The organism is Salmonella sp. NW645 (genome assembly GCF_051703725.1).
Taxonomy (GTDB): Bacteria; Pseudomonadota; Gammaproteobacteria; order Enterobacterales; family Enterobacteriaceae; genus Salmonella; species Salmonella enterica.
The window spans coordinates 56,405-114,075 of record NZ_JAMMKR010000001.1 but is presented as its reverse complement, the minus strand read 5'-3'; the positions used below and the strand labels follow the sequence as shown (position 1 = coordinate 114,075).

Annotated in this window: 44 protein-coding genes and 2 pseudogenes (1 of these 46 cut by a window edge); 20 read left to right on the top strand and 26 right to left on the bottom strand. The window is 51.0% G+C overall.

Annotated features, from left to right (window positions below; all coding sequences use genetic code 11):
* The 3 genes in view from srfC to srfA are tightly spaced (at most 4 nt apart) and all read right to left on the bottom strand, a layout consistent with a single transcriptional unit that may run on beyond the window.
* Positions 1–382 carry the beginning of a virulence-associated effector SrfC gene (gene srfC / locus NA389_RS00535; protein WP_079917062.1) on the bottom strand. It extends 1,763 nt beyond the left edge of the window, so the window shows 382 of its 2,145 coding nt (coding positions 1–382); its start codon is at positions 380–382; the stop codon falls past the left edge of the window.
* Entirely contained in the window at positions 379–3,360 is a 2,982-nt protein-coding gene (locus NA389_RS00530; RefSeq protein WP_000960831.1) for a virulence factor SrfB, read from the bottom strand. Before NA389_RS00530 ends, srfC begins: the two co-directional genes overlap by 4 nt.
* 4 nt (positions 3,361–3,364) lie before the next feature.
* Positions 3,365–4,690, bottom strand: a complete 1,326-nt coding sequence (gene srfA, locus NA389_RS00525) for a virulence-associated effector SrfA (protein WP_001129947.1) — start codon at positions 4,688–4,690, stop codon at positions 3,365–3,367.
* 223 nt (positions 4,691–4,913) lie between these two features.
* Between srfA and NA389_RS00520 the strand changes: the two genes are divergently transcribed.
* Positions 4,914–5,147: a YdcY family protein gene (locus NA389_RS00520; RefSeq protein WP_000018720.1), complete on the top strand. Its 234-nt coding sequence runs from the start codon at positions 4,914–4,916 to the stop codon at positions 5,145–5,147.
* Positions 5,148–5,151: 4 nt separating this feature from the next.
* On the opposite strand, the gene NA389_RS00515 is transcribed toward NA389_RS00520, so the two are convergent.
* A complete protein-coding gene (locus NA389_RS00515) occupies positions 5,152–5,601 on the bottom strand; it encodes a DMT family transporter (protein ID WP_001076563.1) in 450 nt (149 codons plus the stop codon).
* Complete coding sequence (gene mddA / locus NA389_RS00510) at positions 5,601–6,116, bottom strand: L-methionine sulfoximine/L-methionine sulfone acetyltransferase (protein WP_000155373.1); 516 nt, start codon at positions 6,114–6,116, stop codon at positions 5,601–5,603. Before mddA ends, NA389_RS00515 begins: the two co-directional genes overlap by 1 nt.
* A gap of 210 nt (positions 6,117–6,326) precedes the next feature.
* On the opposite strand from mddA, the gene NA389_RS00505 reads away from it, so the two are divergent.
* On the top strand, positions 6,327–7,364 hold the full coding sequence (locus NA389_RS00505) for an NADP-dependent oxidoreductase (protein WP_001543095.1): 1,038 nt from the start codon (positions 6,327–6,329) through the stop codon (positions 7,362–7,364).
* A gap of 333 nt (positions 7,365–7,697) precedes the next feature.
* On the top strand, positions 7,698–8,363 hold the full coding sequence (gene mcbR, locus NA389_RS00500; RefSeq protein WP_001119592.1) for a colanic acid/biofilm transcriptional regulator McbR: 666 nt from the start codon (positions 7,698–7,700) through the stop codon (positions 8,361–8,363).
* A 55-nt stretch (positions 8,364–8,418) separates the two neighbouring features.
* Here the strand turns inward: mcbR and pqqU are convergent, their stop codons facing one another.
* Positions 8,419–10,539 (bottom strand): TonB-dependent receptor PqqU, encoded by a 2,121-nt coding sequence (pqqU, locus tag NA389_RS00495; protein WP_071645401.1) that lies wholly within the window; start codon positions 10,537–10,539, stop codon positions 8,419–8,421.
* Between the two features lie 263 nt (positions 10,540–10,802).
* Between pqqU and NA389_RS00490 the strand changes: the two genes are divergently transcribed.
* Positions 10,803–11,864 carry a YncE family protein gene (locus NA389_RS00490; protein ID WP_000550641.1) on the top strand — a complete coding sequence of 354 codons (1,062 nt, stop codon included), beginning with the start codon at positions 10,803–10,805 and terminating at the stop codon, positions 11,862–11,864.
* 144 nt (positions 11,865–12,008) lie between these two features.
* Positions 12,009–12,230 carry a YgdI/YgdR family lipoprotein gene (locus tag NA389_RS00485; protein ID WP_000732362.1) on the top strand — a complete coding sequence of 74 codons (222 nt, stop codon included), beginning with the start codon at positions 12,009–12,011 and terminating at the stop codon, positions 12,228–12,230.
* A gap of 66 nt (positions 12,231–12,296) precedes the next feature.
* On the opposite strand, the gene ansP is transcribed toward NA389_RS00485, so the two are convergent.
* Positions 12,297–13,790 (bottom strand): L-asparagine permease, encoded by a 1,494-nt coding sequence (gene ansP, locus NA389_RS00480; protein ID WP_000857110.1) that lies wholly within the window; start codon positions 13,788–13,790, stop codon positions 12,297–12,299.
* A 512-nt stretch (positions 13,791–14,302) separates the two neighbouring features.
* Here ansP and steA point away from each other — a divergent pair.
* Both steA and nhoA read left to right on the top strand, forming a co-directional pair.
* Entirely contained in the window at positions 14,303–14,935 is a 633-nt protein-coding gene (gene steA / locus NA389_RS00475) for a type III secretion system effector SteA (protein ID WP_001629417.1), read from the top strand.
* Positions 14,936–15,217: 282 nt separating this feature from the next.
* Complete coding sequence (nhoA, locus tag NA389_RS00470; protein ID WP_000200327.1) at positions 15,218–16,063, top strand: N-hydroxyarylamine O-acetyltransferase; 846 nt, start codon at positions 15,218–15,220, stop codon at positions 16,061–16,063.
* Positions 16,064–16,098: 35 nt separating this feature from the next.
* On the opposite strand, the gene NA389_RS00465 is transcribed toward nhoA, so the two are convergent.
* From NA389_RS00465 to NA389_RS00435, 7 genes are all read right to left on the bottom strand, one after another.
* Complete coding sequence (locus NA389_RS00465; RefSeq protein WP_000804302.1) at positions 16,099–16,992, bottom strand: PhzF family isomerase; 894 nt, start codon at positions 16,990–16,992, stop codon at positions 16,099–16,101.
* Positions 16,993–17,097: 105 nt separating this feature from the next.
* Positions 17,098–17,778, bottom strand: a complete 681-nt coding sequence (gene narI / locus NA389_RS00460; protein WP_000617106.1) for a respiratory nitrate reductase subunit gamma — start codon at positions 17,776–17,778, stop codon at positions 17,098–17,100.
* A complete protein-coding gene (gene narW, locus NA389_RS00455; protein ID WP_001166288.1) occupies positions 17,775–18,470 on the bottom strand; it encodes a nitrate reductase molybdenum cofactor assembly chaperone in 696 nt (231 codons plus the stop codon). The genes narI and narW overlap by 4 nt, the downstream gene beginning before the upstream one ends.
* Complete coding sequence (gene narH, locus NA389_RS00450) at positions 18,470–20,014, bottom strand: nitrate reductase subunit beta (protein ID WP_000702591.1); 1,545 nt, start codon at positions 20,012–20,014, stop codon at positions 18,470–18,472. The genes narW and narH overlap by 1 nt, the downstream gene beginning before the upstream one ends.
* Complete coding sequence (locus NA389_RS00445) at positions 20,011–23,751, bottom strand: nitrate reductase subunit alpha (RefSeq protein ID WP_023251726.1); 3,741 nt, start codon at positions 23,749–23,751, stop codon at positions 20,011–20,013. The genes narH and NA389_RS00445 overlap by 4 nt, the downstream gene beginning before the upstream one ends.
* A 91-nt stretch (positions 23,752–23,842) precedes the next feature.
* Positions 23,843–25,231, bottom strand: coding sequence for a NarK family nitrate/nitrite MFS transporter (locus tag NA389_RS00440; RefSeq protein WP_023207800.1), 1,389 nt, complete (start codon positions 25,229–25,231; stop codon positions 23,843–23,845).
* Between the two features lie 213 nt (positions 25,232–25,444).
* A complete protein-coding gene (locus NA389_RS00435; protein ID WP_000121044.1) occupies positions 25,445–26,023 on the bottom strand; it encodes a TetR family transcriptional regulator in 579 nt (192 codons plus the stop codon).
* A 117-nt stretch (positions 26,024–26,140) separates the two neighbouring features.
* Between NA389_RS00435 and smvA the strand changes: the two genes are divergently transcribed.
* The gene (smvA, locus tag NA389_RS00430) at positions 26,141–27,628 is read left to right on the top strand and encodes a methyl viologen efflux MFS transporter SmvA (protein ID WP_000489731.1); all 1,488 of its coding nucleotides are present in this window, start codon (positions 26,141–26,143) and stop codon (positions 27,626–27,628) included.
* Positions 27,629–27,652: 24 nt separating this feature from the next.
* Here smvA and NA389_RS00425 read toward each other — a convergent pair whose 3' ends face one another.
* The 3 genes from NA389_RS00425 to yddG all read right to left on the bottom strand — a co-directional run bounded on the left by NA389_RS00425 (position 27,653) and on the right by yddG (position 30,667).
* The gene (locus tag NA389_RS00425; protein WP_077905442.1) at positions 27,653–28,033 is read right to left on the bottom strand and encodes a GFA family protein; all 381 of its coding nucleotides are present in this window, start codon (positions 28,031–28,033) and stop codon (positions 27,653–27,655) included.
* Positions 28,034–28,176: 143 nt separating this feature from the next.
* Positions 28,177–29,265, bottom strand: a complete 1,089-nt coding sequence (gene ompD, locus NA389_RS00420; protein ID WP_000769035.1) for a porin OmpD — start codon at positions 29,263–29,265, stop codon at positions 28,177–28,179.
* Positions 29,266–29,785: 520 nt separating this feature from the next.
* The gene (yddG, locus tag NA389_RS00415) at positions 29,786–30,667 is read right to left on the bottom strand and encodes an aromatic amino acid efflux DMT transporter YddG (RefSeq protein WP_000203791.1); all 882 of its coding nucleotides are present in this window, start codon (positions 30,665–30,667) and stop codon (positions 29,786–29,788) included.
* A 277-nt stretch (positions 30,668–30,944) separates the two neighbouring features.
* On the opposite strand from yddG, the gene fdnG reads away from it, so the two are divergent.
* From fdnG to fdnI, 3 genes are read left to right on the top strand one after another with little or no spacing between them, the layout of a single operon-like run.
* Positions 30,945–33,992, top strand: coding sequence for a formate dehydrogenase-N subunit alpha (gene fdnG, locus NA389_RS00410; protein WP_001574320.1), 3,048 nt, complete (start codon positions 30,945–30,947; stop codon positions 33,990–33,992).
* A 13-nt stretch (positions 33,993–34,005) separates the two neighbouring features.
* Positions 34,006–34,890: a formate dehydrogenase subunit beta gene (gene fdxH / locus NA389_RS00405; protein WP_438795979.1), complete on the top strand. Its 885-nt coding sequence runs from the start codon at positions 34,006–34,008 to the stop codon at positions 34,888–34,890.
* Positions 34,883–35,539, top strand: a complete 657-nt coding sequence (gene fdnI / locus NA389_RS00400; RefSeq protein WP_000045657.1) for a formate dehydrogenase-N subunit gamma — start codon at positions 34,883–34,885, stop codon at positions 35,537–35,539. The genes fdxH and fdnI overlap by 8 nt, the downstream gene beginning before the upstream one ends.
* Positions 35,540–35,637: 98 nt before the next feature.
* Here the strand turns inward: fdnI and adhP are convergent, their stop codons facing one another.
* The 4 genes from adhP to bdm all read right to left on the bottom strand — a co-directional run bounded on the left by adhP (position 35,638) and on the right by bdm (position 39,256).
* Positions 35,638–36,648, bottom strand: coding sequence for an alcohol dehydrogenase AdhP (gene adhP, locus NA389_RS00395; RefSeq protein ID WP_000642446.1), 1,011 nt, complete (start codon positions 36,646–36,648; stop codon positions 35,638–35,640).
* 280 nt (positions 36,649–36,928) lie between these two features.
* The gene (locus NA389_RS00390; protein WP_000450509.1) at positions 36,929–38,626 is read right to left on the bottom strand and encodes an NAD-dependent malic enzyme; all 1,698 of its coding nucleotides are present in this window, start codon (positions 38,624–38,626) and stop codon (positions 36,929–36,931) included.
* 176 nt (positions 38,627–38,802) lie between these two features.
* Positions 38,803–38,946 (bottom strand): stationary-phase-induced ribosome-associated protein, encoded by a 144-nt coding sequence (gene sra, locus NA389_RS00385; RefSeq protein ID WP_000841559.1) that lies wholly within the window; start codon positions 38,944–38,946, stop codon positions 38,803–38,805.
* A 94-nt stretch (positions 38,947–39,040) separates the two neighbouring features.
* Positions 39,041–39,256, bottom strand: a complete 216-nt coding sequence (bdm, locus tag NA389_RS00380) for a biofilm-dependent modulation protein (RefSeq protein WP_000495700.1) — start codon at positions 39,254–39,256, stop codon at positions 39,041–39,043.
* A gap of 511 nt (positions 39,257–39,767) precedes the next feature.
* Between bdm and NA389_RS00375 the strand changes: the two genes are divergently transcribed.
* Complete coding sequence (locus NA389_RS00375; protein WP_000152297.1) at positions 39,768–40,199, top strand: OsmC family protein; 432 nt, start codon at positions 39,768–39,770, stop codon at positions 40,197–40,199.
* A 120-nt stretch (positions 40,200–40,319) separates the two neighbouring features.
* On the opposite strand, the gene hlyE is transcribed toward NA389_RS00375, so the two are convergent.
* On the bottom strand, positions 40,320–41,231 hold the full coding sequence (gene hlyE / locus NA389_RS00370; protein ID WP_001545517.1) for a hemolysin HlyE: 912 nt from the start codon (positions 41,229–41,231) through the stop codon (positions 40,320–40,322).
* Between the two features lie 134 nt (positions 41,232–41,365).
* Entirely contained in the window at positions 41,366–42,001 is a 636-nt protein-coding gene (locus tag NA389_RS00365; RefSeq protein ID WP_000778346.1) for a hypothetical protein, read from the bottom strand.
* A gap of 300 nt (positions 42,002–42,301) precedes the next feature.
* Here NA389_RS00365 and NA389_RS00360 point away from each other — a divergent pair.
* The 6 genes and pseudogenes from NA389_RS00360 to glgX form a co-directional block, all read left to right on the top strand.
* Positions 42,302–42,534, top strand: a pseudogene (locus tag NA389_RS00360) (efflux RND transporter permease subunit); the annotation flags it as partial.
* Between the two features lie 234 nt (positions 42,535–42,768).
* Complete coding sequence (gene hdeB / locus NA389_RS00355; RefSeq protein WP_001032161.1) at positions 42,769–43,098, top strand: acid-activated periplasmic chaperone HdeB; 330 nt, start codon at positions 42,769–42,771, stop codon at positions 43,096–43,098.
* A 142-nt stretch (positions 43,099–43,240) separates the two neighbouring features.
* Positions 43,241–44,026 (top strand): OBAP family protein, encoded by a 786-nt coding sequence (locus NA389_RS00350; protein ID WP_000698611.1) that lies wholly within the window; start codon positions 43,241–43,243, stop codon positions 44,024–44,026.
* Positions 44,027–44,154: 128 nt separating this feature from the next.
* Entirely contained in the window at positions 44,155–45,939 is a 1,785-nt protein-coding gene (gene treZ / locus NA389_RS00345) for a malto-oligosyltrehalose trehalohydrolase (RefSeq protein WP_000095559.1), read from the top strand.
* The gene (gene treY, locus NA389_RS00340) at positions 45,936–48,464 is read left to right on the top strand and encodes a malto-oligosyltrehalose synthase (protein WP_000613165.1); all 2,529 of its coding nucleotides are present in this window, start codon (positions 45,936–45,938) and stop codon (positions 48,462–48,464) included. The genes treZ and treY overlap by 4 nt, the downstream gene beginning before the upstream one ends.
* 56 nt (positions 48,465–48,520) lie before the next feature.
* Positions 48,521–50,596 (top strand): glycogen debranching protein GlgX, encoded by a 2,076-nt coding sequence (gene glgX, locus NA389_RS00335; RefSeq protein WP_000210582.1) that lies wholly within the window; start codon positions 48,521–48,523, stop codon positions 50,594–50,596.
* Positions 50,597–50,708: 112 nt separating this feature from the next.
* On the opposite strand, the gene NA389_RS00330 is transcribed toward glgX, so the two are convergent.
* The 3 genes from NA389_RS00330 to NA389_RS00320 form a co-directional block, all read right to left on the bottom strand.
* Positions 50,709–51,911, bottom strand: a complete 1,203-nt coding sequence (locus tag NA389_RS00330) for a MalY/PatB family protein (protein ID WP_000347156.1) — start codon at positions 51,909–51,911, stop codon at positions 50,709–50,711.
* Positions 51,912–51,923: 12 nt separating this feature from the next.
* Entirely contained in the window at positions 51,924–53,375 is a 1,452-nt protein-coding gene (gene nhaC, locus NA389_RS00325) for a Na+/H+ antiporter NhaC (protein WP_001276632.1), read from the bottom strand.
* A 143-nt stretch (positions 53,376–53,518) separates the two neighbouring features.
* Positions 53,519–54,526, bottom strand: a complete 1,008-nt coding sequence (locus NA389_RS00320; RefSeq protein ID WP_000201082.1) for a LacI family DNA-binding transcriptional regulator — start codon at positions 54,524–54,526, stop codon at positions 53,519–53,521.
* 257 nt (positions 54,527–54,783) lie between these two features.
* Here NA389_RS00320 and NA389_RS00315 point away from each other — a divergent pair, with 257 nt between their 5' ends.
* Together NA389_RS00315 and tnpA are read left to right on the top strand one after the other, a co-directional pair.
* On the top strand, positions 54,784–56,250 hold the full coding sequence (locus tag NA389_RS00315; protein ID WP_000987829.1) for a hypothetical protein: 1,467 nt from the start codon (positions 54,784–54,786) through the stop codon (positions 56,248–56,250).
* Positions 56,251–57,204: 954 nt separating this feature from the next.
* Positions 57,205–57,650, top strand: a pseudogene (gene tnpA, locus NA389_RS00310) (IS200/IS605 family transposase).
* Positions 57,651–57,671: the final 21 nt, after the last annotated feature.

Below are 57,671 nucleotides of genomic sequence, written 5' to 3'. Positions count from 1 at the left end.
TGATCAAGCGCAGGCGCAACGGCCAGCTGTTCTCGTTTGAAAAAATGTCGCGCGTAAAGCGAATAGCCATATTCGCTGGCGCATGACCCGGATTGATGTGGCTGAAATAATCATAGTCACGGTCCGGCGTGATAATTTCCAGCTTGCCATTCTCGTTACCGCATAGCGTCGTTAACAGATGCGCTTTTGCGGATTGCGCATACCCGTACAGACCAACGCAGCCATGTGATGCGCAGGCGGCGTTGAGCGCTGACTCATCCGCCGCGGCAAGCGTAAGTTGCGCCAGCAGAGCGTCGGCTTCGTCATCCAGTCGCGTTGCGTAACGGCGCGTGTTGTTAACCCACTCGATAACAGCCTGGGTGGTGTTTAACGGTTTTGTCATTTCAGGTATACACTCCCACTATCTATCCAGTAGTGGCTGCCGCTGTGGCGACGGTCAGCCAGCGTATTCAATTTTAATGTCAGCGCATCGGCGGCGACCGGCGTCCCGTCCTGGAGCCAGGCATCACTTAATATGAACGATTCCGGGGCGCTATCTTTGCTACTGCCGCGTAATTTCAGTCGCACATTCAGTACGCCGTCGCCAGCGATGGTTTTCGCCAGTTCAGCGGAATTAATGCTCAGGCAATAGAGTGGGGTTGCCGGCCAGCGACTGTTCGCCAGTTGACGAAAGCCCAACGTCACGTTGCCGCGTAGCGGAAAATGCAGGCGTGCGTCCAGCGTTACGCCGGGTTTATCCAAATCGATCTCGTGATACCAGATGTTTTCATCGCGAAGCGTATTAACGGTATTATCCAGTACGCCAAGATAACGCACAGTCGAATACGCGCCGATATCAGCCGCTTTAAAATTGAAACGCGGCAGACGTAAGTCCAGCGCCAGGCTGCATAACATCGCGCCTACCGCGGCAGTGGATTTTGGATTGCCGATACGCCCTTGCTGACTGAAGGGATACCATTCATGTACCTGATACTTATCCATCCACACAATGCGATTAACCGGCACCGGTTGTAAGTGCCGGATGAGCGCCTGTACGCCGGGTAAACAGGTCGGTCTCCCCGTCACCAGCAAGATATCGCAGTGATAGTGGGAGATCGCTTCGCAGACCGCATGAAGCGGCGTTGTCAGCGTAAACTGACCGGCCAGCAGAGCCTCCTGAAGCTGGCTAAACTGGATTTGCAACGGCACATTGAATATATCAAATGTCGGCGAACCAGACGGTAAGGCATGATCGATCGCCTGCTGGATATAGTTCATCACGTTGCTCGTTGGGCGGCGGATTAGCAGATCGCCAAATGTCGCATGTAAACCGGCAAACGGATCGTTAATGTCGCTTTGCTCCCAGGCGGAAAGTACCGCGTGGCCCAGCGGCATAAATAATTGCAGCGCCGTTTGCTGGCGCAAAATGGCCTGAGTATCAATTCGTCCCGAATCGCCAAATAAGGTCGCCAGCAGGGCGGCGGCATCCGTAACGCCTGCTCGTTGCAACGCCGTTTGCAGGGAAGGGAGTACGCAACGCTGAATGATATCCAATAGCAGATCGTCCCCGGCGACTTTAAAACCTTCGCGAAACAGGAGATGAGGCGTAATTTTTACATTGGCCCCCACGCCGTCATCTAACTGATAGTGAACAATCGCCATATCCGTCGTGCCACCGCCGATATCAATCGATGCCACGCGCAACGCGCGTCCGGGGACGACGCCGGGTTCAGGCTGGCGATCCGGTCTGGCGAGTGCATTAAAAAAGGATTCGGTACGCCCGGCGTAATGCGAAATGGCTTCGTTATAAAGCCATACCAGTTGGCCACAACTTGCTTCGTCCCATTCCATCTGTATTTCTGGTACCGGCACCACGCTTTTTTCACGCTGCTTAGGCGTGGTGAAATCCTCATCCTGCGGATGCCAGCCCATAGCTTTCCAGACCAGCGCCAGCGCTTCAAACATTCGCTGGCGGAAAATTTCTCGCTCCTGTTTCGGCATGGCGGAAGGCAGCGTTAAAATCAGGGTGCGTAGCTGGCGCGGCGAGGCGGGAAAGCCGAGCCGCAGCCGGGTGGCGACGCTGTTAATTTGCCCCAGCGCCTGAGCCAGAATTTCGCACAACATATGCGTCATCAAGGTGCTACGGCTGTATTGCGGCGAAAAAACCGGTAGCCTTTCTTCATGCGGCAGGCGGAATAACGGCTGTCCGTCGTCGTTCATCAGATTCATCAGCGGAAACGCGGTGGCAAGCGGTTCGCGCTGCGTTTTACCGTGGATCTGACTAAAACGCCAGTCCTGCAAGGCGGGGGTTTCATCCCACAGGTAGCGGCGCGGGCTGGAGATGCCGCTGCTGCCTTCGGTGCCCACACGCTGCATAGCAAGGGCGCGAGCCTCGTCGCCCACACGCACAATGGAAGGCCAGACAAAGGCGTCGTCTCGTCCGCTTTCGACAGAAAAGTGTTGCTTGCCAAAGCGCGCTTCTGAGAATTCCACCCGGCTGGTAAATAAAGGATCGTTCAGATACTGCGGCTCGCTTAAAGAACGCACCTGAAGCTCTGCCGTCTGGCGTAACCCGTCATTCGCATCGCCATGATCCTCGATCAAGACGCCGCAGGTATGCGTATTGCCGACATCCAGAATCAGATCGACCGGGATTGCGGGCGTGCTTAACGTATGTGTCACAAACTTTACTTCCGGCACCGTAAGCTGTTCGCCTAACAGCGTCAGTAAATTCAACCAGTGCGCCTGATACTCAAAGCTACGCAGCGCTTGTTGTATGGCCTGTTCCGAACGGTTTTCCACCTGTGAGGCATACTGAAGAAACGACTCGCGCAGCCAGCCGTCAATCCATGTCTGGTCAAGAAAATCGGCAACTTCTTCATCGCGCCAGGCGAGCGCAAAACGTGTGCCATTGAGCAGATCGTTTTCGCAAGGCGCCAACGCCGCAGGCATATTTTTTGCCAGCTGACTGTCGAAGGCGAGGGTGATGCGGTGTGTGTTTCCGGCGCTATCTGGCTCGCTGAGTTTACGTACCTGAATGCGCGCCCAGTTATCCGGCCCGTCAATAAAGGTACGCGGCGGATTAAAACGCAGGAACGGCAGGGGGAGCCAGATTCCGTCGAGTACATCCAGAGAATAGTGCAGCGTCTGAGTGCTTTCCGGTTTCACGACTTCGGGTTGGCCGCCAGCACGTCCTGGCAACGTGTAGCGCCCGCTGGTCAGATCAAAATCGAGGCGCAGTAGCGGACCGTTTGCCGTTTTGCGCACAAAACGTCCGTAGTGGGCCGACTCTTGCGGCGTTAAGCCAAAATCAAGAAACTGGACGCCGCTGTTTGCAATGAGCGTGACGCTCTGTTTGTAATCACACAGATTGACCAACATAAAATCAGGCACCTATCTTTTTAAACGTCAACGGAATTGCCGCGTGGTCGCCATAACGGGCGGTACAGGTTGCGACGTCATTGACGCCTGCTTTACAGGTAATTTCCGGCATCGGATAACGTGAACCGTCGGTGCAGCGCGCATTGCCGCGACTTTTAATCATCAGCTCGCCCGTTTGATGCAGACCAGAGAAAATTTCCGCCCGACAAACCACGTTATCGCCATGTACTACGCGCGCGATACCTTTGTTATTTTGGATCTGATAACGCAGAGAGGGCGGCTTGCCGGTAATCGGATCTTTGACATCCACGCTGACCCGCCAGCTACCGTTTAAAAAGCGCGTGGTTCCAAGCTTCATCTGCGTACTGTCCATCACCAGTGCGTCTTTGGGGATAGCGGCAATAATAACAGGCGCTTCCGGCAACGGCGCCGCTTTGGGGGCGGGCGTCACCTCAGCGCGATGCAGCGGCAAATGCGCGGTGAGTTCAGGCAATGGGGTAACGTCAGTTTTCGCGGTAGCGACAGGCGCGGCGCGAACAGGAGAGGCCCCGTCAACGGATGAAGATGGCCAGAAAAAAGGCGTGGCGACGGCGGCGATAACCACGGCAGCGACAGGTAAGCTCCACAGCGGTAGACGGCGAGCTCTTTTCGCCTCAGCAACCGGGATGGGTGTGGCCGGCTTCGGCTCGCTAACGATAACGGGCGGCGCAACAGGTTCCTCCGGCATTTTCGGCGGCTCAATGACAGACGTTAACAAGGGTTCATCCGCCTGACTAAACGCCGCCTCTACCAGCGGCTTTTCTTCGGGCTCCGGCTCCGGCTCGACCAGAGGGATGTCGGGGATTGCCTCGGTTATCCGCAGGCAGTCCAGCACATCATCGCGTGTATTTTCGTTGAGATTAACGAATCCCCAGAAGGTGATAACCGGTTTGCCGTTAACCAGGAAAACATGATTTTCGCCGGGAAATTGCGTCGCTTTCTCAAGTAGCGATCCAAATAGCTGAAGCGCTGTTTTACCGGATTGCAGACTTTTGCGACTGAGTGCAGCCGCGCTTTCAAAAGTGCTGGCTAAATAACGTAAAGCCCGAGAACGTGTCTCTTCGTCAGCCGCTTTCCACGCTATCGCCTGACCTTCAATCGGCGAATACCAGTCAACCCGATCGCCATTATCGTTAAGTTGCGGAATCGCCAGACAGTCAACCATCGCCTGCTGTTTACGCAGACGAAGCGTTTCGCGAATTTGCAATGCTGATTCAAATACGGCCTGACCGCCGCCGCCCACGGCCTGATAATCATCCAGATTGCCGCTGCGCAAGAGAGATTTTGCCACGTTGTTATCCCTTAGACTTCTTCACGCGTCTACTTTACGGGGTCTATACGCAAGCAAACGGCGGAAGAAAGGCAAAAAGGCGCGAATTCTCGGTCTATTAAGCCCCGTGTTTTCACTTGACGTAAGTTAAATCAGGAGGGCGGCGGCGAATTACCGCATCGGGCGACAATAACGCGTATAATAGGCGAATCATGCTGTTACAGAATAAAGAGTAGGAGAGCTTATGTCGCACCTGGAGGAAGTGAGCGCCCGCGTGGATGCCGCCATTGCGGAGAGCGTAATTGCCCATATGAATGAATTGCTGATTGCCTTGAGCGATGACGCTGAATTACGTCGCGAAGATCGTTATGTGCAGCAGCAGCGTTTACGCACGGCTATCGCGCATCACGGCAGGCAATATCAAGAAGATCGGGACGCGCGCCGCGAGCAGCTCACCAAAGGCGGCACGATCCTGTAACCCATTAAAACTGGCGCTTCGCAATCAGCCATGCGCCAATGACCAGCAACAGCGCGCCAAACGCCGGCCCGACCATTGCGCGTAACGTGACGCCGTGGCTACGCGCGATATCCAGCGCCAGTCCGCCGATTAACTGGCTGGCGACCAGTACCGCGATAGTCGTCGCGGCGCCAACGTTCTGATACCCGCTAATGCTGGCAAATACAAAAAATGACCCCAGCAGACCGGGGATCAATGTCCACCAGCGAACGCTGGCGACCAGCTCGCCGAAACCCGCAGCGCCTTGCTTAAACCACAATATCGTCACAAATAAAACGATCCCTACCAGCGAGTTCAACAGCAAAGCGATCAGAATCGTCGATGATGTCTGCGTAATACGCACCATAATACTGTTTTGTACCACCAGCCCGACGCCGGCGGCGATCAAAAAGATAAGCGTCAGCGACTGGTTCATCAGCAGGCGTCCGGCGCGGCGTGTTCATCAAGCTGGAGCTGCATAAACGTAAGATCTAACCAACGGCCAAATTTTACGCCGACCTGCGGCATTTGCGCGGTAACGGTAAATCCCAGCGAATGATGCAGGCGTATTGAGGCGGCATTCTGTGACTCAATACCGGCCACCATCACATGCTTGCCGCAGCGTCGGGCTTCGTCGATCAGTCTGCTGAGCAGTTTTCGCCCCAGTCCTTTCCCCTGGTGCGCCGGATGAACATAAACCGAGTGCTCGACGGTATAGCGAAAACCGTCGAAACTGCGCCAGTCGCCAAATGATGCATAGCCAGTCACCACGCCATTTTCTTCGCTTACCAGCACCGGATAGCCCAGCAATTGACGGGCCTCATACCAGGCAAGGCGGTTATCCGTATCGACCGTCCGATCGTTCCAGATGGCCGCAGTATGTAATACCGCATGGTTATAGATTTCGGTAATCGCGGCGCAGTCTGCTTTATCGGCAAAGCGAATCGTCATAGGGAACCCCAGGGAATGTTTACGATAGTGTTAGAAATACTATTGAAGGCGGCATAAATCAACGAATTAGCGCAAGAATTCATGTTTAGCGAGGAGGGGGGAAAGTCGTTCATAAAAGCGCACAGCCTGATATCTGAGAGTGTTTAACTCCCTCAGAAAGCTAATGTTCGACTATTATTGATGGATTATGCCAGGCATGAGGAGAATAGAATGAAGCAACAGACCAACCGAAATCGTCGTTGGGTTTTGGCCTCGCGTCCCCACGGCGCGCCGCAGATGGATAACTTCCGCCTCGAAGAAGATGACGTCGCGACGCCCGGTGAAGGGCAGGTGCTATTGCGTACCGTTTTTTTATCACTCGACCCTTATATGCGTGGCCGCATGAGCGATGAACCCTCTTATGCGCCGCCTGTTGAACCTGGCTGCGTTATGGTTGGCGGTACGGTTAGTCGCGTTGTCGCGTCAAACCATCCTGATTACCGACCAGACGAATGGGTGTTGAGTTACAATGGTTGGCAGGATTATGACATTTCAGATGGCGAAGGGTTGGTAAAGCTGGGTGATAATCCGCAACATCCTTCCTGGTCGCTGGGTATTTTAGGAATGCCGGGGTTTACCGCCTATATGGGGTTATTGGATATCGGCCAGCCGAAAGAGGGCGAAACGCTGGTTGTCGCCGCCGCCACCGGCCCCGTAGGCGCAACGGTTGGGCAAATTGGCAAGCTGAAGGGCTGCCGGGTCGTGGGTATTGCTGGCGGCGCGGAAAAGTGCCGTCATGCGACAGACGTTTTGGGATTTGATCTGTGCCTTGATCATCACGCTGATAATTTCCCACAACAGCTTGCGCGGGCCTGCCCGCAGGGTATCGATATCTATTATGAGAATGTCGGTGGTAAAGTCTTTGACGCCGTCTTACCGCTACTGAATACGTCGGCGCGGATTCCGCTCTGCGGTCTGGTCAGCGGCTACAATGCGACAGCGTTGCCGGACGGTCCAGACAGACTGCCTCTGCTGATGGCGACATTACTTAAAAAGCGTATTCGTCTGCAAGGTTTTATCATCAACCAGGACTATGGTCACCGGATACATGAGTTTCAGCAAGAAATGGGGCGTTGGATCAAAGAAGGGAAAATACATTACCGGGAGCAGATTACTGATGGGCTGGAAAATGCGCCAGAAGCGTTTATGGGGCTGCTGGCGGGGAAGAACTTTGGCAAAGTCGTGATACGTTTAGCGGACGATGCGTAAAGAAAAAATGGCGGCATTATGTCGCCATAAAAATGTGCAAATTTTAAAATTCCGGCTTTACTTATATTCATCATTCAGATCGCGGTGGGGCAGCTTATCTCCCTCAGCGGCCTGAACCGGTCAAAAATCTCGATACATGAAGGAATGACGGAGATAAAACGGTTGCCATAAAGAAACCTGTATTGTTGTAAAAGATGAGAATATCACGCAAGTAAATTATCACTTTTATTTATTTGGCCGTTCAGGCCTGGATTATCTTTTTTACAATTAAGTTCCGAAACTTCTTCGGGACTCGATTGCGATGTTGTTCTGCCAAGAGGTGAAGGAAGGAAAATGCCGGGTACGGAAAAAACACAACATATAAGCCTGACCACACAGGTTGAAAATCGGTTAAAGCATCAATTGTCTATTGGCGCATTAAAACCAGGCGCAAGGCTTATCACTAAAAATATCGCTCAAGAGTTAGGCGTCAGTATTACGCCGGTGCGTGAGGCTCTGTTAAGGCTGGTCTCTTCCAGTGCTTTGGCGGTGGCGCCAGCACAGGCGTTTATGGTGCCGGAGATCTCGCTGGAAAGTTTGCTGGAAATTAATACGATTCGTACTGCCCTGGAGGAGATGGCGGTGGTCGCCGCTGCGGGTAAGATTACTCCGGATCGCGAGCAGACGCTGAATGCGCTATTAGATGAATTTCAACAGGCGCTGGAAAGTGGCGTTATGGAGAAAATTCTTTTGGCCAACCGCGCATTCCGCTTTGAGATCTACCACTACGCGGATATGCCAACGCTGTATGCCATGATCGAGCAATTATGGGTACGCCTGGGGCCAAGCCTGCATTTTTTATATGATAATTTTAAACTTGATGATTATCAAAACGGCGTTAATCTGTACAGAAAATTGCTTAATGCGTTAGTGACTGGTGATAAAGAAGCCAGTCGCCACTGCTTACAGAACGTTTTGCAACAAAACGTAGCGACGATTAAAAATCAGTACTTCATGTAACCTTCATGCAACTATGACTTATCAATAGCGGGGGTTCCCCGCTATTGCCGGATATTTATTCAAATTGCCATGCCAGATTAATCCCCACGCCATAGTTACGCCCTGGCGCTGGCTCATAATATCGGCCATTAGATTCATTAACGATCACCGAACCGATATATTCTTTATCAAATAGATTATCTACCCGCCCAAAAATATCGACGGTAAGCTGACTGTAATTAAATTTATACCCTGTATTTAGTCCAACAACGGTATACGAAGGCGCTTTGGCGGTATTTTCATCATTGGCCATAATATCGCCCATATAGCGAACGTCTGTTCCGGCGTACCACCCCTCATCCGGGATAAAACCTAATGAGGCGAATCCCATATTACGGGCGATGCCGGGCATCCGGTTTCCATCACAGTTTTGCCCCTGACAAACGTTACTGCGATAGGTCGCATCCAGCCAGGTCCATGATGCTTTCACCCGCCAGTCGCCGGCGAAGCGCTGGTCCAACGAGAGTTCTGCGCCCTGGCGGCGTGTTTTACCCGCGTTTTTGTAGGTAGTGCGTCCTCCCATACTACTGGCGACAACAATTTCATCATCGGTATCGGTTTGAAATAACGCGGCGGTCAACAAGCCGTTGCCAATCCGCGTTTTACTGCCGACTTCCACCGTATCATTGGTCGACGGTTTGAGGTCAAAGTTGAACCCGCTTTGGCCGTCAGCGCGATAAGAAAGCTCATTGATAGTGGGAGTTTCAAATCCGCGACCGGCAGCAAGATAGAGATTCCAGGCGTCAGTTAACGCATATTTTAGCGATCCGGCGGGTAGCCAGTGGTGATAGCTGGCGTCGCCGCTGTCATCGCCATTGCCGGGGGCGATATAGTGATCGTTAGAATCGAACCACACGGAACTGTAGCGCACGCCAGCATCCAGCGAGAGTTTTTGCGTAAGCTGCCACTGGGTTTGCAGATAAGGATCGACATTCCACATCAGGTTACGTTCATCCCGGCGTAAATCGCCTTTATGCCCGAACTCAGGGGTGCCGTTGTTGAGACGGAAGTTATTGTAACCCTTGCGGTTTTCGCTCATATTTTCATAATTTAATCCGCCAGTGAAGGTGACCGGCACACCTAATTCTCCCCGGTGAGTCCAGCGGGAATCAATGCCCTGATAGTGACGTTGCAGTGTAATTACGCCGCCAGCCTGGGCCGGTTTTAGCTGTGCCACCAGGGGAATAGACTGGTATTGCGTGGTTTCCCGCTCTCCGGCGTAGGCCATCACGCTGATATCATCCTGCGCGCTGAGCTGACGTTCATAACGCAATCCTGCCTGAGTTTGTTTGATGGTTTTACGCGTATTGTACTGTTCAGCGCGCGGCGCCTGTTGCGGATCGGCTTTCCATTCAGATTCGGTGAGTCCGCCGGGATCGTCCGCCTTAATGTCCACACTATTAAAAATCAGCGAGAGTTTACTGACATCGTCAAGGCGCACGCCCAGTTTGGCATTAGCCAGATTTTTTCGCGCGCCGCTGTGATCGCGGTAGCCGTGGGTGGTGAAACGGGTAGTCGATACCGTGTAATCCACGTCGCCAGGCTGTGTGCCGTCACCCATCGCGCCCGTGGCTTTTAGCCCATAGCGCCAGCTTCCATAACTGCCGTAGTAGCTGCTGGCCTCAAGGGTTGGCGGCTGTCTCCCGGTTTCGGTGGTGACATTTATTACGCCGCCGGAAGCATTGCCGTATAGCGCTGAGAAGGGGCCGCGTAACACTTCAACGTCTTGTATGCTGTTAATATCAATATTCGAAATCTGGCCTTGTCCATCCGGCATGGTGGCGGGAATGCCATCAACATACAGACGAATGCCGCGCACGCCAAAGGCGGAACGCGAGCCAAATCCACGGATAGAGATTTGCAGATCCTGCGCGTAGTTCTGCCGGTTCTGCACCTGCAATCCCGGGACGCTGGTTAAAGACTCAGATAAATTGACGCGCGGCGTCGCCAGACGCATGTCTTCTCCCTCAATGACGCTAACGGCGGCAGGTGTATCCAGTTCGGATACGGTTTGCGGCGTTGCGGTGACTATCATGGTTTGTTCATTGGGCACGCTGGCGGCCTGAAGGACCGGGGAGAAGGTCAGAGGCAATAAGAGGGCGGGATAAAGTCGCTGTCTAACGGAAATAATTTTCATGAAAATGCCGGATAAATGTAAGCGTATCAACGGAAAACGTGACATTAAGGGTAGTCAATATGTAAAGTTTTGAAATTTTAATCGCACATTAAGTTAAGAAAATGTGCGGTATTTAAGAGCCATGACATTCGCAGGCGAGGAAAAGCTCCACTTTCTGATAAATAATGATTATTATTCTCAACTTATAATAAGTGCGGAACGAAGATCCCGCGCAGCGAAGTAGTGTGAAGCAGCTATACACGTTTTTATCAAAGGGAGTCGTCATGCACTTACGTCATCTTTTTTCGCCGCGCCTGCGTGGTTCTTTATTGTTAGGTTCGCTCCTCGTCGCATCCTCATTTAGCACGCTGGCGGCGGAAGACATGCTGCGTAAAGCGGTAGGCAAAGGCGCTTATGAGATGGCCTGGAGTCAGCAAGAAAACGCGCTCTGGCTGGCTACATCGCAAAGCCGTAAACTGGATAAAGGCGGCGTAGTTTATCGTCTCGACCCGGTGACGCTGGAAATCACGCAAGCGATTCATAACGATCTCAAGCCGTTCGGCGCCACCATCAATGCCGCGACCCAAACGCTGTGGTTTGGCAATACCATTAACAGCGCTGTTACCGCGATTGATGCCAAAACGGGTGATGTAAAAGGTCGTCTGGTACTTGATGCGCGCAAACGTACTGAAGAGGTTCGTCCGTTACAGCCCCGTGAGCTGGTTGCCGATGCGTCTACCAACACGATCTACATTAGCGGTGTTGGTAAAGAGAGTGCTATTTGGGTAGTGGATGGCGAAACCATCAAACTGAAAACGACGATCGAAAATACCGGCAAAATGAGTACGGGTCTGGCGCTCGACAGTAAAGCGCAACGCCTGTACACCACCAATGCGGATGGCGAATTTATCACCATCGATACCGCCAGCAATAAAATTCTCAGTCGTAAGAAGTTGCTGGATGACGGTAAAGAACACTTCTTTATTAACCTGAGTCTCGATACCGCAGGTCATCGCGCGTTTATCACCGACTCGAAGGCGACAGAGGTTCTGGTTGTCGATACCCGTAATGGCAATATTCTTGCCAAAATCGCGGCGCCTGCCTCTTTGGCCGTCCTGTTTAACCCGACACGTAACGAGGCGTATGTGACACATCGTCAGGCAGGGCAGGTCAGCGTGATCGATGCGAAGACCTATAACGTTGTTAAAACGTTCGATACGCCGACGTACCCGAATAGCCTGGCGCTATCGGCAGACGGTAAAACGCTCTACGTCAGCGTGAAGCAGAAATCGACACGTGAACAGGAAGCGACGCAGCCGGATGATGTTATTCGCATTGCTCTGTAAATAGGGTATGGAGGGGGAAACCCCTCCAGTCATCTCTTTAAACGCACCGATACGCCTCGTTACACCCCGCCGATAGCCTGATGATTCTGTGAGAATTACACTGCCTTTTTGCTGTAGTTAACTCATTATATTCACGAGGAAAATATGAAAAAGTTATTTATATGCTCAGGTTTGGGCATGATGTTTTTTATGCTTGCGGGTTGCACAACCAACTATGTAATGACGACGAAGAATGGGCAAACGATCGTAACTCAGGGTAAGCCGCAGTTAGATAAAGAGACGGGGATGACCAGTTATACCGATCAGGAAGGCAACCAGCGGGAAATTAACAGCAATGATGTGGCGCAGTTGATTAAGGCTGACTAAGCATTGGGCGCGATGGGCAACGCGCATTAAACCCGGCAGGCTTGGGGCTGCCGGGGAAGGGGAATGTTATGTCGCTGCTTCTTCTTTCAATACGACATTCTCTGTCGAATCCGCCGTTACTGGCGCAGTTCGATGGATCTCCGCCACGCGACGTCGCACGCCAAACCAGCCGGCAACCAGCAGAATGGCGATCAGCGGCAACGAGGCGATAGTGTAAGTTCCATTCGGGTAGTCAAACGCCATGAGTACCAGCACGCTTAGTAAAAACAGCAGCGTTAGCCAGGAGGTAAAAGGCGCGCCGGGCAGTTTAAAACTGACGTCTGCGGCTTTGCCTTCTTTTATCGCCTGGCGTAAACGCATCTGGCACACCATGATAAACGCCCACGACGCGATAATGCCGAGCGAGGCAAAATTAAGAACGATCTCAAACACGCGGGAGGGGACCAGGTAATTCAGGAACACGCCGACCACGTAAACCACCAGAGTCGCCAGAATACCCGCATAGGGCACATGCTGACGGCTCATTTTCGCCATGAATTTCGGCGCGGAACCCCCCATCGACATTGAACGTAAAATTCTCCCCGTACAGTAAAGCCCGGAGTTCAGGCTGGAAAGCGCGGCGGTTAACACCACGATATTCATAATACTGCCGATATAAGGCACGCCAAGTTTAGAAAAGAAGGTGACAAACGGACTTTGCCCCGCCTGGTAGGCGTTCCACGGCAGCAGCAAAACCAGCAATACGACCGATCCTACATAGAAAAGACCAATACGCCAGATCACGCTATTGATGGCTTTTGGCACCATCGTCTGTGGATCTTTGCACTCCCCAGCGGCGGTACCGACCAGTTCAATCGAAGCAAAAGCGAACACCACGCCCTGAATCAGTACCAGCGCGGGCAACAGGCCGTGCGGGAAAAAGCCGCCATTATCTGTAATCAGGTGAAAACCGGTGGCATTACCCTCAAGCGGTTGACCGGTACCGAGAAAAATCGTGCCTACCACCAGGAAGATAACAATGGCGAGTACTTTTATCAGCGCGAACCAGAACTCCATTTCGGCAAACCATTTTACGCCGATCATGTTCATGGTACCGACAATGGTTAACGCACCGAGCGCGAACACCCATTGCGGAACGTCGCCAAATGCGCCCCAGTAGTGCATATATAACGCCACTGCGGTGATATCGACGATCCCTGTCATCGCCCAGTTAATAAAGTACATCCAGCCTGCGACGTAGGCCGCTTTTTCACCCAAAAATTCACGGGCGTAGGAGACGAAACTCCCGCTGGAAGGGCGATGCAATACCAGTTCGCCCAGCGCGCGTAAAATGAAAAAAGAAAAAATGCCGCATATCAGATAGACCAGCGCCAGTGCCGGTCCGGCCATTTGCAATCGGGCGCCTGCACCTAAAAATAAACCGGTGCCAATCGCGCCGCCGATAGCAATCATCTGAACCTGACGATTCCCCATCGCTTTGTGATACCCCTCTTCATGGGCGTTCAGCCAGCGTCGTTTCGCCGCATGTTGTTCTGCGGCGTGCGTAGTCTGTGTTTTCATTACGTTACCTGTTATAGCCTGTCCTGACAGAAAAATTCCTTATGCCGCGACGGGCGCTCACCAATCGATTGCCTGCAATGGCGAATGCCGCTTTTCCCTGATTCTGTGACAGGGATAAAACCGCCGGCGGAGCATCCTACCTGCAATTGTTAAATGACGCAAAACATACGGAAAGAACAAAATGAGAATGTCGAGTTTATTTGTGTGGTCAGATGTGGTGCGGTGTGGTCACGATTCAGCCAGATAAGACGCCAGCACAAATCCGCAGTGCTTGCGTTGCGCAATAATTAACCAGCACTAATCACTGGTGGGATTTATGGTCATAGATATAACCTCGAACGGTAAACTACCTGACGATATTGCAGCAGCATAAGATAAGGCCGTTGCGCCTGTTATTCTCATTTTCTCCTGAAAATATATGCCTTTGAGCAATTTTGTTGATTGACATATCGTCATAATGAGAGAGGAGTAGGACATATAAAGCTATTGAGCAAAATTTGAAGGAGCAGGATATGCCACATACATCAGTTTCTACCTATGCCAGAGCTTTATCAGGAAATAAGCTACCTCATGTTGCTGCAGGAGATTACGAAAATAAATTATCAACAAAAATCATGAAAGGCATCTTGTATGTGCTTACAGCAGGATTAGCCTACGGATTTACAAGAGTAATTGAACATTATTGCAATGTTACGCCTAAAGTTGAGGAGTTCTGTGCCAATGCAGGGACTATCCATAATCACCTTGCAGATGCTGTACGTGATGAACAATTTATTATAGATGTCGAGCTTTCTGATGGTCGGATGTTAACATTCGAACAACTCTCGCTGATGGCTGGACGTGAGCCAATCGTCAGGATATCGGATGGCGAACATACCGTAGAGGTTAAGGGGTCCTTTGAAGATATTTGTATGAGACTGGAAGAGGGCTTTTTTGAAGCGCCAGCGTACTATCATTATGATATTGATGAAAAATATAAAACCGTCAGAGAGCGAATAGCAGAATATAATGCCTTACCTCAGGCATTAGGCGCCATTCCGAGTTTAGAACATTATATCGCTCGGGCCAGCGACATGCAGGAGGCGAAAGTGCAATGGGCGGCCGACATAAAAGATCGTTACCATAACTATTTGGACAAGTATTAAAAAGCGTTTATGTTTAGCCAGTTTTGTTAGAAATCAGACTCGCTGAGCTGGCGTTAAAAATTTTAACACGCCGCTATTTTGGCGGCGTGTCGCAAAGAGATTCTCAGAACCGATTTCCGTTTGTAGGCCAAAATCCCACGTACCTCCGGCGCTGTAGCCGGCCTGTCTTATTTTTTTCAAAAGTATCCAACGCTATTCCACGGATAGGGTATCCTGTTGCGCAGCGATATCCGCCTCAGCCTGTGTGCCGAACGCAAGCATTAATGTTAATGGAAGCCTCAGATGACCTCTTTTTTACATGCTTATTTTACGCGATTACATTGTCAGCCGTTGGGGGTTCCTACGGTTGAAGCGCTCAGAACGCTTCACTTAGCGCACAACTGCGCGATTCCTTTTGAAAATCTGGATGTGCTACTGCCTCGTGAAATACAGCTCGATGAGACGGCATTAGAGGAGAAACTGCTTTATGCCCGACGCGGTGGATACTGTTTTGAACTGAATGGCCTGTTTGAACGTGCGTTACGCGACATCGGTTTTAACGTCCGAAGCTTATTGGGGCGGGTCATTCTGTCTCATCCCGCCAGTTTACCGCCGCGCACGCACCGTTTGCTGCTGGTTGATGTTGAGGACGAGCAGTGGATCGCGGACGTGGGGTTTGGCGGCCAAACGCTAACCGCGCCGCTTCGTCTGCAGGCTGAAATTGCTCAGCAAACGCCGCATGGCGAATACCGCCTGATGCAGGAGGGGAGCACATGGATTTTACAATTCCGCCACCATGAGCACTGGCAGTCGATGTACTGTTTTGATCTGGGGGTGCAGCAGCAGAGCGATCATGTGATGGGCAATTTCTGGTCGGCTCACTGGCCGCAATCCCATTTTCGTCATCATTTGTTGATGTGCCGCCATTTGCCTGATGGCGGCAAGCTGACATTAACGAATTTCCACTTCACGCGTTACCACCAGGGACATGCCGTTGAACAGGTCAATATACCGGATGTACCGTCGTTGTATCAGTTACTTCAGCAGCAGTTTGGTCTCGGCGTAAATGATGTAAAGCACGGTTTTACCGAGGCGGAGCTGGCCGCGGTAATGGCTGCATTTGATACCCATCCGGAGGCGGGAAAATAGTTTTTTGCCGCGAGGATTTGCGGGCCTGACAAAGATTAAAAAGTAATGGCCCATTCGGCATGAAACAGAATGACCGCCTGGCCGGAGATGGTGACGTTGTCCGGCTGGTTATCGCGAATGGTGACGGTAACATCAACAGTACCCTCTTTGCCTAAAGCGCGCCCCTGATGGCCTTGAATCTGCAGCGTTTTACCGTCATGCGCCATCAGGCCATGATGGACGAGCCATGCTCCCATCGGGCCATTGGCGTTTCCCGTTACCGGATCTTCCACAATCCCTATCGCCGGGGAAAACATTCGCCCATCGGTTTCGTTTTTTCCCGGACGAATCTGGAAAGGAAAAAAGCCGTTACAGCCAATTTGCTGGCTGATTGCCGTCAGGGCTTCCAGATTCGGAGAAAGGGCATCAATATCAACGTCTGGTTTGAGCAGGATCATCACTTTTGCATGTCCTGTTGAAGCCACCTGAATTGGCGCTCCCGGCACGATATCATCTTCAGTCAGGTTCAACGCGGTGATGATGGCAGCCCGAATCTCTCCGACTAGCGGTGGTTCAAAAGAGGGCTGACCTTGTTCCAGCGTGATGCGATAGTCATTGTGTTCGGCATGAATTTCAACGCGATGACGGCCCGCTAACGAGGTTTGCCAGACGGTGGTGTTTCCCAATCCCAGTACCGTTGCCCGAACATAATGCGCGGCCACGGTGGCATGACCACAGATGGGGACTTCTACTGTCGGTGTAAAATAGCGTATGCGCACATCACTCTCTTCGCTTTTTAGCAAAAAGGCGGTTTCCGAGTGACGAAGTTCACGGGCAATCAGCTGCATCTGCGCGTCGCTTAGCGTATCCGCATGTAAGACAACGCCAGCAGAGTTGCCGCGAAAGGGTTCGCTGGTGAAGGCGTCAACATGGTAAATCTGCGGTTTCATTGATGTTCTCCTTTGACTGAAGAATCATCATAGCCTGTGCGTTGCCGAATGACGACGCCCATGTGTTTTTCTTTGCCCGGTAAGCGTACCCCCGGGCAAAGAGAATTAGCGGCGGGTACGAACAATCTGGTAGCGACGGGTGAAATACTCAAACGGCGCGCTCCAGACATGAACCAGGCGGGTAAACGGGAAGAGCAGGAAAATAGTCATTCCCAGCACCAGATGAACGCGGAAAACAAACGCCACACCGCTCAGCATTTCCGAAGACCCGCCGCGGAAGGTGACAATACTTTGCGCCCAGCCCACCAACTTCATCATTTCGCTGCCATCCGGATATTGCGCCGAAAACGGAATGGTGCTCAGGCCAAGCAGGCACTGAATCAGCAAAATGCTCATGATGATAATATCAGGTGTAGTGGATGTCGCCCGAACACGCTGATTGGTCAGACGACGCCACAGTAATCCCGCGCCGCCGATCAACGTTAATACGCCGCACACGCCGCCGAGGATCATCGCCATCTGCTGTTTTACCGCAATCGGCAGGAACCAGGCATACATCCAGTGTGGCGTCAGCATCCCGAACAGATGGCCAAAAAAGATCCCCAGAATGCCAATATGGAACAGATTCGACCATATCACCATCCCGCGCTTATCCAGCATCTGGCTGGACGACGCGCGCCAGGTATATTGTCCGTAGTCATAGCGCAGCCAACTGCCAAGGAAGAATACCGTGGCGCAAATATAGGGGTAGATGTCGTAAAAAAAGACGTTCAGGTACTGTATCATTTCGGGCCTCCCGCGCTGACGTCGACGTACTGCGGCGCCGCGTCCTGGCTAAAGCGTCGTTGATAATGGTGTAACGGTGAACTGTCACAGGTCGTGGCGTTATCTTCGATAAACTTCACCTGTTCTTCTTCCCAGACGGCATCCAGTGCCTGACGGGTATCATCCCGCGATTCCTGAATAACTTTTTTTGTGACACTGTCACTTGTAAGCGTACTGCCCGCCAGCGTCAGCAGGGCGTCAAACAGTTGATACCACGGCGCTCTTCGCTGTTTCAGACGACCGCCCAGCAGCGCCAGAATAGGGGCAATATTCTGTAATCCCTCGCGAGCTTCCGCTTCCGGCAACACGCTTAAGTACTCCAGATAGAGCGGCAGGTGATCCGGCAGTTCGCGGCAGTTGAGCTGGAGGCCCACGGTTTCATACTGGCTTAACAAATCGACCATCGCCTGGCCGCGATCGCGGGACTCCGCATGAACATGCTCGAATAACAGCAATGAAGTGGCGCGCCCTCGGTCAAACACTTCACACCATTCTGCTTGTTTATCCAGTAACGGCGCATAAAGCAGCTCGCGAGTGAAGTCGGCCAGCATTGGCGCATCGTGCTGGATAAGGGCAAGCGCTTCATCCCGACATTCCCACAACTCGTCGTCCGGATACTCCATCAACAGGCCAATCGCTTTGAGGATTTGCATTATTCCCCCTCCGCTTTATCACGTACTTCGGTGATATTGATGGCATCAATACGGCTACTGTTGAACAGGTTGAATTTGGTATCCGAGCCGTGACAACCGTCGCCAAAAGTAAAGCCGCAGCCGTTGCGCTCCGGAAAGGCGTCGCGCGCCATTTCCCGGTGGCTGGTGGGAATGACAAAACGATCTTCATAATTGGCAATTGCCAGGTAGCGATACATCTCTTCAACCTGTTGTACGCTCAGACCGACTTCATCAATGGCGCGGGTATCCGTGACGCCTTCAACCGTCTGCGAGCGCATGTAGTGGCGCATCGCCATCATCCGCTTTAGCGCCCGAATGACCGGACCGGTATCGCCCGCGCTGAGCATATTGGCCAGGTACTGAACCGGAATACGCAGCGTCTCCACCGCCGGCAGAATATTGCCATTGTGCGGCAACCCGCCCGCGTCAGCGTATGACTGGATGGGCGATAGCGGCGGTACGTACCAGACCATCGGTAGGGTACGGTATTCCGGGTGCAGCGGAAGCGCCAGCTTCCAGTCCATCGCCATTTTGTACACCGGCGACCGTTGGGCGGCGTCGATGACGTTTTGCGGGATGCCCTGTTTAAGCGCCTCTTCGATGACCGCCGGATCGTGCGGATCGAGAAACACATCGCACTGACGTTCATACAAATCTGTCTCGTGTTCGGTACTGGCCGCTTCTTCAATCCTGTCGGCGTCGTAGAGCAGAACGCCAAGATAACGGATGCGCCCGACGCAGGTTTCCGAGCAAACGGTCGGCTGACCGGATTCAATACGCGGATAGCAAAATATGCACTTCTCAGACTTGCCGCTCTTCCAGTTAAAGTAGATTTTTTTGTATGGGCAGCCGCTGATACACAAACGCCAGCCCCGGCATTTATCCTGGTCGATTAGCACGATGCCGTCTTCTTCACGCTTATAAATAGCGCCACTTGGGCAGGTGGCGACACAACTGGGGTTCAGGCAGTGTTCGCACAGGCGCGGCAGGTACATCATGAAGGTGTTTTCGAACTGACCGTACATCTCCTTTTGTATGTTGTCGAAGTTACGGTCGCGGGCGCGTTTTTCAAATTCGCCGCCGAGCAGCTCTTCCCAGTTTGGCCCCCAGATCACCTTGTCCATCCGTTTTCCGTCAATCAGTGAACGAGGACGGGCAGTGGGCTGATGCTTACTCTCCGGCGCATTATGTAAATGCTGATAATCGAAGGTAAAGGGTTCATAGTAATCATCGATTTGCGGAATCACCGGGTTGGCGAAAATTTTGCTAATTACCCCCATTTTGCCGCCCAGACGGGGCCTTATCTTGCCATTAACATCACGAACCCAACCGCCTTGCCACTCCTGCTGGTCTTCCCAGTTTTTGGGATAGCCGATACCCGGTTTAGTTTCGACGTTATTGAACCATGCGTATTCCATCCCTTCACGTCCGGTCCAGACGTTTTTACAGGTGACGGAGCAGGTGTGACAGCCAATACATTTATCGAGATTCAGTACCATCCCAACCTGTGAGCGTATTTTCATTTTTTCGCCTCCTGTACCTGATCCCGGCCCTCATCATCCAGCCAGTTAATGTTTTTCATTTTCCTGATCATGATGAATTCATCGCGATTCGAACCCACGGTTCCGTAATAGTTGAAGCCGTAAGCCAGTTGTGCATAGCCGCCGATCATATGCGTCGGTTTTGGACAGACCCGGGTCACGGAGTTATGGATCCCGCCGCGCATCCCGGTCACTTCCGAGCCCGGAATATTCATAATTCGCTCCTGGGCGTGGTACATCATGGTCATACCCGGCGGAACGCGCTGGCTGACCACCGCACGAGCGGTAAGAGCGCCATTAGCGTTGAAGGCTTCAATCCAGTCGTTATCTTCAATACCCAATTCACGGGCATCGGCTTCGCTGATCCAGACAATCGGCCCGCCGCGCGACAAGGTCAGCATCAGCAGGTTTTCGCTGTAGGTGGAGTGAATTCCCCATTTCTGGTGCGGTGTCAGGAAGTTAAGCGCTTTTTCCGGGAAACCGTTGGGCGGAATTTCTCGCATTTCGCTGACGCTGCGGGTATCAATCGGCGGACGATATGCCACCAGGCTTTCGCCAAAAGCGCGCATCCACGCATGATCCTGATAGAGTTGTTGCCGCCCCGACAACGTGCGCCACGGGATCAGTTCATGTACGTTGGTATATCCGGCGTTATAAGAGACATGCTCGCTTTCCAGCCCTGACCAGGTCGGGCTGGAGATAATTTTGCGCGGTTGCGCCTGGATATCACGAAAGCGAATTTTCTCATCTTCTTTATTGATGGCCAGATGGGTGTGCTCGCGCCCGGTCATCTCGCCCAACGCCTGCCAGGCTTTCACCGCCACCTGGCCGTTAGTTTCCGGCGCTAAGGCAAGAATCACTTCCGAGGCATCCAGCGCGGTGTCGATGCGCGGACGTCCTTTCGCCGGGCCATCGTGTTTGGTGTAATTGAGCTTACCGAGGAAATCGACTTCATCTTGCGTATTCCAGGCAATCCCCTTACCGCCGTTGCCTAATTTATCCAGCAGGGGACCCAGCGAGGTAAAACGTTCATAGGTGGCCGGATAATCGCGTTCAACCACGACGATATTGGGGGCGGTTTTTCCCGGAATAAGTTCGCACTCGCCTTTACGCCAGTCGAGAATATCAAATGGCTGCGCCAGTTCCGCCGGGGAATCATGCTGGAGCGGGTGTAACACCACATCGGTTTCCTGTCCGAGGTGTCCGACACACACCTCAGAAAAGACGCTGGCGATACCTTTGTAGATTTCCCAGTCGCTTTTGGATTCCCAGGCAGGATCGACCGCGGCGGAAAGGGGGTGGATAAACGGATGCATATCCGAGGTATTCATATCGTCTTTTTCATACCAGGTGGCGGTCGGCAAAACGATATCGGAAAACAGACAGGTACTGGACATACGGAAATCAAGCGTGACCAACAGATCGAGCTTGCCCTCAATCGCGGCGGACTGCCATTCCACCTCTTCAGGCTTAATTCCTTCGCTGGAACCCAGCGCTTCGCCCTGGATACCGCTGTCGGTGCCCAGCAGATATTTGAGCATGTACTCATGACCTTTCCCGGAGGAGCCGAGCAGGTTAGAGCGCCAGACAAATAAATTTCGCGGGTGATTATGACCACTGTCAGGCTGTTCGCAGGCAAAACGGATAGCGCCTGATTTCAACGCCTGCACGGTATAATCCGCCGCAGACAGCCCGGCTTTATCGGCGCTCGCTTTCACGCTGAGCGGGTTAAGATTAAGCTGCGGTGCCGAGGGTAGCCAGCCCATACGTTCCGCGCGCACGTTGAAATCGATCAGGTGTCCGGAAAATTTAGCCGGATCGGCCAACGGCGACAGCAACTCTTGCGCAGTCAGTTTTTCATAGCGCCACTGGCTGGCATGGTTGTAGAAAAACGAGGTACTGTTCATCTGACGCGGCGGGCGATTCCAGTCCAGCGCGAAGGCCAGCGGCAGCCAGCCGGTTTGCGGCCGCAGCTTCTCCTGGCCGACATAGTGCGCCCAGCCGCCGCCAGTTTGTCCAACACAGCCGCAGAACACCAGCATGTTAATCATCCCACGGTAATTCATATCCATGTGATACCAGTGATTCACTCCCGCGCCGAGGATGATCATCGAACGACCGTGAGTTTTATGAGCGGTCTCGGCAAATTCACGCGCAATAGTTTCGATATGTCGACGCGGCACGCCGGTAATCTGTTCGCCCCAGGCCGGCGTGTAGGCTTTTACGTCGTTATAATTATTGGCGCTATGGCAGTCATCCAGACCACGATCCAGCCCATAATTGGCCAGCACCAGATCGTAAACGCTGACGACCATCCGCTCGCTACCGTCCGCCAGAGCCAGGCGTTTCACCGGTAACTTACGTACCAGCACCGGTTCCTGCCGCACGCTGCGAAAATGTGGGTTTTCGTTACCGCCAAAATAGGGGAAGGCGACACCCGCCACATCATCATGCTGACCGAGTAAAGAGAGCGACAGTTCAGTTTCGACGCCCGCCGCCACCGCTTCCAGGTTCCATTTTCCCTTTTCGCCCCAGCGAAAACCGATAGAACCATTGGGCGCGACCAGTTCGCCCGTACTGTTGAGCGCGACGGTTTTCCATTCCGGATTATTGGCTTCTCCCAGTCCATCCACCAGATCCGACGCGCGCATCATACGCCCCGGTACATAACTGCCGTCTGCGCGCTCATCCAACAGGACCAGCATTGGCATGTCGGTATAACGGCGGCAATAGTTAAGAAAATAGTCGCTGGGATTATCGAGATGAAACTCTTTCAAAATGACGTGACCCATGGCCATCGCCAGCGCACTGTCTGTACCTTGCTTTGGCGCCAGCCACTGATCGCACAGTTTAGCGACTTCGGAATAGTCCGGGGTGATGGCGATTGTCTTGGTGCCTTTGTAGCGCACTTCGGTAAAGAAGTGGGCGTCCGGGGTACGCGTCTGCGGCACGTTAGAGCCCCAGGCAATAATGTAGGCTGAGTTATACCAGTCGGCGGACTCCGGCACGTCAGTCTGCTCGCCCCAGGTCATTGGAGACGCGGGCGGAAGATCGCAATACCAGTCATAGAAGCTCAGACAAGTACCGCCAAGCAATGACAGATAACGTGTTCCGGCGGCGTAAGAAACCATCGACATTGCTGGAATAGGTGAAAACCCCGCCACACGATCCGGGCCATAGGTTTTGATTGTCCAGACGTTAGCGGCGGCAATGAGCTGATTCAGCTCTTTCCAGTTCGAACGAATAAAGCCGCCATGTCCGCGCACCTGTTTGTAACTTTGGCATTTTTGCGGGTCGTTCATTATCGATTCCCATGCCAGCACCGGATCGCTGTGCCGGGAAAGGGCCTCGCGCCACAGTTCTATCAGCCGCTTACGCACCAGAGGGTATTTCAAACGATTGGCGCTATAGAGATACCAGGAGTAGCTGGCGCCGCGCGGGCAGCCGCGCGGTTCATGGTTTGGTAAATCGGGACGTGTGCGCGGGTAGTCGGTTTGCTGGGTTTCCCACGTCACCAGACCGTTTTTGACATAAATTTTCCAGCTACAGGAGCCCGTGCAGTTGACGCCGTGGGTTGAGCGCACGATCTTATCAAACTGCCAGCGCTGGCGATAACTGTCTTCCCAGTCGCGGTTGGTATGCATCACCTGACCATGGCCGTCGGCAAAGGTATCGCCTTTTTGTTTAAAGTAACGAAAGCGATCCAACAGTTTACTCATGACATTTCTCCTGCTTCGATAAATTTTCCGCCATCCTGTCGATTTGGCGTTAAACCATTGCCGGATGGCCGTCCTACAGGTGCGTATGTTGTTATTGTTGTTTAGGCTTACGACGCCCGTAGACCAGCCAGGTCAGCAGGACGCAAGCGATGTAAAACAGCAAAAAGATTTTCATGGCGCCCACCGGCGAGCCGGTCAATGCCAAAGAGGTGCCAAACGCTTTTGGAATAAAGAAGCCGCCCACAGCGCCAATAGCGGAGATAAACCCGAGCGCGGCGGCGGTATCCGTCACCGCTTCGCGCTGCGCCTGCTCATCGCTCCCGCCGCGCAGTTTGACGTTGTAGAGCGTGATCTGACGAAAGATCACCGCAATCATCTGGAAGGTAGAACCGCTGCCGAGACCCGCTGTCAAAAACAGGCCCATAAAAACAAGATAGAACGCGCTAAAGCTGCCTGCGCCGGATCCTGGCAGCGTGAGGAATAGCAGGGCGGTAAACAGCGCCATAAAGATAAAATTAATGAGCGTTACGCGAACGCCGCCGAATTTATCGGAGATCACGCCGCCTGCCGATCGCGCCAGCGCGCCGATAAAGGGGCCAAAGAACGCCAGTTGCAGAATGTTTACGTCGGGAAATTGCGTTTTGGCGAGCATGGCGAAACCTGCGGAAAAGCCGATGAATGACCCGAATGTCGCCAGGTACAGCAGGCTAAGCAGCCACAGGTGCAGGCGTTTTAGCACCGGCAATTGCGAGGCGACAGACGCTTTTGAACTGCCGATATCGTTCATACCAAACCAGGCGGCAAGTGTCGCGACAGCCAGTAACGGCACCCAGATCCAGGCGGCGTTAGTGAGGGCGAGCAGGGAGCCATCAGGTTGCGGTACGCCCCGGACGCCTAAAAAAGTAAATATCGGCAGAAAAATAACCAGCGGCGCAAGCAACTGCATCACACTGACGCCAAGATTTCCCAAGCCGCCGTTAATACCCAACGCGCTACCTTGTCTGGCTTTTGGAAAGAAAAAACTGATGTTGCCCATACTGGACGCGAAGTTTGCCCCCGCAAAACCGCACAACAGAGCGATGAGCATAAATACCCCGAAAGGGGTGGCGGGATTTTGCACGGCGAACCCCAGCCAGGCGCAGGGAATAATCAATATTACGGTACTTAATACGGTCCATTTACGGCCACCAAACAGTGGTACCATAAAGGAGTAGGGAACGCGTAATATTGCACCGGAAAGAGAAGGTAATGCGGTTAATAAAAAGAGTTGGTCGGTGGTAAAATTAAATCCAATTTTATTGAGGTTGACGGCAACAGCGCTAAACAACATCCAGACGCAAAATGCCAGAAGCAAACAACTTACTGAAATCCATAAGTTTCTTCTGGCGATGCCTTTCCCTTTATTCTCCCAGAAGGCTGGATTTTCGGGTCGCCAGTCACTCAAGAGATAACGGTTATAATTCTCGTTTTGTCGTGTCATTTTACCCCTCACATGCGCATATCATTTGAAAAAAACACAAAAAAGAGACAGAGCGTCACGCGCTCTTTTGAGAATTTATTGAAGTTTTTTTAGAATATTGAGTGAAAGAATAGATAAAAAACCAGGCCAGCGCGGCGCGAAGAAGAGATATGATGTTTCTTAATTGTTACTATTTGTAAATTAAAAGTGATTTTTATTAAATTATTTGTAACTTTACGCAAAGAGCTCAAGCGTAATCATCCGATCCAGATGGTATTTAAACGCGGGATCGGCCATTTCCGGAATACCCAGCACATACATACCGTCCAGCCCGCACACCAGTGCGATAAGCCGCCAGGCAATATCCGTGGCGTTAGCAGTAAACGTAAATTCTCCGGCCTGTTTGCCCTGCTCGATAATTGTGACCGTTTCCTCATGCCACATCTGCATCGTGAGGAGATAAGCATCTCTGATGTGCGGATCCCGGTCAGCCAGAATTTGCGCCTCTCGCCACAATTTTATGTAAGGCTCGAAGCCGCCGTCTTCGCTACCCAACATAGCGTGAAGCCGTGCACGCCAGGTGGCGGGCGGCGGAACTTGCCCGGCATCAAGCAGGGTACGGATCAAATGGACAAAGGCCAGCGCTTTGAGCTCGCCCGCTGAGCTAAAGTGGTGATGCACCTGTCCGGCGGCGACATCGGCTTCTGATGCGATACGTCGCACCGTCATGGCGGCAAACCCCTCTGCCAGCGCCACGCGCATCGCCGCTTGCAGGATCACTTCGCGGCGTTCATCCCGGTTAAGGTAACTCATATTTTCCCCACATTAGCCAATGCGCGCAGTGTAACAAAAAGCTGGACATTCATTCAACTTACCGTAGGATCCTGAAACTGGACAAGTGTCCAAATTTGAGTTTTTGAAGGGAGATTTATGTTTCGTCAGTGGTTAACGTTAGTCATTATTGTGCTGGTCTATATTCCTGTCGCCATTGATGCCACGGTCTTGCATGTCGCCGCCCCAACACTGAGTATGACACTGGGGGCCAGCGGCAACGAGCTGCTGTGGATCATTGATATTTATTCTTTGGTTATGGCTGGCATGGTGTTGCCGATGGGCGCGCTTGGCGATCGTATCGGTTTTAAACGCCTGCTGATGCTGGGCGGGACGCTCTTTGGCCTGGCGTCACTGGCGGCAGCGTTTTCGCATACCGCCAGTTGGCTTATTGCCACCAGGGTATTACTGGCTATTGGCGCGGCGATGATTGTACCGGCGACGCTGGCCGGGATACGCGCCACCTTTTGTGAAGAGAAGCATCGCAACATGGCGCTGGGCGTCTGGGCAGCGGTAGGTTCGGGCGGAGCGGCGTTTGGGCCGCTCATCGGCGGCATCTTATTAGAGCATTTTTACTGGGGATCGGTTTTCCTGATCAACGTGCCGATTGTGCTGGTCGTCATGGGCTTAACCGCCCGCTATGTTCCTCGCCAGGCGGGCCGTCGCGATCAACCGCTCAATCTTGGCCATGCGGTGATGCTGATTATTGCCATTTTGCTGTTGGTCTATAGCGCTAAAACCGCGCTGAAAGGGCATCTGTCGCTGTGGGTCATCTCGTTTACCCTGCTTACCGGCGCGCTGCTCCTGGGACTCTTTATCCGCACACAGCTTGCGACATCGCGTCCGATGATTGATATGCGACTATTTACCCATCGCATTATCCTGAGCGGCGTCGTGATGGCGATGACCGCGATGATCACTCTGGTGGGTTTTGAGCTGCTGATGGCGCAAGAGCTGCAGTTTGTTCACGGGCTATCGCCTTATGAGGCCGGGGTATTTATGCTGCCGGTGATGGTCGCCAGTGGATTCAGCGGGCCGATTGCGGGCGTGCTGGTCTCGCGTCTGGGACTACGGCTGGTCGCGACGGGCGGCATGGCGTTAAGCGCGCTGAGTTTTTATGGCCTGGCGATGACGGATTTCAGCACCCAACAATGGCAGGCCTGGGGGCTGATGGCGCTGCTGGGATTTAGCGCCGCCAGCGCATTGCTGGCTTCCACGTCGGCAATTATGGCCGCTGCGCCGGCAGAAAAAGCGGCGGCGGCCGGCGCGATAGAAACGATGGCTTATGAACTGGGCGCGGGACTGGGCATTGCCATTTTCGGTCTATTGTTAAGCCGTAGCTTCTCCGCGTCTATCCGTCTGCCTGCCGGGCTTGAGGCGCAAGAGATTGCCAGAGCGTCATCTTCAATGGGAGAAGCCGTGCAGTTGGCGAATAGCCTACCGCCCACGCAGGGGCAGGCAATACTGGACGCCGCCAGACATGCCTTTATCTGGTCGCATAGCGTGGCGTTAAGCAGCGCCGGGAGTATGCTTCTTTTGCTGGCGGTAGGGATGTGGTTCAGCCTGGCAAAAGCCCAACGCCGATAACATAACGCCTGGTGAGATAAGCGCTTAATGCGCTAGCTGGCAGGGGGAGTCCATTTCCTCAACCTCTTTACCGCTGAGGCGTGCGTATTGCCCCGTCAGTCGCCAGAAAGCAGGCTGGGTTTCGGTATAAATTTCCGCAGCCAGAATCAGCCGACGGCGATCAACTTCGTTCAGTTCCAGTAAGGTCCAGGGAATAAAATAGCGATCGGTATCGGTAAGCCGAAACCACAGCGGACACCCGCAGCCGGAACAGAAGTAGCGTTCGCCGCGTGAAGAGGATGAAAAGTATGGCGGTTCCGGGGAAAGGGGGTCTAGCTGTGGTTGCCCGCAGGCTTCCAGATACATGGCTATTCCACCCGACCATTTTTGACACAGCGTACAATGGCAGGCATAGACATCCAGCATTTCGACGTCAACGGTAAAATGGCTCTGTCCGCAAAGACAACGACCAGTGAACGTCTGCACGGCATACTCCTTATGACCGAGTCTACATCAAGAGAAAAAGCCAGCCCTGAAAGGACTGGCTTTGTATTCAGACTACAACAAAATTAGAACTGGTAGTTCAGACCAACAGCAACGATGTTGTCAGTAGACACTTTAGCCGCTTTGGTGAAATCGCTGTCGTCCAGCAGGTTGATTTTGTAATCAACGAAGGTGGACATGTTTTTGTTGAAGTAGTAGGTAGCACCGACATCGATGTACTCAACCAGATCCTGGTCGCCGTAAGTACCCAGGTTTTTACCTTTGGATTTCAGGTAAGCGATGGACGGACGCAGACCGAAGTCGAACTGATACTGAGCAACCGCTTCGAAGTTCTGGGTTTTATTCGCGATAAACGCATCACCCGCTGCATCTTCACCGAAGGTGGTCATGTTCAGCGTTTCGGAGTAGGTGGTCGCCAGGTAGATGTTGTTCGCATCATATTTCAGACCAGCAGCCCAGACTTCAGCGTTTTTACCCGCAGCATTCAGGTTGCTCGCTGCTTTCACCTGGTTGTTAGTACGGTCAGACTTCGCATAGGCCGCACCTACGCCAAAACCTTCGTACTCATACGTTGCGGACAGACCGAAACCGTCGCCGTTAGACTCGTATGCGCCGTCACGGTCGTTTTTGCCCTGGTACTGCGCGGCAAAGTTCAGACCTTCAACCAGGCCAAAGAAGTCAGTGTTACGGTAGGTGGCAACACCAGTAGTACGGCCAGTCATGAAGACGTCAGTCTGAGTCCAGGTATCGCCACCAAACTCTGGCAGAACGTCGGTCCATGCGCCGATGTCGTAAGCAACGCCGTAGTTACGACCGTAGTCGAAAGAACCGTAGTCAGCGAATTTCAGACCAGCAAACGCCAGACGGGTTTTGTCTTTGTCAGCGCCCTGGCTTTCAGTACGGTTGCCTTTGAATTCATATTCCCACTGGCCAAAACCGGTTAACTGATCGTTGATCTGCGTTTCGCCTTTAAAGCCCAGACGCGCGTAAGTTTTGTCACCATCACTTCCGTTATCATCAGAGAAATAATGCTGAGCGTGAACTTTACCGTACAGATCCAGTTTATTGCCGTCTTTGTTATATACCTCGGCTGCATTTACAACGCCTGCTGCCAACAGGGAAGTCACTGCCACTGCCACTAACTTAAGTTTCATTTTAATAATCCTTATAATTTTCTTAGCGTGTTTCCTCAACCATTGTTAAACGAGGCGTTTGTCAATGGCAGACTATTTTTAAATGACGGAGTGGCATAAGTTCAATAATAAGTTTCATAAGATTACAAATTATTTTAATTTGTGTGATCGAGATCTCCTTAATACATTTGAGAGTATTAATTCAAATAGGGACTGTCTAATAAGATATATTTTCGGATGGGACTATTGGGCTGTTTATGGTTTTATTTTTGGTAGTACCGACTGATTATTATATGCACTAATACAGTTGCTAGCTAGCGTTAATTATATATTCGTTAATAAAATTATATCATCAAATTAACATATTTAACGATTTTATAAAATTCATTTTTACCAGCGCATCCTGGTATGGCGCAGGAGGAGCACGTGAAAATGGAAAATCGTCAAATACACACAGGCGATAGATAAAAGCGTAGTTGTGTTGTGAAGGGTGTCAAGGTGCAGCGGGCGGATTTTATATCAACATCGGCCCGCCCGTCGCTTAGCGCCGCCGCGTTGCCAGCCAACAAAGTAGCGAACCTACGCAAACCATGACTGCGCCTTGCCAGAAGGAGAATGACAGTGGCGAGCTGAGTAACAGCGCTGCCAGAGCAGAGGACATGACGGGTGTAAAATAAGACCCTACGGCCATGATAGTCACATTGCCATGAAGTATGCCCACATTCCATGCTGCGTAGGCAAACCCCAACGTTAATGCCGCGGTAAAAAGTTTAGCAATCACCGGTAGGCTAAATATCATGGCAGGTTGCGGCGTAAGAAAATAGTGGAACCACAGCGCCACGGCGGTGAGTAACACAAAGACGGTGATACCGTTAAAACCACGCGCATATTTATTTGTGACAGTGCAGTACGTCGCCCATATAAACGCCCCAAGAAATGCCAGGAAATAACTTAGCGGACTGGTGGCGACATTGCTGATAATTTCTCCGGGATTAAGACCGTTCTCGCCCCCCAGAACCCAGCAAACGCCAGTAAGTGCAATAAGCAATCCAGGAACAATAAGCCAGTTAGTTTTTTGCCCATTAAAAAGAATGGCAAACAGAATAGTCAGGCTGGGCCATAAATAGTTAACCATGCCGACTTCGATAGCCTGATGGCGAGTGGCGGCATAACCGAGAGAAAGCGCCAGGCATATTTCATAACTGACAAACAGTACGCTGCCTGCGATGAGGTATCGCCCCGGGAAACGACGGATATCAGGTAATCCGACGGTAAAAATCAGCAGCAGGCCGCTTAATGAATAGATCATGGCTGCGCCGCCTACCGGTCCGAGACCTTCGCTGACGCCGCGAATTAACCCAACCATCGTGCTCCACAGAACGATGGCAACAAGCCCTATTAGCGTTGCTTTTTGTGATGTCATGCTTTGTGACTGTCCTGAATACCGCGCAAAATAAACTGCCACTTATAGCACTTTTTCCGAGGGCGATGCCATGCAGTGTCATTTTTTAGTACCTCCCTGGAGTTATTGCAGTTTAAAAATAGGGCTATTTAATAGCGGAACCGTTTCAATATTGATTTGACGCAAAAAAGTTATCGATTTTGCTGTTAGTTTCCTCGCGAAGTTATACACGCATCCTGGACTGAGGTTTTGCTGCAGTTCGAAGGAGGCGTGCATCCGTGGAAAAAAGAGGAAAGCAATGGACGTCAGCCGCAGACAATTTTTTAAAATCTGCGCGGGCGGTATGGCGGGAACAACGGTGGCCGCACTGGGTTTTACCCCTAAAATGGCCCTGGCTCAGGCGCGAAACTATAAGCTGTTGCGCGCAAAAGAGATCCGTAACTCCTGCACATACTGTTCCGTAGGTTGCGGGCTATTAATGTATAGCCTGGGAGATGGGGCAAAAAACGCGAAAGAAGCGATTTACCATATTGAAGGCGACCCGGATCATCCGGTAAGCCGTGGCGCGCTGTGCCCGAAAGGGGCCGGTTTGCTGGACTATGTTCACAGTGAAGATCGCCTACGCTATCCGGAATACCGCGCGCCGGGTTCCGACAAGTGGCAGCGCATTAGCTGGGATGACGCTTTCACTCGTATTGCTAAATTAATGAAAGCCGACCGCGACGCCAACTTTATTGAAAAGAACGAGCAGGGCGTCACGGTTAACCGCTGGCTCTCTACCGGAATGCTGTGCGCCTCGGCGGCCAGCAATGAAACGGGTATGCTGACGCAGAAGTTTGCGCGTTCTCTCGGTATGCTGGCGGTAGATAACCAGGCGCGCGTCTGACACGGACCAACGGTAGCAAGTCTTGCTCCAACATTTGGTCGCGGTGCGATGACCAACCACTGGGTGGATATTAAAAACGCCAACGTCGTGATGGTGATGGGCGGCAATGCCGCAGAAGCGCATCCGGTGGGTTTCCGCTGGGCGATGGAAGCGAAAAACAATAACGATGCGACGCTGATTGTCGTTGATCCACGCTTTACGCGTACGGCGTCGGTGGCGGATATCTATGCGCCAATACGTTCCGGTACAGACATTACCTTTCTGTCCGGCGTTTTGCTGTACCTGATCGAAAATAACAAAATCAACGCTGAATACGTTAAGCATTACACCAACGCCAGCCTGCTGGTGCGGGATGATTTTGCCTTTGATGACGGTCTTTTCAGCGGCTATGACGCCCAAAAGCGCCAGTACGATAAATCCTCCTGGAACTACCAGTTCGATGAAAACGGCTATGCCAAACGTGATGAAACGTTGACGCACCCACGCTGTGTGTGGAATCTGCTGAAGCAGCACGTTTCGCGCTATACGCCGGACGTTGTGGAAAACATTTGCGGTACGCCGAAAGCGGACTTCCTGAAGGTGTGTGAGGTGTTGGCCTCTACCAGCGCTCCGGATCGCACTACCACCTTCCTGTATGCGCTGGGCTGGACGCAACATACCGTCGGGGCGCAGAACATCCGTACCATGGCGATGATCCAGTTGCTGCTCGGCAATATGGGGATGGCTGGCGGCGGTGTGAACGCCTTGCGCGGCCACTCTAATATTCAGGGCTTAACGGATTTAGGACTGCTCTCCACCAGCCTGCCGGGTTACCTGACGCTACCGTCAGAAAAACAGGCCGATCTGCAAACTTATCTGGCCGCGAATACCCCCAAAGCGACGCTGGCCGATCAGGTCAACTACTGGGGTAATTATCCTAAGTTCTTCGTCAGCCTGATGAAATCTTTCTATGGCGATGCGGCGCAGAAAGAGAATGACTGGGGTTTTGCCTGGCTGCCTAAGTGGGATCAGTCCTATGACGTGATCAAATATTTCAACATGATGGATAGCGGGAAAGTCACCGGCTATTTCTGTCAGGGCTTTAACCCGGTGGCGTCCTTCCCGGACAAAAACAAAGTGGTGCAAAGCTTAAGCAAATTGAAGTATCTGGTCGTTATCGATCCGCTGGTGACTGAAACGTCAACATTCTGGCAGAACCACGGCGAATCTAACGATGTCGATCCGACAACGATTCAGACCGAAGTCTTCCGTCTGCCGTCTACCTGTTTTGCAGAAGAGGATGGCTCTATCGCTAACTCCGGTCGCTGGCTACAGTGGCACTGGAAGGGTCAGGACGCGCCGGGCGAAGCGCGTAACGACGGCGAGATTCTGGCCGGTATTTACCATCGTCTGCGTGAAATGTATCGCGCAGAAGGCGGTAAAGGCGCCGAGCCACTATTGAAGATGAGCTGGAACTACAAGCAGCCGGATGAACCGCATTCGGAAGAAGTGGCGAAAGAGAACAACGGCTATGCGCTGGAAGATCTCTATGACGCCAACGGTACACTGCTTGCCAGGAAAGGCCAGTTGTTGAGCAGTTTTGCATTACTGCGCGATGACGGTACGACATCCTCCTCCTGCTGGATTTATACCGGTAGCTGGACGGAGCAGGGCAACCAGATGTCCAGACGTGATAACGCCGACCCGTCAGGGCTTGGCAATACACTGGGTTGGGCGTGGGCGTGGCCGCTAAACCGTCGCGTATTGTATAACCGCGCTTCGGCGGATCCGCAGGGTAAACCGTGGGATCCAAAACGGATGCTGATCCAGTGGAACGGCGCGAAGTGGACAGGGAACGATATTCCGGACTTTAACAACGCGGCGCCGGGGAGCGGGACCAATCCGTTTATCATGCAGCCGGAAGGGCTGGGACGTCTGTTTGCTATTGATAAGATGGCGGAAGGACCGTTCCCTGAGCACTACGAGCCGATGGAAACGCCGCTGGGCACTAACCCGCTGCACCCGAATGTGGTCTCGAACCCGGCGGCGCGTCTGTATGAAGAAGATGCGCTGCGCATGGGTAAGAAGGAGCAGTTTCCGTACGTGGGCACGACTTACCGCCTCACAGAGCATTTCCATACCTGGACCAAACATGCGCTACTTAACGCTATCGCTCAGCCGGAACAGTTTGTGGAGATCAGTGAGACGCTGGCGGCAGCGAAAGGTATTGCTAACGGCGACTATGTGAAGGTGAGCAGTAAACGCGGGTTTATTCGCGCGGTCGCGGTGGTAACTCGTCGTCTTCGCACCCTGCATGTCAACGGTCAGCAGGTTGAAACGGTGGGGATCCCGATTCACTGGGGCTTTGAGGGTGTCGCGCGCAAAGGCTATATCGCCAATACTCTGACGCCAAATGTCGGTGATGCCAACTCGCAAACGCCGGAATACAAAGCGTTTTTAGTTAACATCGAGAAGGCGTAAGGGAGGCGAACATATGTCTATGGAAACGCAGGACATTATTAAACGGTCCGCAACAAACGCCATCACGCCGCCTCCGCAGGCGCGTGATTACAAAGCCGAAGTCGCGAAACTGATCGACGTCTCCTCCTGTGTCGGCTGTAAAGCCTGCCAGGTAGCCTGTTCTGAATGGAACGATATTCGCGATAACGTTGGTCATTGTGTCGGGGTGTACGATAACCCTGCCGATCTCAGCGCCAAGTCCTGGACGGTGATGCGCTTTACCGAAACCGAGCAGAACGGCAAGCTGGAGTGGCTGATTCGTAAAGATGGTTGTATGCACTGTGAAGATCCAGGCTGTCTTAAAGCCTGTCCATCTGCCGGGGCTATCATCCAGTACGCGAACGGGATTGTTGATTTTCAATCTGAACACTGTATCGGCTGTGGTTACTGTATCGCCGGGTGTCCGTTTAATATTCCGCGCCTCAACAAAGAGGACAACCGCGTTTATAAATGTACGCTCTGCGTCGATCGCGTCAGCGTGGGCCAGGAACCGGCCTGCGTCAAAACTTGTCCGACCGGGGCTATTCACTTCGGCACCAAAAAAGAGATGCTGGAACTGGGTGAGCAACGCGTGGAGAAGTTAAAAGCGCGTGGCTTTGAACATGCCGGTATCTACAACCCGCAGGGCATCGGCGGTACGCACGTCATGTATGTGCTGCACCATGCCAACCAGCCGGAGTTGTACCACGGCTTGCCGAAAGATCCGCAGATCGATACCTCAATCAATCTGTGGAAAGGGGCGCTAAAACCGCTGGCCGCAGCGGGCTTTATCGCCACTTTCGCCGGTCTGATTTACCACTACATCGGTATTGGCCCGAATAAAGAAACGGACGACGATGAGGAGGATTATCATGAGTAAGTCGAAAATGATTGTGCGCACGAAATTTGTCGACCGCGCCTGTCACTGGACGGTGGTGATCTGCTTCTTCCTGGTAGCGCTGTCGGGGATTTCGTTTTTCTTCCCGACGCTACAATGGCTGACGCAAACCTTTGGCACGCCGCAGATGGGACGTATTTTGCACCCGTTCTTCGGTATTGCCATTTTCATCGCTCTGATGTTTATGTTCGTGCGTTTCGTCCACCACAACATCCCGGATAAAAAAGATATTCCGTGGCTGAAAAATATTGTCGAAGTATTGAAAGGCAATGAGCATAAGGTGGCGGATGTCGGCAAATACAATGCCGGACAGAAGATGATGTTCTGGTCCATTATGAGCATGATTTTTGTGCTGCTGGTGACTGGCGTGATTATCTGGCGTCCGTATTTCGCGCAGTATTTCCCCATGCAGGTGGTGCGTTATAGCCTGTTAATTCATGCGGCGGCGGGCATTATTTTAATGCACGCGATCCTCATCCATATGTATATGGCGTTTTGGGTGAAAGGCTCGATTAAAGGCATGATCGAAGGGAAGGTCAGCCGTCGCTGGGCGAAGAAACATCATCCACGCTGGTATCGTGAAATCGAGAAGGCGGAAGCAAAAAAAGAGAGCGAAGAAGGTATTCAGTAATTCTTTCGCGATCTGATAAACAAGGCGCTATCCTGGTAGCGCCTTGTTTTCATCTGCGGCCTGTTATCAAACCTACTCAGACGACCGCAGCAAATCGTTTAACGACGGAAATCGATGACCATACGGCCACGAATTTGTCCCTGTTCCATCTCTTTAAAAATAGCGTTGATATCTTCAAGCGGGCGTAAAGCGACTTTTGGCACGACTTTTCCTTCCGCCGCGAACTGGAAGGCTTCGGTCAGATCCTGGCGTGTCCCCACCAACGAACCGACAACCTGAATGCCATCCAGCACCAGGCGAGGGATATCAAGGTTCATGGCTTCTGGCGGCAGTCCGACTGCCACCACGCGGCCTCCGGCGCGAACGGCATCTACTGCGGAATTAAACGCCGCCTTAGCGACCGCGGTAACCACCGCTGCGTGCGCGCCACCGGTTTTTTCCTGCACAATTTTAGCCGCATCTTCCGTACGTGAATTAATGGTCAGATCTGCGCCCATTTCCTCGGCCAGTTTCAGCTGTCCATCATTGACATCAATGGCGATCACTTTCGCATTGAAAACGTTTTTCGCGTACTGCAAGGCCAGATTACCCAGACCGCCCAGACCGTAGATGGCAATCCACTGGCCAGGTTTAATATGAGAAATCTTCACCGCTTTATACGTGGTAACGCCCGCGCAGGTAATACTACTTGCCGCCGCAGAGTCCAGACCTTCCGGTACTTTCACCGCATAATCCGCGACGACAATACACTCTTCGGCCATGCCGCCATCTACCGTGTAACCGGCATTTTTCACGTTGCGGCATAAGGTTTCATTGCCCGTATTGCAATACTCACAGTGTCCGCATCCTTCATAAAACCACGCGACACTCGCGCGATCGCCGGGTTTCAGCGAGGTGACACCAGGACCGACTTCCGCCACGACGCCAATGCCTTCGTGTCCCAGAATGACGCCGGTTTTGTCACCGAAATCTCCGTTTTTCACGTGTAGATCGGTATGGCATACGCCGCAGCACTCCATTTTTAGCAAAGCTTCACCGTGGCGAAGGGGACGCAGCGTTTTCTCAGTAACATCAACCTGATGATCTTGTGTGACAACAGCAGCTTTCATAACCTTCTCCTTTTATTAATAGTGAACTGCATAGCAGGTAATAGCAGGTAAGGTGCTATTACCTCTTTAGGATTAATATTTCTGATGAGTTATGCAAGGCGGCAGAAATACAATGTAATAGTTTAGCCAGGATTATCCTGATAAATCCCCGTTCAATACATAAAGGTGGCTAATATTAGTAGCTTGACAAATAAGCAGGGAAAGGAATTCAGGTGTGTCGACAGACTCGCCAAAACTAAAGAAGAAGTGATATCCGGCGGCATTCACCGCCGGGTACGTATTAAATGGAAGTCCGACGGTAGTCGCGGTATTCCGGTTTCCAGAAGTTATCGTCAATCGCCTGTTGCAGCGCTTCCGCAGAGGTTTTCACCGCTACACCTTGTTGCTGCGCCATTTTGCCTACGGCAAAAGCGATAGCGCGCGACACGACCTGGATATCTTTAAGCGCTGGCAACACTAATCCTTCGCCGTTATTGACCAGCGGAGAATGTTTCGCCAGCGTCTCACTGGCTGACATCAGCATTTCATCAGTAATGCGCGATGCGCCGGAAGCGATAACCCCCAGACCGATGCCGGGGAAAATATAGGCGTTATTACATTGTGCGATCGGATAAATCTTATCTTTCCAGATGACCGGCGAGAATGGGCTGCCGGTTGCCACCAGCGCGTTGCCTTCCGTCCAGGCGATAATGTCCTGTGGCGTGGCCTCCACGCGAGAGGTGGGATTAGAGAGCGGCATGACGATTGGGCGAGGGCAATGCTTATGCATCTCGCGGATGATCTCTTCAGTAAAGAGCCCGGTCTGGCCGGAAACCCCGATCAGAATATCCGGCTTCACGTTACGCACCACATCCAGCAGCGACAGCACGTCATTTTCGGTATCCCAGTGCTGGAGATTGTCGCATTTCTGCACCAGTTTTGCCTGGAACGGCAATAAATTAGGCATCCGGTCCGTCAACAGGCCGAAGCGATCGACCATAAAAACGTTCTGTCGAGCGGCATCTTCGCTTAAACCTTCACGCTGAGTCTGCGCGATGATCTGTTCAGCAATTCCACATCCGGCGGAACCCGCGCCGAGGAAAACGATTTTCTGCTCGCTAAGCTGACTGCCGGCAGCGCGGCTGGCGGCGATCAACGTACCGACGGTCACGGCTGCGGTGCCCTGAATATCATCGTTAAAGGAGCAAATCTCATCACGATAGCGCGTCAACAGCGGCATTGCGTTTTTCTGCGCGAAATCTTCGAACTGTAGCAGGATATCTGGCCAGCGCTGCTTAACGGCCTGAATAAACTCGTCGACAAACGCATAATACTCATCGTCGGTAATGCGCGGATGACGCCAGCCCATGTAAAGCGGATCGTTGAGTAACTGTTGATTGTTGGTGCCGACATCCAGCACAACGGGAAGGGTATAGGCCGGACTAATGCCGCCGCAGGCGGTGTATAATGACAGCTTACCGATAGGGATCCCCATCCCGCCGATGCCCTGATCGCCAAGCCCCAGAATCCGCTCGCCATCCGTCACCACAATAACTTTAATGTTGTGGTTAGGCACATTCTGCAAAATGTCGTCCATATTGTGACGGTTCGGATAAGAGATAAATACGCCGCGCGCCCGGCGATAAATCTCAGAGAAGCGCTCACAGGCCGCGCCCACGGTCGGGGTATAGATAACCGGCATCATCTCTTCAAGATGGTTTTGCACCAGTCGATAAAAGAGCGTTTCGTTGGTATCCTGGATGTTACGCAGGTAAATATGCTTATCGATTTCTGTTTTAAACCCCTGATACTGGAGCCAGGCGCGTTCGGCCTGTTCTTCAATCGACTCGACGACCTCCGGCAGCAGCCCTGACAAATTGAAGTTGCGGCGCTCTTCTACGCTAAAAGCGCTGCCTTTGTTTAACAGGGGGAATTCCAGCAATACAGGGCCAGCGTAAGGGATATAAAGGGAACGTGCTTTCTTGGTTGTAGTTTCCATGTTACTCACTCTTTTTCGAATAACTGTCCCTGGCACCGTCGTTTATCATCATATATTGCCTTCCACCAGGGAACCGACCCTGAGTATAAAGCATTGTGAGACGTTAAGGTCATTCCTATAAACAAAAACACCATTGCAGATGCAATGGTGTTTAACGTCATTTCAGGACTGTACGATTACTTTTGGCTATCGGCGCGGCGCTTTCTGCCGGTTGGGTTATTCACCACGCTGCTGGTGTCGCCTTCAGTAACAACCTTACGCTGGTTGGAAATTCTGTAATCCAGTCCAAGTATATGACGAGCTTGACGGTTCGATTTCATGTTAACTCCTCAATCCTGTTGCTAGTTTTAAGGACAAATTCGCTTACGCGAAAGAAACGTAACCCCTAAGGTTGCCGATACAGCATAGCAGGTTTTACAGAGTAGGGTGCTGCCCGCTTACCACATAGTTGATGGTCTGCTGGTAGATGTCACTGAGGATGTCATTGTCGGAAGCCTCAACCCATTTGGTCAGCTCCATTAAAATATCATCTTCAGTGACAACGCCTAACTCCGCGCGTAATCCTTGTTCAATCGCGTTGACCAGGGCCGGTTGTGCTGCTGAGGTATTTGCTGAGTGATAAGTAAACATATAATGCCTCCGTGAACATGTATTTATTTAGTACGGCTCGCAGAAAATTAATTCGTATTCAGCATGGCAAATATTTTTGCGGCTGTGGTTAAGATTAGTCCTGGAGTTATTTTAACGCAAGGCGGAACTCTAATTGTTTACCCCAGAAGAAAATATATTACGTTTGCCAATTACATATCCTCATACAAATAGTGGTCAATTAATATACATTTAAAAGGCTAGTTATTGCGATTTTTATCTTTTATTACAATGAGATAAGACAAATCTTAATTTGAATAAAAATATACATAGTGGAATACGCTTCCGGAAGAAAACGTAAGGATAAAAGGAGGGATATATTCTTTAAAGAAAGGGAGGCCTGTTGATTTAATATCCATCACTGAAAAAGCATACAACTATTTTCTATATCTGAAGTGCGGGTAATTGACAACATGCTACATCCATCGGCATGGACAACGCAGATTAGCAGCATGGTCTATACTTTATTTTTTGAGCCAACAGGAGAGCAAAAATGACAATCCATAAGAAAGGTCAGGCACACTGGGAAGGCGACATCAAACGGGGTAAAGGTACCGTATCAACAGAAAGCGGCGTGCTTAATCAACAACCGTATGGATTCAATACCCGGTTCGAAGGCGCGCAGGGGACCAACCCGGAAGAGTTAATTGGCGCCGCACATGCGGCCTGTTTCTCCATGGCACTATCACTCATGCTGGGAGAGGCTGGATTTACGCCGACATCCATTGACACCACCGCTGACGTATCGCTTGATAAGGTGGAGGCGGGCTTCGCCATTACCAAAATTGCGCTACAAAGCAAAGTCGCGGTAGCAGATATTGATGCTTCAACTTTCGATCAAATCATCCAGAAAGCAAAAGCCGGGTGCCCGGTATCGCAGGTTCTGAATGCGGAAATCACCCTCGACTACCAGCTTAACGCCTGATAACTCCGCCAGCCCGGTAACGACTCTTGTTTATCGGGCTGTTGAATATCGCTTTTTCTCCCTCTCTCATTTTCTTCACGCTATCGGGCGTTAAAAGTACACGGAGCGAATGAAAAAGTATCAGACGTCAGGAACCTCGAGAAGCGTCTTCTTACCGTGTCTTTGTTGGTATTCATTACAGGTGTTAATCATTTTCTTTGCAGCTCCTTTTAGTAAAGAAAGCATTAAATCATCATAATCAACGTAGAATCTGGTTGTTTCGGTTTCCGTTTTTATCTCCCCAATTGCTGCTATTTCAGTGGCTAATTTCAATTTTGCCGCATCGATATCTTTATTCGCTTGTTTCACTGTAGCCGATAAGCTAGTAAAGAAATTTTGCACTGCTTTTAGCCTGTTATTCAATTCTGGAATCAATTTCCCTTCAATCACGCCCGCAGCAATAGAATAGGAAATAATTAATCCAAATGGACCGGCGACTATACCTGCAGCAGCACCGGCATAAGCTTCCTTACGAATTCTATCCACCTGTGACTGGAAATAACTACTTTTTTCCGAGAAATCATTGGTTAACTGGCTATCTAATGCCAGCAGTTTTCCGGAAGCGTTGTTGAAACTTTGTGAACTTGCCAGGAGAGATTTTTGCGCTTCATTCAGTTTATTGACGCCATCATCTAATATCCTGATGAGAATATCTTTCTGGGCTGATGCTTTTTTCTCATTATATTCATCAAATAGTAAAATATACGCTGAGAGTAATTGCGTCACGACACCACACCATTCATAAACAGTTTGTGTCGCTTCAAAATACTTGTCCTGGCTGTCCATAAGCAAAACTTTAATATCACCAACTAAAACAGAAGCTGCCTGCGAGTACTCCTGTTTAAAACGGCTTAACTCTTTTATGGTTTCATCAAAGGTCTTCCAGGGGATGACCTGGTCGAGGTATTTGTTATAAAGATCTAATGCCCCATCTGCGGTTTCGATCGCGCTTTTAACTACCTCTACAGTTTGTTCTGCAAATATTCCGGTCATGATCATTTGCCTCTTTAAATATATAAATTGCAATTAAGCTATTGTTTTATAACTTATTTCTACCTATTACCTCCAGACAGCTTTTGTAGCTTAAGTTAACATTCCAGAAGCTGGAAATACTGCCAGCTTCCTGCTTATCTACGCAGGGTACGATTACTCTGCTGCATTTTCTCCAGAATACGACCAAAAGAAACTGTTTTGCTTCCTACTTTCACCATCCCATCTTCCGGTAAGTAGCTAAATTTGACGTACAGTATATTGTTGCTGGTTTTATCTTTTGGCTTCATAGCCAAAATAGCTTGCTGTAATGCTTTTAGGTCGGCGGGGATTCCCACCGCATCGGTGATATCGGTACCGGGCACAAATTTCGATACCTGATCAACAGTTTGAGTCAATATATCCTGCAGCGGAAATAATCCGGTAAAACGTTGTTTGGGTTTATATTTTGTCACTCCCATATAAATGTCAGGTAGACCTTTAATGTGGTTTTCAATACTGCGAGTTTTATTTTGCAACATAAATTCGCTAATCTCTACCGGAGAGCCGATCAATACCAGCGGTTTCACTCCTGCACCTTTTTCGGAAAAGAGATAGTTGTTATTGCTGCTTTTTACTGCTTTCTGCAACTCGCCACGATCCATGATTAAGCTGTAATATTTACCCTCTTTCACAACAGGTTTGGGTTCACGCCACATATTGATATCGCTAGCTTGTGCTAAACTGGATGCCATCATGTAACCGAAAAACGCCAATGTTACGGATAGTTTCATTAACTTTACCTTTTAATTAGCCAAAAAAAATAGCACTCGTAAAAAGTATAAAGCCGTGGTTACAACAAAACTTAAACGTCGCTCACTTCACCGATAAGCATTTATTTATCTTAATAATGTAAATTACCCTTCCAATAATGCCTGAATTATTACCCTTTGGATTCAACTGTTTGCAGTTATAGTGCTAAATAACAATAAATCTACTGGAAGTATACAGATTGTGTACGAAAGGTGTTTTTTATGATTACGGAAACCTGAAATTGTCCGACTATCTGTAAATGCTATGAAATTGTATTGTAGATCCGATTGCGCCCGGTGCTGATGACTACCGGGGCAATAGTGGTTGGTTTAGCCCTGATAGGGTTCGCCAGCGGCGTAGACGCTGAAAGCCGTTTTGGCCAGGGCTGGTGGTTGCCTCCGGAATGCTGACAGGCAATCTGTTTACGATGTTTGTTCTGCCCACCGTTTGTGTCTGGCTGGCGCGATTGCGACAGCATGTCAGAGCGAAGTTCTCTTTCATCAGCTCAACGTAGTGCATACCACGTCATTTGCTATTGTCGTGGTCTACTTTTTCGCCCTAAAATCTGCTCGCCATGTTGCTTTATTCATCAAACATCAAAATCAGTCAACGTAAATATCAATAATAGCCATATCACGGAGGGTGATCTTTATTCCTGAGAGAGGAGGGGTATTATTTTCTGCGTTCTACATTAACGGGTTAACGCGCAGATGTAGAGGTTATTTATATAATTATTGGAGCAACAACAATGAATAAATTCTCCCTTGCTACAGCAGGTATTATCGTGGCAGCGCTGGTAACCAGTGTTAGCGTGAATGCGGCAACAGATACTACTAAAACAAACGTTACGCCTAAAGGTATGAGCTGCCAGGAGTTTGTTGACCTCAATCCGCAGACGATGGCGCCAGTCGCTTTCTGGGTGCTGAATGAAGATGAAGATTTTAAAGGCGGGGACTACGTTGATTTCCAGGAAACTGAGACGACAGCAGTGCCGCTAGCCGTTGAGCTTTGTAAGAAAAACCCGCAGAGTGAATTAAGCAAAATAAAAGACGAAATCAAGAAAGAACTCTCAAAATAAGAGTAAACTGATATCAAAACCCGGCCTGTGTGTCGGGTTTTACTATTTGTGACACCGTCACAAATAACATCTTCCATTTCTTCTACCAATCACGTGGTATTGCACTATTTTCATTAGAGCCCTTTCACTATATGGAGACCTAATGAAAATTTTACCGCTGGCACTCTTTATCATTCCTTTTCTGGCCGGATGTGGCGCCAATAATACGCCGTCGCAAACGCCTATTCCCGGGGAAAAAACATCTGCCAAATTACGTACCCTGGAAACAGGCGCGGCGGCTATTCAATCCAGACCACCTGTCGATGCCATCAGTACCTACCTTGACGGGTTCCATTTTTATAGCGGTGATAAAAACGGACAGATGGAAGCGCACCATTACGTTACCGTCCTGAACGAAGATGTCATGCAGGCGGTGATTTACGACGGCAATACGAAAAACGCGCGCCTGATGGGGGTGGAGTACATTATCAGCGAACGTTTATTTAAAACGCTTCCTCCCGAGGAGAAAAAACTGTGGCACAGCCACCAGTACGAGGTGAAATCCGGTAGCCTGGTGGCGCCTGGCTTACCGCAGGTCGCTGATAAGGCGTTGATGAGTAAGATTGTTAATACCTATGGCAAGACCTGGCACACCTGGCATACCGACCGGGATAAAACCCTGCCAATGGGTATCCCTGCGCTGATGATGGGCTTTACTGGCGACGGGCAGCTTGACCCCGCGCTGCTGGCCGATCGGGATCGCCGTCTGGGAATTGATACCCAGGCCATTAAACGCGAGCGGCAGGATCTGCCTGAACATCCCGTTATCAAGGGGGCTAACGCCTGGGAGCAGGGAGAGGTTATCCAGCTACAGCGTGTTCAGGGCGCTGGCGAACACGGGCGAGGCGATACCGCGCACTTCGGTACATCTGAGCAATCCCGACAATAATTCCACGCTTTTACACGCAGATACGAAAAAGAACGCCTGTTAAGTGACAGTGTCACGTAAAGATTAGCCCCATAGTCTATGCTTGTTCTTCGGATGCTGTAGAGGTTATGGGTTAAACGGAGCGATAAATGAGTTCAAAAATTTTTTGCAAAAGCTGGGGGGCTGAATATATCGCCGCTGATGTTGTCCGCTTTCGTCTTTGGGCCACCGGTCAGCAAAAGGTTATGCTCAGGCTTGCGGGTAAAGACCAGGAAATGCAGGCGAGCGGTGACGGCTGGTTTACGCTGGACGTCTCCGGGGTGACGCCAGGTACGGAGTATAATTTTGTACTCAGCGATGGCATGGTGGTCCCCGATCCGGCTTCCCGCGCCCAAAAAACTGACGTCAACGGTCCGTCATATGTGGTTGATCCAGGCAGCTACGCGTGGCGCAACACCGGGTGGAAAGGTAGCCGTTGGGAGCAGGCCGTGGTGTACGAGATGCATACAGGCACGTTCACTCCGGAAGGCACCTTCCGCGCCGCAATAGCGAAGCTGCCTTATCTCGCTGAACTCGGCGTTACCGTTATTGAAGTGATGCCCGTTGCGCAATTTGGCGGCGAACGCGGCTGGGGCTATGACGGCGTACTGCTTTACGCGCCGCATTCAGCCTATGGGACGCCGGATGATTTCAAAGCGTTTATTGACGCCGCGCATGGGTATGGTCTTTCCGTCGTCCTGGATATTGTGCTGAACCATTTCGGCCCGGAGGGAAATTATTTACCGCTATTGGCGCCGGCGTTTTTCCACAAAGAGCGCATGACGCCGTGGGGAAATGGTATCGCCTATGATGTCGACGCCGTGCGACGCTATATCATCGAGGCGCCGTTATACTGGCTGACAGAATACCATCTCGACGGCTTACGCTTTGACGCTATCGATCAGATTGAAGACAGTAGCGCAAAGCATGTGCTGGTTGAAATCGCACAACGTATTCGGGAAGACATTACCGACAGACCCATTCATCTGACCACCGAAGATAGCCGCAATATTATTTCTCTGCATCCCCGAGATCAGGATGGCAATGCGCCGCTGTTTACCGCCGAATGGAATGACGATTTCCATAATGCCGTCCACGTTTTTGCAACCGGAGAGACCCAGGCCTACTACAACGATTTTGCTGATGCCCCGGAAAAACACCTCGCAAGAGCGCTGGCCGAAGGATTCGCTTATCAGGGAGAAATTTCACCACAAACCGGCGAACCTCGCGGCGTAAAAAGTACCGGACAAACCCCGGTCGCCTTTGTGGATTTTATTCAGAATCACGATCAAGTCGGTAACCGCGCCCAGGGCGACAGACTGATAACCCTTGCGGGAGCTGAACGAACAAAAGTATTGCTCGCCACGTTGCTGCTTTCACCGCATATTCCGCTGCTTTTTATGGGCGAAGAGTATGGCGAAAGCCGTCCTTTTCTTTTTTTTACCGATTTCCATGGGGATTTAGCCCGCGCCGTTCGTGAAGGTCGCGCAAAAGAGTTTGCCGATCATGCAGGGGAAAATGTTCCGGACCCGAATGCGCCAGAGACCTTTCAACGCTCAAAACTTAACTGGAAGCAACAGCACAGTGAAGAGGGTAAAGCGTGGCTGGCGTTTACCCGCGAACTACTGCTTTTGCGCCAGAAGCATATCGTACCGCTGTTGTCCGCTGCCCGTGAGAGCTCAGGAACGGTATTGCAAACCGCGCCCGGGTTTATTGCCGTTAGCTGGCGTTTTCCGGGAGGAACACTGTCACTGGCGCTGAATATTAGCGCCACGACGGTATTACTGCCCGATTTACCGGGTAAGACTCTCTTCGCCTGGCCGAATGAATCCACCGGGTCGCTTTCCCAACATTCTCTTATTGTCCGCTTAGCCCAGGGAGAGTCTGCATCATGATCCCAACTGCAACGTATCGCCTTCAGTTTCGCAATGGCATGACCTTCGATCGCGCTGCGGCGCTGGTGCCTTATCTTAAAAATCTGGGTATCAGCCATCTTTATGCCTCACCCATCTTTACCGCCACCAAAGCGTCAACGCATGGTTATGATGTCACCGATGCGAATGAGATTGAGCCTTCTATTGGCGGGCGCGAAGGATTTGAAAGACTGGTGGCCGAACTTAAAGCGCAAGGTCTGGGATTGATCATCGATATTGTGCCTAATCACATGGCCAGCTCGCTAGAAAACGCCTGGTGGCGCGACGTGCTTGAATATGGCAAGGAGAGCCGTTACGCGCGCCATTTCGATATTGACTGGTCGCGCCGACTGACGCTGCCTTTTTTAGGCTACACGTTTGACGCCGTGCTGGAAAACGGAGAAATTGCGATCAAGCCCGATCCCGCTACGGGTAAACCCGCGTTCGCCTATTATGATAACTATTATCCGCTTGCGCCGGCGACATGGCAGGGGCGCGAGGCCGAAATACTGGCGCTTACCGATAAAGCCGCTATTGCTGATTTGCATGAGCGCCAGCCGTGGAAATTAATGTCCTGGCGCGATGCTGCTCGCTCGCTTTCATATCGGCGTTTCTTTGAGGTCACAGGGCTGGTAGGAATGCGGGTGGAAGATAAAACCGTCTTCGACGATACACATCGGCTGATTCTGGAGCTGGTCAGAACGGGGGCGGTTGACGGTTTACGTATCGATCATATCGACGGCCTTGCCGATCCGAAAGCCTATCTTGCGCGTTTACGTCAGGAAGTGGGGCCGGCGTGCTATATCACCGTGGAAAAAATTCTCGCTAAAGGCGAGCAACTTCCTGATGACTGGCCGGTTTCCGGCACCACAGGCTATGAATTCATCGCCTCGCTGGCGGAGGTGCTGGTTGACGATGAGCAGATAGACAATCTGCGCCAGGCTTACGAGACCGTTAAAGGCGCGCCAGTGGATATGCGGGCGGAATTACGGGCGGCTAAATTGCTAATGGTCGATCGCAATTTCGAGGGGGAATTTACCCGGCTGCTCGCGCTTGCGCTGTCGATTGCCAGCGAGCTACAGATCGCACAGGAAGAGAGCGTCGTTCGGCAGGCGTTACGCGAGTTATTAATTGCCTTTCCCGTATATCGCACTTACGGCACGGCAGAAGGGCTACCGCCGACCGATATTTGCCTGTTACACCGTATTGTGGAACGGGTAAAGACGCTTGAAAATCCTCCGCAGCCAGAAGCGCTTACATTTCTGAGCCGTCTTCTTACCGGCGATGTTCCCACCTCCAGCCAGGAGGAGGCGACACAGTTTCGCGTTCGGTTCCAACAACTCACCGGTCCGCTGATGGCGAAATCGGTAGAGGATACGCTTTTCTTTCGTCAAAACATGGGACTGGCGTTAAATGAAGTCGGCGCCGAGCCCGTCACGCATCACTTCTCCATCGAACGCTTTCACCATGAGATGAAAACCCGACAGGCGCGACAGCCTGATGCGCTATCCGGTACGTCGACCCACGATACCAAGCGAGGCGAGGATGCGCGAGCACGCCTGTATACGCTTACCGAAGCGCCGGAACAGTGGAGCGAATGCCTTGTCCGCTGGCGGCAGATGAACCAGACCCATGTCAAATTTTTGAATGATGGCACTGCGCCAAAATCGGCGGATACGTGGATGTTATATCAGGCGCTGACCGGCGTCTGGCCCCCGATGCTACAACCACAGGACGAAACAGGTTTAAACGCGCTGAAAACACGCTTTGAAGCCTTTGTGGAGAAAGCGCTACGCGAAGCGAAGCTACGTACCGATTGGGTGGACAGTAATGAGGCTTACGAAACGGCAATGCTTGATTACGCCCGTTATTTACTGGCGCCGGATAATCAGACATTTTTGCAGGATTTTTATCGTTCCTTGCAGCCCTTCATCCGCGCAGGGCTGGTTAACAGCCTGACGCAGACCGTTATCAAATTAACCGCGCCGGGAGTACCTGATATCTATCAGGGGAGCGAGGCGTTGAATTTTAGCCTTGTCGATCCCGACAACCGCCGCGAACCGGATTTCGCCACGCTGGCGCAGCAGTTAGACCAACTAACGCCGGGAGTTTTCTCGTGCGAAGAGAGTTGGCTGAACGGGCAGGTGAATCAGTATGCCACCGCCGCCTTACTGCGTCTGCGTCAGCAGAATCATGAGCTCTTCCGTTTTGGCGACTATATACCGCTGCGGGCTGTTGGTCAGCGTGCCGACAAGGTCATCGCTTACGCCAGAGTCAATCATGATGATGCGCTGATTGTTGTTGCGCCCCGACTGGTGTTCGCCGAATGTGACGGCTTATTGTCACAATCGCATAGCGGTTTCTGGGCAGGAACCGACATTATTATACCCGGACAGCTTAATCAGCATCGTTATCGCAATGTGCTTACCCAGGAGAGGTTAATGCCTGGTGAACACCTGTCGTTGGCCTCACATCAGGGCGGCGTACTGGTTTTAATGAGCGACTGAGTTTATGTGTTGATGTGCCGTGACAGGACAACGTTTACCGTGGGTGGAGAAAGAGAATGACAACAAACAGGGCTTTTGAAATCAGATCAGGATACAACCATACGCTTGGCGCAAATTATGACGGCGAAGGCGTGAATTTCGCTATTTTTTCCGCCCATGCGGAACGCGTCGAGCTTTGCCTTTACGATCCGAGCGGGGAGCATGAAATCGCTCGTCTGGAGTTACCGGAATATACCGACGAAATATGGCACGGCTATGTCCCGAAGTTGCAGCCCGGCGCGCTGTATGGGTACCGCGTTTACGGTCCTTATGACCCGGAAAATGGTCATCGTTTTAACCCCAATAAGCTGCTTATTGACCCTTATGCCCGTGAGCTGGTGGGCGATATTCAGTGGAACGATGCGCATTTCGCGTATCAATTACTTCATGACGATAAAGATTTGACCTTTGATGACCAGGATAGCGCGCCATTTACGCCTAAATGCCGGGTGATTGATCCGGCTGAGGCTAACTGGGAGGATAGACAACGGCCTTCCATACCGTGGTCGAACGCCATTATTTATGAAACGCATGTAAAAGGCTTTACCCAGCTTAATTCCGCGATCCCTGAGCCTCTACGCGGTACGTTTGAGGGCATGGGGCATAAAGCCAGCGTGGATTACATTAAAAGTCTGGGGATTACCTCCGTCGAGCTTTTACCCGTTCACTGGTTCCCGGACGATCAGCATCTGCTCGATAAAGGACTGAAAAATTTCTGGGGATACAACTCGCTGGGCTTTTTTGCACCGGCGACGCGCTACTATGGTCCAAAAGGTATTCAGGGATTCCGCGATATGGTGCGCGCTTTCCATGATGCCGGCATCGAAGTGATACTGGATGTGGTCTATAACCATACGGCAGAAGGGAATGAGCTTGGTCCCACGCTGTCATTTAAAGGTATCGATAACTTCTCTTACTATCGCACCATGCCCGATCAGCATCGCTATTACATTAACGATACAGGGACAGGTAATACCGTCAATACCTCTCATCCACGGGTACTGCAAATGGTGATGGATTCGCTTCGCTATTGGGCGGAGTCAATGCATGTCGACGGCTTTCGTTTTGATTTGGGCACCATTCTTGGTCGTGAGCCGGAAGGCTTTGATCAGAGAGGCGGCTTTTTTGATGCGGTAACGCAAGACCCGGTGCTGGCAAAACTGAAACTGATTGGCGAACCCTGGGATATCGGACCGGGTGGCTATCAGGTTGGCGGTTTTCCACCAGGGTGGGGCGAATGGAATGATAAATACCGCGATACGGTGCGCGAATACTGGAAAGGTGACAACGTCACAAATGATTTCGCTGCACGCCTGCTGGGTTCCGGCGATCTCTATGATTTGCGCGGCCGTCGCCCCTGGTCAAGCGTTAACTTTATTACTGCCCATGACGGCTTCACGCTGAACGATCTGGTGTCTTATAACGACAAGCATAATGAAGCCAATGGCGAAGATAATAATGACGGGCATAATGATAACCGCTCCTGTAACTATGGCGCAGAAGGGCCAACCGACGACGAAGGCATCAATGCGATACGCGAGCAACAGAAACGTAATTTCCTGACCACCTTGCTTTTCTCGCACGGCACGCCGATGTTATTAGCGGGCGATGAGTTTGGCCGCAGTCAGATGGGCAATAACAATGGCTACTGTCAGGACAGTGAAATATCGTGGGTCCACTGGGATAATTTGCCGGAAACCGCCAATGCGCTACGGGAGTTTACCCGTCATCTGATTCAACTGCGCGCCACGCAACCGTTGCTGCGCCGGGAGAGCTGGCGTGACGGTCTGGAGATCCGCTGGTTTAACGCCGGCGGAGGGGCGCAGCAATCCGAACAATGGGATGAGGGATCGACGATAGGCGTATGTATTAGTCGACCCGATCTTCAGCCGGAAGCGGGGATCTGGCACGACGCCTTACTGCTTTTCAATCCGTTTGAAGGCAGCGTACCGTTCCGTATTCCGATGTGGGGAGAAGGCGGCTGGGTACTTGAACTGACGACTGCCGATAACGCGCAGCAGGGAATGCGGATTACCGAAGAAATGGATTTCGATCTGGCCGGGCGCAGTATCGTGTTATTCAGACGCCCCTGATAGTAAAACCGCGCTCCGGACCCAACCGGCCTTGATGGCCGGTTTTTTACTGGCGCTCAGGCGATATCATGCCGCAGAAATAACACCGGTGTCAGTTTACCGCCCGAAAAATTCATCCGCCTGTTGGTATTCCTTTGATTGTCTTCACCGATATTCGCTTCAGGCCGTCTATTGCCATTTCAAGGTAGGTACGTGGACATCCCAGATTTAAACGGATAAATCCGCTGCCCGCCGGGCCAAAGCCGCTGCCCATTGAAGGAGCAATACCCGCGACATCCGCCATTACCCATTTTAGCTGTTCGTCATCCAGTCCCAGTTTTTTACAATCCATCCATAATAAATAGGTTCCCTGCGCCGGGACAATTCTTGCCCAGGGAAGGTGCTCTGTCGCCTGTTCAACAAACCAGCGGCGGTTTTCCGCCAGGTAATCCAGTAGCGAATCCAGCCACTGTCTGCTTTCATTCCATGCGGTAGTCGCCGCCTGAACGGAGAGGGCGTTAAAGACGTCCAGCCCATGAGCGTCCAGACGAGACAGAAAACGCTGGCGAAGCGTAGGATCGGGAATGAGAAAATTAGAAATTCGCAACGACGATAAGCCAAATGTTTTGCTGGCCGCAGTGGCGGAGATGACCCGTTTATGCCAGCGCTCCCCTAAATGCAGTACCGAGGTAAAGGTTTCGCCGGGCAGCAATAGATCGGCCCATATTTCATCCGAGATGAGAGTGACATCATAAGCTTCACATAATAAAAGCAGTTGCTCCAGCTCGTTGGCCGACCAGCAACGCCCGGTTGGATTATGTGGATTACACAAAATCATCAGCGGAGGGCGCTCATGGCGAAACAGCCTTTCCAGTTGGCAAAAATCCATCTGGTAGCCATCGTCCGGCGACTCGCTAAGGGGATTCTCCAGCAGTTTTCTACCATTAAGCGTGATTATTTTGGCGAAGGAGCCATAGTATGGTCCCTGTACCACTACGCCGTCGCCTGGATGCGTCAACATTTGCACTAAGAGCGCCAACCCTGGTACGACGCCTTCCACGCTGCATACCCATTCCTGTTTTAACGTGAGCTGGTGGCGTGACGAAAACCAGTGAAGCAGGGCGTTAAAATAGGCCTCATCACGTTCACTATAGCCAAATACGCCGTGCTCGATTCGCTGATGCAATGCCGCCTGAACCTCAGGCGGGCAGGCAAAATCGAAATCAGAAACCCACATCGGCAGCAGTTTCCCTGCGCCATCGCCAAAGTGACGCTCAATAAAATCCCACTTTACCGAACCAGTATTGTTGCGATTGATAATCTGGTTAAAATCCATCTTGTTTCCTTATTATTTCGTCACTGACGTTTGCGGCGACTTTTCTGAAGCGGAGGCAGTTCTGGCAATACCAATTCCGCTAAAACCATAAATTAATGCGAAGAAGATCGCCGCATAGCACTGGATAGCCCAGGGCAGAAGATCAAGCGTGCTAACGCCCAGCGTGGTTGCCATGTAGACGCCAGCCGAGGTCCACGGCAGGAGAGGTTCGATAACGGTACCGGCATCTTCTATCGTCCGTGAAAGGTTTTTAGTATCCAGCCCCATACGACGATAGGCATCTTTAAACAGTTCGGCGGGAACTAACAATGCCAGTTTACCGTCGCTGGTCGCTCCTGTGACCAAAATTGTGGTGCCGATAGTGGCGGCAATGAGTTGACCAACGCTATGAATAATGGTCAGCAGTCGGTTAATGATGATCGTTAACGCGCCGGTTAACGTTAGCGCTCCGGCAAATGAAAAAGCGCAGAAAACTAACAGTATTGTTCCCATCATCGAGAACATTCCGCCCCGGTTTAGCAGGCGCGGAACATCGGCCACGACACCTTCTGCGCCTTGTGGGAACATGGCGATATCAAATCCATCAATGAAAGCGTCCAGTCCCTGTTTGATGCTCAGTCCCTGCATGATGACGCCGAGGAACAAGGCAAGTACGCAGGCGCTTAACATTAATGGGATGACAGGCTTCTTGCGAATTGCGCCCCACAGTACGATCACCGGCGGCAAAATAAGAACAATATTAAAATGGTATAGCGACTCCAGCGAGTGGATGATGTCCGTAACGCGCTGCGGCGTGGCCACCTCGCCCAGCATATTACTGTGTCCGGCGATAAGATAAACCACGGCGGCAAGCAGGAAACTTGGCAGGGTCGTCCAAAGTAAATGCTGAATATGCTCAAACAGAGTAGTGTCTGCGACAATCGCGGCAAAGTTAGTCGAGTCGGACAACGGTGAGATTTTGTCGCCGAAATAAGCGCCAGAAACGACGGCGCCAGCTGCTGCTGCAAGAGACACGTCCAGCCCGGCGGCAACCCCCATTAACGCAACGCCAACCGTCCCGGCGGACCCCCACGATGTACCGGTACAGACGGAGACCACGCTGGTTAAAAAGAAGGCTGCAATCAAAATATATTCCGGGCTTATGAGTTTTAGCCCCCAGTACACCATGTAGGGAATGGTGCCACTAAACATCCAGGTGCCAATCAAACCGCCCACGCAGATCAGGATCATGATAACCGGCATTGCTTTAGCCAGCTTATCCACCACTGAGTTGATGATGTCTTCCCAACAGTATCCTTGCCACCATGCAATGCCTGCGGCTACCGCCGCAGAGCACAGAAGGAGCGGTTCGATACGTAGCCCCATGATGCCGTAACCGATAATCAACAATAACAACATGGAGATGACTGGGATTAGCGCTAAACCCAATGACAGCGTTTTCTTCTTGTTTTGTGATGCACTCATAATGGAGCTCCGGTCAGTAAGGTAGCTCAAGGGTAGGGGGATACGCTTCTCACTACTGTGATCCATTACTTTCGTCCATGTAACCGATTACATGAGAAGGGTAAATTTGATAGTCATCACAGTTTTTACTGTTGACGACGCATTCATCGTGAAAAATAGGGCGCGACAGAATCGCGGATCACCAGTTCGGCATTGAAATGATTGCTGCTGGGCGGCGGCGTAATGCCCTGGTATAACTGTATCGCCAGTTGCGCGGCACAACGCGCCATTTGTTCGACCGGATAATGCATTGTTGTTAACGCCGGATAAAGATACCGGGCCAGCACCACATCATCAAAGCCGACAATAGAGAGCTGTTGCGGAAGCTGAACGCCGCGTTGATGAAGAATACGCATAATGCCAGCGGCCATCACATCGTTAAACGTGACCGCAGCCGTAAGGGGAAGCCCGCTATTGATAAGTTGATGCGCGGCCCGCTCGCCGCCTTCTTCGTTAAACGGAACGCTAATCACCCAGCGAGGGTCTGGAGAAATACCATATTCTTCCAGCGCCTGACGGTAACCATCAAGGCGTTCCTGACGATCGATAATTGGCAAGTCAGATGTCACACAGGCAATGCGCCGATGCCCGTTCGCCAGGAGATATCGGGTCGCTTCCCTGGCGGCGCTGCGATTTTCCAGCCAGATACACCGGTTGGCCATACCGGCGATATAACGATTAACAACAACCAGCGCTGGAAAGTGGGCTGCGTAGCGCAGCAGCTCTTTATCCGGTAATCGGCTGGCGTGTACAACAATAGCCTCACAGCCTTGATTAACCAGAAAATCCAGTCCCGCTTTTTCCATTTCTTCGTCGTGGCCGCCGCTACATACCATCAAGCGATACTGCTGCTTACGAGAAACATCTTCTACGCCGCGAGCAAGGCGGGCAAAAAAAGGATCGGCCAGATTGCCGGTTAACAATCCGAGCATATCGCCGCTACGTTTCGCCAGCGCGATAGCGGCGGCATTCCGGCGATAATTGAGATCGCGCATGGCTTTCTCTACACGTTCGCGCGTGACGGGTTCAACCCACGCGGTCTGGTTAATGACGCGTGATACAGTCGCGGTTGATACACCGGCCATGGATGCAACATCCTTTATTGTCGCCATGTTAAGCTCGTATTTGTTCGTTTAAAGGGTATCAAAGCCATTGATTATCATGTTATGTGGAAATCAGTGCAATCGCTGCGGCGCAGCCTGAATTTATAAACATTTTTAAAATCATCCTAAATCCTGGTAACTGCAAATTTTAGTAGCTACCTCAATGAGTTATTGACCACTGAATTTTCTACGATAACATGACTAACAATATACACATGATAAGAACCACTACACTGGGAAATCGTTGCGTGGTGGTTCGGAGATAGATGATGAGTAGTATTACAAAAAGCATACAGAATGAATATGTTTTATTGATGGAAAACGCTTTTTCTGAAAAATATAAATATGCATTTAGAAATTTAGAACTGAAAGAATTACGTAGATTCATCCTGAAAGAGCTAATTAGCTCTCCCGAGTTAGATAATCAACTTACAAACCTAATGCTGTTGCTAAATAAATTTTGGGATACTCACGCTGCGGCGCTTATAACAGAAGTGCGGGCGTCTAAAAGTTATCGATTATTACTTCCGATTCAACGGTTTGGTTATAACATATCTAATCACCTTAGATCTCTGGGAATTTATTTTGATAGCATCATAATGGTTGATCCATTACATTTTCCTTCTCTTAGCTCTCTGCATTCATTTTTGTCATTGCCACCAGATAATAGTTATGTCCGCATGCGCAGGTTGGTATTACTTGAACATGTTTCCAATCTATTTCGCGCCATCCCATTTATGACTATTGATGATGATTATCCAATTTTTCTAATCGTTCCTGAATTACTAGATTTTGATAAAGAACGCAATCATGAACAATCTGCCGCTTTTCTAAGTCAGCTCTTTTTTAAAGATAGAAAAATGGATTACGCTACTTATTTAGCGTTTCTTGAGCACTTTGGGAGAAATGAAGAAACATTCCAGAAGATCCTAATAAATAAAGAATTATTAAAAACATTGCTTAATAATTTCAATAACATCGAAAAAGAAGTCTGGGTTTACGATACAGATTTAAAGAGTTTTACAACAAGAGAGGTAGATCTTCTGGATTACGATCTGCCGTCAGCTATAGGAACCTTACTGGGTAAGGTTGAAGGTGCAATTTATGCACAGCGATCAACTCAATTATCGGCAACACTATTAGGCATTGATCCAGTTATTTATAGTAACCATATGTTTTTACATGAATGGACTACGGAGCAGTTGGTCAAGGATTATGGTAAATTAAATCCTCTTTCTTCTGAAGAGCAGGCGATTACAATGGGCCTTTCAGCCGCGGAAGTAAAATTCCTTACTGCGCTTTCCGATCTGGAATTAAAAAAGATTAGAGAAAGAGGTCAACTGGAATCCTTAAGGCATGAACTAAGAATCTCGAGGCATGACTTGCAAGGAAAAACACCAGATCAAATGCAAGATGCGGCAAATAATTTTTCAAAACATTTAATCAATGTGGTCGAAGAGTATGGAAAGTCGCATGAATCAGCCATTAAGAATTCAAAGAAAAAAAAGATCTCATCTGGATTAATTTTTGCAGGAACAGCCACGTTAGGTATAGCTTCACTTGCCATGCCGCAATTGACATTACTTTCAGCAGCAGCAACGGGAATTGGCCTGGCCTTTGGAGGTAAAAGTCTGGCAGATATTTTTAGTGAACATAAAGCACATAAAAATGAAATCCAGATATTAGAAAAAACACCCGTATCGCTTTTGTATGGGGCATATAAAAAGAAATAGTCATACTGTGTATACCGTCTGGTAGCGGAAGTCTGGCATTTGATAGTTTTTGAAGCAATTATCGTAAAGTTACTCAAACAATCACATTGTTCAGGAAGGCCTGTGAGGAAATGGTTGAGAATAGGGGGTCTTCCGCTGATTCCCCGAACTATCCACCAGTTCACGCAAACGCTGTGCTAGCTGGTCTACTGTTTTTCCCCGGTAGCTGCTTCGACTGTCAGATTTTCCAGTGTATTGTCAGTATCATAATGGACGCCGTCGAATTATCTGAGTAGTAACATGATGAAAACAAGGAAGACAGTTTTTCCGGGGGAAATATATGACAACGTCTGACAATCAATTACCCTCTGCAAAGCGCGGGGAACTAGCCACAGCTATACAGCGCGGCACTGACGAGTTAAGAACTATTGGCCATGAGGTGACGGTAACGAAAGCATTCGGGAAAAGCCGGACTCAACGCAAAATTCGTGGAGAGTAATGACAAGCACTTCACAACAGACTGGGCACCGCTCTATCTTCAAACAGGCATAGAGGGAGAGGGTTATGACAGAAGGATCAAGCTATATCTTACGCGGGAAAGCCTCCCTCCCTGGAAGAGTAAGGCGGATAATTACCTGAGTTGCAGCTTTGAAACAAGGACCTATGTGCGGGATAAAAGCAGCAGTAAGAAAGAAGCAGATTATTTCAGAGAACAGATGGATCGGGTCGTTACCAGTATCCAGACGCAATTTAATAAAATTAAATCCTCATCCTGATCTGACATAGTACTGGACTGTACGTACGATAGAAGCCGCTCATGCGGCTTTTTTATTATCTATGGAAAACCCCCAGCCAGGCTGGGGTTCTGGAAAGCTTTCAGCCTTAAGCCAGTTATTAAAACCCCTTTTGATTTGTTAAAACATCTTGCGGTCTGGCAACTGCAAAAGTTCAACAAAAAATCAAAAGGGGGTCCCAATGGGGGACGAAAAGAGCTTAGCGCACACCCGATGGAACTGTAAATATCACATAGTTTTCGCGCCCAAATACTGAAGACAAGCGTTCTATGGAGAGAAGCGTAGAGCAGTAGGCAGCATATTAAGAAAATTGTGTGAATGGAAAAACGTACGAATTCTGGAAGCAGAATGTTGTGCAGATCATATTCACATGCTTCTGGAGATCCCGCCAAAGATGAGTGTGTCGAGTTTCATGGGATATCTGAAGGGTAAAAGTAGTCTGATGCTTTACGAGCAGTTTGGGGATCTAAAATTCAAATACAGGAACAGGGAGCTCTGGTGCAGAGGGTACTATGTCGATACGGTGGGTAAGAACACGGCTACATAAGGCACCAGCTTGAAGAGGATAAAATGGGAGAGCAGTTATCGATCCCTTATCCGGGCAGCCCGTTTACGGGCCGTAAGTAACGAGGTTTGATGCAAATGTCA

Excerpts from the sequence above, each read along its gene's own strand:
- nhaC (WP_001276632.1), bottom strand. The coding sequence starts at position 53,375 with ATGAGTGCATCACAAAACAAGAAGAAAACGCTGTCATTGGGTTTAGCG.
- narW (WP_001166288.1), bottom strand. The coding sequence starts at position 18,470 with ATGCAAATCCTCAAAGCGATTGGCCTGTTGATGGAGTATCCGGACGAC.
- NA389_RS00465 (WP_000804302.1), bottom strand. The coding sequence starts at position 16,992 with ATGAAACCGCAGATTTACCATGTTGACGCCTTCACCAGCGAACCCTTT.
- yddG (WP_000203791.1), bottom strand. The coding sequence starts at position 30,667 with ATGACATCACAAAAAGCAACGCTAATAGGGCTTGTTGCCATCGTTCTG.
- NA389_RS00505 (WP_001543095.1), top strand. The coding sequence starts at position 6,327 with ATGAAGCAACAGACCAACCGAAATCGTCGTTGGGTTTTGGCCTCGCGT.
- NA389_RS00375 (WP_000152297.1), top strand. The coding sequence starts at position 39,768 with ATGACAATCCATAAGAAAGGTCAGGCACACTGGGAAGGCGACATCAAA.
- NA389_RS00490 (WP_000550641.1), top strand. The coding sequence starts at position 10,803 with ATGCACTTACGTCATCTTTTTTCGCCGCGCCTGCGTGGTTCTTTATTG.
- fdxH (WP_438795979.1), top strand. The coding sequence starts at position 34,006 with ATGTCTATGGAAACGCAGGACATTATTAAACGGTCCGCAACAAACGCC.
- NA389_RS00485 (WP_000732362.1), top strand. The coding sequence starts at position 12,009 with ATGAAAAAGTTATTTATATGCTCAGGTTTGGGCATGATGTTTTTTATG.
- NA389_RS00390 (WP_000450509.1), bottom strand. The coding sequence starts at position 38,626 with ATGGAAACTACAACCAAGAAAGCACGTTCCCTTTATATCCCTTACGCT.
- adhP (WP_000642446.1), bottom strand. The coding sequence starts at position 36,648 with ATGAAAGCTGCTGTTGTCACACAAGATCATCAGGTTGATGTTACTGAG.
- NA389_RS00350 (WP_000698611.1), top strand. The coding sequence starts at position 43,241 with ATGAAAATTTTACCGCTGGCACTCTTTATCATTCCTTTTCTGGCCGGA.
- ompD (WP_000769035.1), bottom strand. The coding sequence starts at position 29,265 with ATGAAACTTAAGTTAGTGGCAGTGGCAGTGACTTCCCTGTTGGCAGCA.
- sra (WP_000841559.1), bottom strand. The coding sequence starts at position 38,946 with ATGAAATCGAACCGTCAAGCTCGTCATATACTTGGACTGGATTACAGA.
- narI (WP_000617106.1), bottom strand. The coding sequence starts at position 17,778 with ATGATACAGTACCTGAACGTCTTTTTTTACGACATCTACCCCTATATT.
- glgX (WP_000210582.1), top strand. The coding sequence starts at position 48,521 with ATGACAACAAACAGGGCTTTTGAAATCAGATCAGGATACAACCATACG.
- NA389_RS00530 (WP_000960831.1), bottom strand. The coding sequence starts at position 3,360 with ATGTTGGTCAATCTGTGTGATTACAAACAGAGCGTCACGCTCATTGCA.
- treY (WP_000613165.1), top strand. The coding sequence starts at position 45,936 with ATGATCCCAACTGCAACGTATCGCCTTCAGTTTCGCAATGGCATGACC.
- fdnI (WP_000045657.1), top strand. The coding sequence starts at position 34,883 with ATGAGTAAGTCGAAAATGATTGTGCGCACGAAATTTGTCGACCGCGCC.
- narH (WP_000702591.1), bottom strand. The coding sequence starts at position 20,014 with ATGAAAATACGCTCACAGGTTGGGATGGTACTGAATCTCGATAAATGT.
- NA389_RS00515 (WP_001076563.1), bottom strand. The coding sequence starts at position 5,601 with ATGAACCAGTCGCTGACGCTTATCTTTTTGATCGCCGCCGGCGTCGGG.
- smvA (WP_000489731.1), top strand. The coding sequence starts at position 26,141 with ATGTTTCGTCAGTGGTTAACGTTAGTCATTATTGTGCTGGTCTATATT.
- NA389_RS00425 (WP_077905442.1), bottom strand. The coding sequence starts at position 28,033 with ATGCTGGATGTCTATGCCTGCCATTGTACGCTGTGTCAAAAATGGTCG.
- mddA (WP_000155373.1), bottom strand. The coding sequence starts at position 6,116 with ATGACGATTCGCTTTGCCGATAAAGCAGACTGCGCCGCGATTACCGAA.
- NA389_RS00315 (WP_000987829.1), top strand. The coding sequence starts at position 54,784 with ATGATGAGTAGTATTACAAAAAGCATACAGAATGAATATGTTTTATTG.
- hdeB (WP_001032161.1), top strand. The coding sequence starts at position 42,769 with ATGAATAAATTCTCCCTTGCTACAGCAGGTATTATCGTGGCAGCGCTG.
- NA389_RS00440 (WP_023207800.1), bottom strand. The coding sequence starts at position 25,231 with ATGACACGACAAAACGAGAATTATAACCGTTATCTCTTGAGTGACTGG.
- ansP (WP_000857110.1), bottom strand. The coding sequence starts at position 13,790 with ATGAAAACACAGACTACGCACGCCGCAGAACAACATGCGGCGAAACGA.
- pqqU (WP_071645401.1), bottom strand. The coding sequence starts at position 10,539 with ATGAAAATTATTTCCGTTAGACAGCGACTTTATCCCGCCCTCTTATTG.
- NA389_RS00365 (WP_000778346.1), bottom strand. The coding sequence starts at position 42,001 with ATGAAACTATCCGTAACATTGGCGTTTTTCGGTTACATGATGGCATCC.
- steA (WP_001629417.1), top strand. The coding sequence starts at position 14,303 with ATGCCACATACATCAGTTTCTACCTATGCCAGAGCTTTATCAGGAAAT.
- NA389_RS00445 (WP_023251726.1), bottom strand. The coding sequence starts at position 23,751 with ATGAGTAAACTGTTGGATCGCTTTCGTTACTTTAAACAAAAAGGCGAT.
- treZ (WP_000095559.1), top strand. The coding sequence starts at position 44,155 with ATGAGTTCAAAAATTTTTTGCAAAAGCTGGGGGGCTGAATATATCGCC.
- nhoA (WP_000200327.1), top strand. The coding sequence starts at position 15,218 with ATGACCTCTTTTTTACATGCTTATTTTACGCGATTACATTGTCAGCCG.
- bdm (WP_000495700.1), bottom strand. The coding sequence starts at position 39,256 with ATGTTTACTTATCACTCAGCAAATACCTCAGCAGCACAACCGGCCCTG.
- hlyE (WP_001545517.1), bottom strand. The coding sequence starts at position 41,231 with ATGACCGGAATATTTGCAGAACAAACTGTAGAGGTAGTTAAAAGCGCG.
- NA389_RS00520 (WP_000018720.1), top strand. The coding sequence starts at position 4,914 with ATGTCGCACCTGGAGGAAGTGAGCGCCCGCGTGGATGCCGCCATTGCG.
- NA389_RS00330 (WP_000347156.1), bottom strand. The coding sequence starts at position 51,911 with ATGGATTTTAACCAGATTATCAATCGCAACAATACTGGTTCGGTAAAG.
- NA389_RS00320 (WP_000201082.1), bottom strand. The coding sequence starts at position 54,526 with ATGGCGACAATAAAGGATGTTGCATCCATGGCCGGTGTATCAACCGCG.
- mcbR (WP_001119592.1), top strand. The coding sequence starts at position 7,698 with ATGCCGGGTACGGAAAAAACACAACATATAAGCCTGACCACACAGGTT.
- NA389_RS00435 (WP_000121044.1), bottom strand. The coding sequence starts at position 26,023 with ATGAGTTACCTTAACCGGGATGAACGCCGCGAAGTGATCCTGCAAGCG.